Raw genomic sequence first — 56,726 nt, 5'->3', positions numbered from 1 at the left:
GAACACGGGGTTTACGGGCTGTCGAATGCCGGGCTGGATACGCCGTGGCCGAAATTGCTCAAGGCCAAGGCTTCATTGAGTGCGGTGCTGGATGATCCGCAGCCTGCGCGACTGCTGGGGTTACTGAGCGATGCGCAGACCGCGCCGTTTAATGAATTGCCGGACACCGGGGTCGGGCTGGCGACTGAATCGTTACTGTCGAGTGTGTTTATTGCCAGTCAAAGTTACGGGACGCGGGCGAGTACGGCGTTGATTGTGCAGGCGGACGGCACGCGGCGAATGGTCGAGCGCAGTTTCGGGCCGTATGGCGGGCATTTGGGTGAGGTGGAAGTTCAGGTTTAGCGGTAGCGGGACTGACGCCTTCGCGAGCAAGCCCGCTCCCACATTGGTTCTGTGATCGACACAAATCCCTGTGGGAGCGGGCTTGCTCGCGAAGGGTCCATCAGCCTTTCAGAGGGCCTTGTTGACCGCCGGCGGATTCATCTTCGACAGCCCGAGATTCTTCAGCGCCAGTTGCAGCGAGCTGTGGATCACTTGCGGGTTATCGATCTTCATCAGCTCCGCCAGCAGATCCTTGGCCTTGCTCAGGTTGATCTGGCGCAGCATCCACTTCACTTTCGGCAAGTTGGTGGCGTTCATCGACAAGCTGTCGAAGCCCATCGCCATCAACAGCACCGCCGCTGCCGGGTCACCGGCCATTTCGCCGCAGATGCTCACCGGTTTGCCTTCGGCATGCGCGTCGCGGACCACGGTTTGCAGGGCTTGCAGCACCGCCGGGTGCAGGTAGTCGTAGAGGTCGGCCACTCGCGGGTTGTTGCGATCCACCGCCAGCAGGTACTGGGTCAGGTCGTTGGAGCCGACCGACAGGAAGTCCACCTGCCGCGCCAGTTCCTTGGTCTGGTACACCGCAGCCGGAATTTCAATCATCACCCCGATTGGCGGCATCGGCACGTCGGTGCCTTCGTCACGCACTTCGCCCCAGGCCCGGTGGATCAAGTGCAGGGCTTCTTCGAGTTCGTGGGTGCCGGAGATCATCGGCAGCAGGATCCGCAGGTTGTTCAGGCCTTCGCTGGCCTTGAGCATCGCGCGGGTCTGCACCAGGAAGATTTCCGGGTGGTCGAGGGTCACGCGAATCCCGCGCCAGCCGAGGAACGGGTTGTCTTCCTTGATCGGGAAGTACGACAGCGACTTGTCACCGCCGATGTCCAGGCTGCGCATGGTTACCGGTTGCGGGTGGAACGCGGCGAGTTGCTCGCGGTAGATCGCCAGTTGTTCCTTTTCGCTCGGGAAACGCTGGTTGATCATGAACGGCACTTCGGTGCGGTACAGACCGACACCTTCGGCGCCGCGCTTCTGCGCCCGCGCCACGTCCGCCAGCAGGCCGGTATTGACCCACAACGGCATGCGATGGCCATCGAGGGTCACGCACGGCAGGTCACGCAGGGTGTCGAGGCCCAGCGCCAGTTGTTTCTCTTCTTCGACCACCTCGGCGAACTGCTTGCGCAGCACATCGCTGGGGTTGGTGTAGACCTCGCCGCGGGTGCCATCGACGATCACCTCGATGCCATCGACCTTGGCGTACGGCAGGTCGACCAGACCCATCACCGTCGGAATGCCCATGGCCCGGGCCAGGATCGCGACGTGGGAGTTACCCGAACCGAGGACCGACACCAGACCGACCAGCGTGCCTTCCGGCACCTCGCCGAGCATCGCCGGCGTCAGCTCTTCGCTGACCAGAATGGTTTTTTCCGGGTAGACCAGGTTCTGCTGACGCTCTTCCTGCAGGTAGGCCAGCAGGCGGCGGCCGAGGTCTTTGACGTCCGACGCACGCTCGCGCAGGTAGGCGTCGTCCATCAGTTCGAAACGGTTGACGTGCTCAGTGACCACCTGACGCAGTGCGCCCTGAGCCCACTGGCCGGTCTTGATCACGGTGGTGATTTCGCTGCCCAGCGAAGCATCGTCAAGCATCATCAGGTAGACGTCGAACAGCGCACGCTCTTCCGGGCGCAGCTGGGTCGCGAGCTTGGCGGACAACGCGCGCATGTCGGCGCGCACGCCTTCGATGGCGGTCTTGAACAGCGCCAGCTCGGCGTCGATGTCGGTGATGGTTTTATCTGGCACCACGTCCAGATCCGCCGGCGGCAGCATGACCACCGCAGTACCGACCGCCGCACCCGGCGAACCCGGTACGCCGACGAACTTGGCTTCCTGAATGCCCTTGCCCTGACGGCCCAGGCCACGGATCGACCCGGTGGCCTCGGCGTGGGCGATTACGCCGGCGAGCTGCGCGCTCATGGTCACGAGGAAGGCTTCTTCACCTTCATCGAACTGGCGGCGTTCTTTCTGCTGGATGACCAATACGCCGACGACGCGGCGGTGGTGAATGATCGGCGCCCCGAGGAAGGAGGCGTAGCGCTCCTCGCCGGTTTCGGCGAAGTAGCGGTAGCGCGGGTGATCCGCGGCGTTTTCGAGGTTCAGGGGTTCTTCACGCGTGCCGACCAGACCCACCAGACCTTCGTTGGGTGCCATGCTGACCTTGCCGATCGAGCGCTTGTTCAAGCCCTCGGTGGCCATCAGGACGAAGCGGTTGGTCTCGGGATCAAGCAGGTAGACCGAGCAGACCTGGCTGCCCATGGCCTCTTTGACGCGCAACACAATAATCCCCAACGCCGCCTTGAGATCCTTGGCGGAGTTAACTTCCTGGACGATCTTGCGCAGCGTATTGAGCATGGCTCGGGGTCGAACTCCGTCGTCAGTCGCGCGCTAAAAGGCGCGGGGCAAGCTCTTTGAGGGCGCGTCGATACACCTCGCGCTTGAATGTCACCACCTGGCCCAACGGATACCAATAACTGACCCAGCGCCAGCCATCGAACTCCGGTTTACCGGTCAAATCCATCCGCACCCGCTGCTCGTTGGAGATCAGGCGCAGGAGAAACCATTTCTGCTTCTGGCCGATGCACAGCGGTTGGCTGTGGGTACGCACCAGACGTTGCGGCAAACGATAGCGCAACCAGCCACGAGTACAGGCCAGTATTTCAACATCTTCACGTTCCAGGCCAACTTCTTCGTTCAGCTCGCGGTACAAGGCGTCCTCCGGCGTCTCCTCGGGGTTGATTCCCCCTTGTGGAAACTGCCAGGCATCTTGATTGATACGGCGAGCCCATAGCACCTGGCCGGCGTCATTCGTCAGAATGATCCCGACATTGGGGCGGAAACCATCGGGGTCGATCACGGCAACAACCTCGCAAACGCATGTCGCCGCATTGTTCCACAAAGCTTGATAAGGCGGCAACGAAGGTTCCTACCTTATGTGCACTCTTGTGAAAAGACCGTATTCTTGTCGCCTTTTTACTGACTTTTCAGCGGGTAACTGCAATGCGCCTGGCTCTATTCGATTTGGACAACACCCTTCTGGGCGGCGACAGCGATCACGCTTGGGGCGACTATCTGTGCGAACGCGGCTTCCTCGATCCGGTGGCGTACAAGCAGCGCAACGACGAGTTCTATCAGGATTACCTGGCCGGCCAGCTGGATAACGCCGCGTACCTGAACTTCTGCCTGGAAATCCTCGGCCGCACCGAAATGGCCGTGCTTGAACAGTGGCACAACGACTACATGCGCGACTGCATCGAGCCGATCGTGCTGCCCAAGGCGCTGGAACTGCTGAAACAGCACCGCGACGCCGGCGACAAACTGGTGATCATCACCGCCACCAACCGCTTCGTCACCGCCCCGATTGCCGTGCGCCTGGGCGTCGAAACCCTGATCGCCACCGAGTGCGAGATGGTCGATGGCCGCTACACCGGGCGCAGTACTGATATTCCGTGCTTCCGTGAGGGCAAGGTGACGCGCCTGAATCGCTGGCTCGACGAAACCGGGTATTCGCTGGATGACAGCTATTTCTACAGCGATTCGATGAATGATTTGCCGCTGCTGGAGCAGGTGGCGAACCCGGTGGCGGTGGATCCGGATCCGAATCTGCGCGCCGAGGCCGAGAAGCGGGGCTGGCCGGTGATTTCGTTGCGCGACTGATATCGCTATCGCGAGCAGGCTCACTCCTACAGTGGAGCGCATTCCAAATTTGGAACTCGGGCAACTGTAGGAGTGAGCCTGCTCGCGATGAGGTCGACGCGGTCTCAAGCCTTAAACAGGCTTGGCGCCCATCAACCCGGCAATCGCGATAAAGCAGACAAAGCTGAACAACGCCAAGGCAAAAGTGAACCTGCCAACGCCGCCCGGCGCCTTGCGCAAGCGATTCAACCGCACCAGCAACCAGAACCACGCCAGCGCCGCCACGGTGTACAGCACGCTGGAGGCCAGCAGCCAGGTCTGCCCCAGCGGCCAGCCGACCAGATGCACCATGCCCCAGCCGGTGAACGGCATGCTCAACAACGCCAGGCCCATCAACAGCCAGATGAACACCCGTGGCCGTTGCAAGGTGCGGCTGCCCGCCGTTGCATCACCTTTGCGTTTTGCCAGAAAAACCCAGACTCCCAACCCGAGCGCACCGGCCAGCAACACTACAGTGGCGACCATGTGCGCGGTTTTCAGGGCAGTTAACGTTTCCATTGTTCGATTTCCTCAGGGCCTGCCCATCAGCGTAGCCGCTCAGCCAAGAAACAGCTGATAGGCCGGGTTCTCGCTTTCATCCCAGTACGGGTAGCCGATTTCTTCAAGTGCCGCCGGCACCAGATGACGTTCGTCATGCGGTACTTGCAGGCCGGCGACCACCCGGCCGTCTGCCGCGCCATGATTGCGATAGTGGAACATCGAGATGTTCCAGCGCCCGCCGAGCTTGTTGAGAAAGTTGAACAGCGCGCCCGGACGCTCCGGGAATTCGAAGCGGAACACCACTTCGTCGATCACGTGCGCCGCGTGGCCGCCGACCATGTGGCGGATGTGCAACTTGGCCAGTTCGTTGTCGGTCAGGTCGAGTACCGGGAAGCCCTGCTCGGTCAGGCTCGCCAGCAGTGCGCTGCGTGGGTCGTTTTCCGGGTGAGTCTGTACGCCGACGAAGATGTGCGCTTCGCTGCCGGTGTTGTAGCGGTAGTTGAATTCGGTGATCTGGCGCTTGCCGATCGCTTCGCAAAACGCCTTGAAGCTGCCGGCCTGCTCCGGGATGGTCACGGCGATGATCGCTTCGCGACCCTCGCCCAGCTCGGCGCGCTCGGCGACGTGGCGCAGGCGATCGAAGTTGACGTTGGCCCCGGAGTCGATGGCGACGAAGGTCTGGCCACTGACGCCGCGCAACTCGACGTACTTCTTGATCCCGGCCACGCCCAAGGCGCCGGCAGGTTCGGTGATCGAGCGGGTATCGTCGTAAATATCCTTGATGGCCGCGCAGATCTCGTCGGTGCTGACGGTGATCACTTCGTCGACGTAATCCTTGCAGATGTCGAAGGTGTGCTGGCCGATCTGCGCCACGGCCACGCCGTCGGCGAAGATGCCCACGGTCGGCAGCACCACGCGCTCGCCGGCGGCCATGGCCGCTTGCAGGCAGTTGGAGTCGTCCGGCTCGACGCCGATGACCTTGATGTCCGGACGCAGGTATTTCACGTACGCCGCGATGCCGGCAATCAGACCGCCGCCGCCGACCGGCACGAAAATCGCGTCCAGCGGTTGCGGGTGCTGGCGCAGAATTTCCATCGCCACGGTGCCCTGCCCGGCAATGGTGTGCGGATCGTCGTACGGGTGGATGTAGACGTAGCCCTTTTCATCGACCAGTTTCAGCGAGTAGGCCAGTGCTTCCGGGAAGGAATCGCCGTGCAGCACGACTTTGCCGCCGCGCGAACGCACGCCTTCGACCTTGATCTCCGGGGTGGTCTTGGGCATCACGATGGTCGCTTTCACGCCCAGCACTTTCGCCGCCAGCGCCAGACCCTGCGCATGGTTGCCCGCCGACGCGGTGACCACGCCACGGGCGCGCTCTTCGTCGGTCAGTTGGGTCAACTTGTTGTACGCGCCGCGAATCTTGAACGAGAACACCGGCTGCAAGTCTTCGCGCTTGAGCCAAATGTCATTGCCCAGCCGCTCGGAGAGCTGGCGAGCGTTCTGCAGCGGGGTTTCTACGGCAACGTCATAAACGCGCGAGGTGAGGATCTTTTTGACGTACTGTTCGAGCATCGGAAAGCATCACTGGCGATTGGGCGGGACCGACGAGTCTAACCCGGCTTTTGCCCGTGCGACCACACGAATCAGGAGGTTTTAGCCCGGCTTGCGGCTATAATGCCGGCCTTTCCGAACTCACCTTGCCCGCTTCCGGAGCCCGCATGACCCAGGATCAACTCAAACAGGCAGTGGCTCAGGCCGCCGTCGACTTCATCCTTCCGAAACTCGACGACAAGAGCATCGTCGGGGTCGGCACCGGCTCCACCGCCAACTGCTTCATCGATGCACTGGCCCAGCACAAGGGCGCATTCGATGGCGCGGTTGCCAGCTCCGAAGCCACTGCGGCGCGCCTCAAGGGCCACGGGATTCCGGTGTATGAGCTGAACACCGTCAGCGACCTGGAGTTCTACGTCGACGGCGCCGACGAGAGCGACGCGCACCTGAACCTGATCAAGGGCGGCGGCGCGGCCCTGACCCGCGAGAAGATCGTCGCGGCCGTGGCCAAGACCTTCATCTGCATCGCCGACGCCAGCAAACTGGTGCCGGTGCTGGGCGAATTCCCGCTGCCGGTCGAAGTGATCCCGATGGCCCGCAGCCACGTCGCCCGCCAACTGGTGAAACTGGGCGGCGATCCGGTGTACCGCGAAGGCGTGCTGACCGACAACGGCAACATCATCCTCGACGTGTACAACCTGCAGATCACCAACCCGGTGGAGCTGGAAGCGCAGATCAACGCGATCGTCGGCGTGGTCACCAATGGCCTGTTCGCGGCGCGTCCGGCGGATCTGCTGTTGCTGGGCACCAGCGAAGGTGTGAAAACCCTGAAGGCTGAGTAAGCCCAGACTGCCCACACTCTTGCAGGCAAATGCATTCCCCCCTGTGGGAGCGGGCTTGCTCGCGAATGCGGTGTGTCAGATACATTAATTTTTCTGATACACCGCATTCGCGAGCAAGCCCGCTCCCACATTTGGTTTTTTGGGGTGTCAGTCAGTTTTGCGCAGGTTTCTTGAAGACATAAAACAAGTTCGGCTCACTCACCAGATACAACGTCCCGTCGTCATCCATCGCAATGCCTTCGGCTTGCGGCACCCTCTTCTGCAAACCCTGCCGCCCCTTGTTCAGCGACAAGGTACTCAGCGGCCGCCCGTCCACATCCAGTTCCAGAATCAGCCCCGACTCGTCGGACAGCGCCAGCAAATGGCCGCTGCGCTCGTCGTATTGCAGGCTCGACAGATCGCGCACGAACATCCCGGCATCGCGCTTGGGGTTGTTGATCACGTGCACCGCGTAGGACTTTTCCGGATTGAAGTGCGGAAAACCGTGCACCTCATAAATCAGCATGGGGTCACGCTCCTTGGCGACGAACAGGCGCTTGCCCACCGAGTCATACGCCAAGCCTTCGAAGCCCTTGTTGCCGCTCATGTGCACGCCCAGAGTCATCTGTTCAGCGTCCGCCGCATCAAGGAACGTGGTGTCCCGCTCCAGATGCACCTTGATCAGGCGTTGCTGGCGCTCGTCGGTGATCACATAGGTGTCGGCGCTGATGAACTCCACCGCTTCAGGATCGCCGAAGCCAATCAGCGCGATGCGCCGCAGGATTTTGCCGTCGAGGGACAACTCGACCAGCTCGGCATTCTTGTTGGTCACGGTGAACAGGCTTTTGCGCACCGGATCGTAGGTCAGCGCCGAGACATCGTCGTTCAGGCCGTCGATGACCCTGGCTTCGACTTCGACTCGGTATTGATCCAGACCAATGGCCTCGCTGCTCAACGGCTGCCACAAGGTATGCAGATTGAACCAGGCGCGCTCGAACAGGCGCAGGTATTGGCCGATCGCGATCAACACGATCAGGACAACAACCGACAGGATGATAAACAGGGGTTTGGGGCGGGCAAGTCGACGCATTCAGGCAGGCTCGGGATCAAAACAGGCGGATGAAATATCACGCCTGTCTGAACTGAAGCTTAATGGCCACTTGCCTCAGGCCACAAGACAACCCTGCGGCAGCTCCTACATGAGGATTAGTGAAAGGTGGTTATTTCTGCTTTTCGAAGCGATAGAACAGGTTCGGCTCGCTGACCATGTACAGCGTACCGGCGTCGTCCATGGTCACGCCTTCGGCGCGGGGGATGGTGTCCTTCAAACCATTGAAGCCGCCAAGCAGGGTCATGAAGCTGACCTGCTCACCCTTCTCGTCCAGCTCCAACAACAGATGCGAATCGGCAGACAGCACCAGGGTGTGGCCGGTACGCGGGTCGATCGCCAGCGCCGACAGGTTGCGGATATCCAGTTCATCGCTGGCCAGCTTCTGCTTGTCGCCCTTGAGGATCTGGCTGCCGTCGCTCTTCCAGGTAAACAGCGCCGGCGGACGCTCTTCGCCCAGCAGTAGCTGTTGATTGTGCGGATCCCAGGTGATTGCTTCGAATGCCTTGTTCTGGTTTTTCGACGGACCGAGATCGTATTTCGGGAAGTCGGCGATATTCAGCTCGCGGGTGCTGGCATCGACCTTGACGATGGTCAGCAGGTGTTCGCGCTCATCAACAATCGCCATCAGGCCGTTTTCCATCACGGTCACGCCTTCCGGGTTGCTCCAGCCCACTAGCGGCATCTTGCGCAGCACATCACCCTGCAGGGTCAGTTCGACCAGAAACGGATTCTTGCCCATCACCGAAAACAGGGTTTTGGTCTGCGGGTTGTAGGACAGGTCCGAGGCCTCGTCCTTTTCCATGCCCGGCAGCAGTTTGCCGTCGATCACCGCCCGATAGTCCGGCAGCCAGATACTCGCCTTTTGCTCGGTCTGGCTTTCGAAGCGCTCGCGCAGCCACAGCAGGCCACGGTCGTCCCAGTGCATGGCAAACGCCAGGCCATACGCGGCGGCAAGCACCAGCAACAGCCAGACATACCAGCGCAGGGCGAAACGTGAGCGACGAGGAGGATTGAGCTGAGTGTGAGCTGACATCAGGGACGCGTTCCGAAAATTCAGGCTAAGGGTAATAGCACAAAGAGGCCGGCTCAGACGCCAGAATGCGAGGAATTATCCGGACAGGATGTGAAAAAAACGGCAAATGGCGGGATTGGCGTGTGCCGCCAACCTTCTTCAGGACACCACAAAGCGATGTGGGAGCGAGCCTGCTCGCGAAGACGAAGTATCAGTCAACAATGATGTCGACTGACCTGGCGCCTTCGCGAGCAGGCTCGCTCCCACAAGGGATTTGCGGCGTGGCGATTAACGTACGCTGCTGCTGAAGCTGCTCGCGCCAACCAGTTCCAGCACGATGTCGTCGCCGACATTCAGCGGGCCGACGCCCACTGGCGTGCCGGTGAGGATCACGTCGCCGGCCTGCAGCGAGAAGCAGCCGGCCATGTGCTGGATCATCGGCACGATCGGGTTGAGCATCGCGCTGCTGTTGCCGTCCTGGCGTACTTCGCCGTTGATGGTCAGGCGAATGCCGATGTCGGTCAGGTCTGGGAAAGTGCTGCCGACCACGAACGGGGCAATCACCGCCGCGCCGTCGAACGACTTGGCGATTTCCCATGGCAGGCCCTTGGACTTGAGCTCGGCCTGCTTGTCACGCAGGGTCAGGTCCAGCGCCGGGGCGAAACCGGAGATCGCGTCGAGCACTTCTTCACGGCTCGGCTTGGTCGACAGCGGCTTGCCGATCAACACGGCGATTTCCGCTTCGTAGTGCACCGAACCGCGCTCGGTCGGAATGCTGAACCCGCCTTCCAGCGGCACCACGCAACTGCCCGGCTTGATGAACAGCAACGGCTCGGTAGGCACCGGGTTGTCCAGTTCCTTGGCGTGTTCGGCATAATTACGGCCAATGCACACCACTTTCCCGATCGGGAAGTGAATGCGCGTGCCGTCGACGTACTGGTGCTGATAGCTCATTTACCGACTCCTGCCTTCATTGATTCATCAGGGATTGCCAATCAAACCGCGAAGATCTTGCCCGGGTTCATGATGCCGTTGGGGTCGAACACCGCTTTGACCGCTTTCATGTACTCGATTTCGACCGGCGAACGGCTGTACGTCAAGTAGTCGCGCTTGGTCATGCCCACGCCGTGCTCGGCGGAAATCGAACCGTTGTATTTCTCGACGGTTTCGAACACCCACTTGTTGACGGTCGCGCACTTGGCGAAGAACTCGTCCTTGCTCAGATTATCCGGCTTGAGAATGTTCAGGTGCAGGTTGCCGTCGCCGATGTGGCCGAACCAGACGATTTCGAAGTCCGGGTAGTATTCGCCGACGATCGCGTCGATTTCCTGCAGGAATGCCGGGACTTTCGACACGGTGACCGAGATGTCGTTCTTGTACGGCGTCCAGTGCGAGATGGTCTCGGAGATGTACTCGCGCAGCTTCCACAGGTTCTGCAGCTGGGTTTCGCTCTGGCTCATCACACCGTCCAGCACCCAGCCCTGCTCGACGCAGTGTTCGAAGGTTTCCAGCGCCGTGTTGGCCACTTCTTCGCTGGTCGCCTCGAACTCCAGCAGCGCGTAGAACGGGCACTCGGTGTCGAACGGCGCCGGCACATCGCCACGGCCCAGTACTTTGGCCAGGGCCTTGTCGGAGAAGAATTCGAACGCGGTCAGGTCGAGCTTGCCCTGGAAGGCGTGCAGCACCGGCATGATCGAGTCGAAGTCGGCGGTGCCGAGGACCATCGCGGTGAGGTTTTTCGGCGCGCGATCCAGACGCATGGTCGCTTCGACCACAAAGCCGAGGGTGCCTTCGGCGCCGATGAACAACTGGCGCAAGTCGTAACCGGTAGCGTTCTTGATCAGGTCCTTGTTCAGCTCCAGCACATCGCCCTTGCCGGTAACCACTTTCAGGCCGGCGACCCAGTTACGGGTCATGCCGTAGCGAATCACCTTGATCCCGCCGGCATTGGTGCCGATATTGCCGCCAATCTGACTGGAACCGGCCGACGCGAAGTCCACCGGGTAGTACAGGCCGTTTTCTTCGGCGACGTTCTGCAAGTGCTCGGTGACCACGCCCGGCTGACACACGGCGGTGCGGTCAGTGAGGTTCACGTCGAGAATCTGGTTCATGTAGTCGAACGAGACGACCACTTCGCCATTCGCGGCAACGGCGGCGGCGGACAGCCCGGTGCGCCCGCCCGACGGCACCAGCGCCACTTTATGGGTGTTGGCCCAACGGACAATGGCCTGCACCTGTTCGATGGTCTTGGGAAACACGATGGCGCTTGGCGCGGGCGCAAAGTGCTTGGTCCAATCCTTGCCGTACGCATTCAGGGAGTCGGCGTCGGTCAGGACCTTGCCAGGCTCGACCAGGGTCTTCAGTTCATCAATCAGGGCAGGATTGGTCATCGACAGAACTCTCGAACAATTCATGGTCATCCTGAAGACGCTTCACGTCGCAGGAATGAGTGTTTAGCAGGGTGGCTATGCTAGCATACCGACCCCGCAGGCCAGTGCCCAAGGCCAGTTCTGCGGTGACGGCTTTCTTGTCGTCCAGGTCAATGTCTGTTGACCATTTCCTGCCATTTTTCTCCGGGATACAGGTTTACGCAGATGAGCAAGACTTCTCTCGATAAGAGCAAGATCAAGTTCCTTCTTCTCGAAGGCGTCCACCAATCGGCTGTCGACGTCCTCAAGGCGGCGGGCTACACCAGCATCGAATACCTGACAGGCTCCTTGCCGGAAGCCGAGCTCAAGGAAAAGATCGCTGACGCTCACTTCATCGGCATTCGTTCGCGCACCCAACTGACCGAAGAGATCTTCGATCACGCGAAGAAGCTGGTCGCGGTCGGCTGTTTCTGCATCGGCACCAACCAGGTTGACCTGAGTGCTGCCCGCGAGCGCGGTATCGCCGTGTTCAACGCGCCGTACTCCAACACCCGCTCCGTCGCGGAACTGGTACTGGCCGAAGCGATCCTGCTGCTGCGCGGCATCCCTGAGAAAAACGCTTCCTGCCACCGTGGCGGCTGGATCAAGTCCGCAGCCAACTCCTTCGAGATCCGTGGCAAGAAACTCGGCATCGTCGGCTACGGCTCGATCGGTACGCAGCTGTCGGTTCTGGCGGAAGGCCTGGGGATGCAGGTGTTCTTCTACGACACCGTGACCAAGCTGCCGCTGGGCAACGCCACTCAGGTCGGCAACCTGCACGAGCTGCTGGGCATGTCCGACATCGTCACCCTGCACGTTCCGGAAACCGCGGCGACCCAGTGGATGATCGGCGAGAAGGAAATCCGCGCCATCAAGAAGGGCGGCATCCTGATCAACGCCGCGCGCGGCACCGTGGTCGAGCTGGACGCCCTGGCGGACGCGATCAAGGACAAGCACCTGATCGGCGCGGCCATCGACGTATTCCCGGTGGAGCCACGCTCCAACGACGAAGAGTTCGAAAGCCCGCTGCGTGGCCTGGACAACGTGATCCTGACCCCGCACATCGGTGGCTCGACTGCCGAAGCGCAGGCCAACATCGGTCTGGAAGTGGCGGAAAAACTGGTCAAGTACAGCGACAACGGTACATCCGTTTCGTCGGTGAACTTCCCGGAAGTGGCCCTGCCGGCTCACCCTGGCAAGCACCGTCTGCTGCATATCCACGAGAACATTCCGGGTGTGATGAGCGAGATCAACAAGGTCTTCGCCGAAAACGGTATCAACATCTCCGGTCAGTTCCTGCAGACCAACGAGAAAGTCGGTTACGTGGTGATCGACGTTGACGCCGAGTACTCGGAGCTGGCGCAAGAGAAGCTGCAACACGTCAACGGTACTATCCGTAGCCGCGTGTTGTTCTGATCCGACGCTGAGCGACAAAAAAAGGGAGCCTTCGGGCTCCCTTTTTCATGCGTGCGAAAACGTCATTCGACGTTGACGGTGATCTTTTTCGACACGATCGGCGGATCAAACGCCATATGGCCGCTGTCGCCCAGCTCCAGTTGCAAGGTGTGCTTGCCCGGGGCCAGTTTGATCGTGGCCTCGGTCTGCGCCTTGCCGAAGTGCATGTGGTTGGCATCGGTCGGCACGACGGAACCGGCCGGAACGATTTCCTTGGCATCAATCAGCAGGTGGTGGTGACCGGTGTTCTTGGTGACGTCACCGGCGGGTGCCAGCGCAACGTCCTTGACCCCGAACTTGACCTTGAACTCCTGAGAAACCGTGGCCCCGTCTTCGGGAGAAACGATGAACACTTCGGCGCCCTTGGGTGCCGGGGTCGCTGCACTGGCCAGCACTGAAACACCCATCAACAGGCCAGCCAAGGCTGCTCGTGACATAAACGTTTTCATTCTCTTCTCCAGTTTTTCCGTAAAATCCGCGCGGTCATGACAACTTCATGACCATTCGTTGTCGAAGGCACTCGACAACCATAGCAAAGCGAGCCTGACTCAGAGCATCGCAATAATGATTTCAAAGGAGTGACCATGCGCTTTCTGCCTGGCCTGATTTGCCTGCTACCCCTTCTGAGCCCTCTGGCTCACGCCGAACTGATTGATGACGTCAACGACCGTGGCGAGTTGCGCATTGCCCTTGAGGCTAATACACCGCCCTTCAATTTCAAGGATGGCGACACACTCACGGGGTTCGAGGTCGAGCTTGGGCAACTGCTGGCCAACGAGCTGGATGTGCGCGCCGACTTCATCGTCACCGACGAAGCCGACCTGCTCCAGGGCGTTGAAAGCGGCAAGTACGACGTCGCGCTCAACCACATAGCACTGACACCTGAACTCAAGGATCGTTTCGACGTCAGCGAGCCTTACGGCAAGGTCGATTCGCAGCTGCTGGCGAAGAAGGATGAGCAGCCTCGACCGATGGTGCTGGTACAGGCGCTGACCGAGGAGAAGCCGAAGACGGCGGTGCCGGTGGAGTTGGCGATTCCGTTTCAGAAGGGTAATCCGGCGTTTCAGGCGAGCCTTGCGGGTGCATTGCAGCGGATCAAGGCGGATGGGCGGTTGGCGGCGCTGTCGCAAAAGTGGCTCACCGAGTCCAGGTAAATACATAAACCCTGTGGGAGCGGGCTTGCTCGCGAATGCGGTGTGTCAGTCAACATCATCTTTGAATGACACACCGCATTCGCGAGCAAGCCCGCTCCCACAAGGATTTTGTGGAGTTTTTTAGTTGAGGTGGGTCAGGGCGATTGCGGCCTCAGACAATTCGAGCTCACTGAACACCTGCACCCCGTGGCGTTTGAGCAGCGCCGCCGTAACGCCTTCTCCCGAGACCTTCACCCCACTGAACGTCCCGTCATAGGTCAGCAAATTCCCGCAAGAAGGACTGTTGGCCTTGAGCACCGCGACGCGGATGCCGTGCTTTTGCACCAGCGCCAGCGCCTGCCGCGCACCATCGAGAAACTGCGCGCTGACGTCCTCGCCCTCGGTGGTGATCACCGCCGCCTTGCCATCGAGCACTTCGGCGCCCTGCCCGCCGGGGATTTCCGCCGCAGCACGCGGGGTTGGCAAACCGCCAGCCACTTCGGGACACAGCGGCACCACACGGCCTTCGGCGATCCACTGTTCGAGCAGATCGAACGGCCCGCTGGCCCCGCCGTCGTAACGCACGCGGTGGCCCAACAGGCAGCGGCTGACCAGAATTTTCTGCATATCAGAACGGCTCGTTGCCACGGCGGCGGAACCAGCCGGTCAGCGACAGGCGTTCGCGGTGCGCCGGCAGCACTTCATGGGGCACCTCGCCGGAGAGGAACACCACCAGACAGCCGCCGGTGGGTTGCACATCGTGGACGCGCTCATCGTCCAGATACATGCGCAACTGACCGCCGTCTTCCGGCAGCCACGCGTCATTGAGGTAGACCACCGCCGAGACCATGCGCCGGTCATCGTCGCGAAAACGGTCGACGTGCTTGCGGTAAAACGCGCCCGGCGGATACAGGGCGAAATGACACTCGAAATCCTCCAGCCCGAGGAACAACCCGCGATTGAGCGCCTCGCGCAGGCTTTCCATCAGATTCAGATAACGGTCGCTGGCCTCGGCCTGGCCCGGGTCGATCCACTGGATGTGGTCGCCACGAATACCCTCGCGAATCTCCGAAAACGGCCCACGGCCTACCGCTGCCGGCGCCAGCTCACCCTTGGCCTCACGTTTGCGGCACTCGGCCGCCAGCTCGCGGGTCAAACCTGCGGGCAGGAAAATGTTCTGCTGCGACCAGCCGTGTTCGGCCAGGTCGTCGACGATGCGTAACAGCAGCGGGTGCTCAGAGGATATTTGCATGGCGCGCATAGTATGCCTGCGGCAAGAAATCCGACAGAGCCACGCAGCGGCTTGCTACGAATTCTCGACAAGTACCGGCACCGCACGGAGAATAGTCCGCTGCTGACAGGAGTCCCTATGCGCCGTTTGCTTTTTTCACTGTTGATGTTCTGCGTTTTGCCCGCCTGGGCGGACGGCCACGATCAGTTGTACAAGATCGCCGGCTGGCCAGATCAACGTGCGCATTTCAATGATGCCCTGAGTGCCGCGCAGCAGCGCTACCAGAACAACCTGCCGCCGGCGGTGTTTCAAGCCCTGGTCAACAACAGCAACCAGCGCTTCGCCCCCCAGGCCATGGATCAGCGTGCCGAAGCGCAACTGCGCCAGCACCTTGCCGATCCACAACCGGCGCTGACTTTTTTTCAATCGCCGCTGGGCAAGAAAATCGTCGCCGCTGAATTGCTCGCCACCCGTCGCGATCAACTGGCGAAGAACGCCAAGGGCCTGCCGAAGATGCAGGCCAGCGACAGCCGCCTGCTGATCATCGGCCATCTGGCGCAAGCGCTGCCGGCGCGCGAGGCCGGTGCCGAGGTCAGCCTGGCGATTGCCGGGGTGGCGGCGGACAGTTTGAGCTCGATGATCCCCGGCCTCCTCGGCGGCGGTCAGGCGCAAGGCATGCTGAACGGTCAGCGCCAGCGCCTGATGGAGCAGATCGGCGCCGACCTGAACAACACGCTGCTCTACGTTTATCGCGATCTGTCGGATGACGAACTGGAGCAGTTCGCGACCTTCGCCGAGTCCAGCGAGGGCAAGGCGTATNAAAAAAAGTCCGCGACGGCCGCTGATCATTCAGGGGCAGGCGGACATGACCGTGGACTGGCAGCATAACTTGCAGGTGCTGAAGTGGAAGTTCGACCGGCCACAGATTCTGCTGCTGCCAGAGGCGCGGCATCATCTGGCGAACGAGACGCTGGAGATGCGCGAGGAGTATTTCGAGTTTCTGAACAAGCGGATCAGGGGCAGAAATTTGTAGTGTTTGAAGGGCCTCTTCGCGAGCAAGCCCGCTCCCACAGTTGATCGCGGTCTCCTGTGGGAGCGGGCTTGCTCGCGAAGAGGCCCTTCAAACACTACAAATTTCTGCCCCTGATCCGCTTGTTCAGAAACTCGAAATACTCCTCGCGCATCTCCAGCGTCTCGTTCGCCAGATGATGCCGCGCCTCTGGCAGCAGCAGAATCTGTGGCCGGTCGAACTTCCACTTCAGCACCTGCAAGTTATGCTGCCAGTCCACGGTCATGTCCGCCTGCCCCTGAATGATCAGCGGCCGTCGCGGACTTTTTTTCGCGTGTTCGACGCGGATGATCCAGCGCGACAGTGCACCGACCCACGCGGTCGGCAAACGTTTTGGCTGTAACGGATCGGTCTGCAGGAACGGCAGGAAATCCGGGTCGTTGGAGTTCTCGCTGAAGCGCCGGGCGATGCCCCGCACGAAAGGCCTCAGCAGGTAATAACTGAGCTGCGACCAGCCCCAGGCGCGCGGACGCACCAGCGGTGCCAGTAGAATCAACTGACCTTGCGCCGGACTGTTCTCGCCATGGTTGAGCACATGGTCGACGACGATCGCGCCGCCAGTGCTTTGTCCGCACAGATGCCAGGGTTGCGGCAGGGCGATCGAACTGGCTTCGGCGAACAACGCCTGCAAGGCGTCCTGGTATTCGGAGAAGTCGCGAATGCTCGCCCGCGGCCCACTCGACAAACCATGACCCGGCAAGTCGCAGGCGATGACGGCAAAATCCTGATCCAGCGCCCACTCGATCACATGCCGATACAGCCCGGTGTGATCGTAAAAACCGTGCAGCAGAAACAGCGTGCCCTTGACCTTTTCCGGCCACCAGCAATGGCTGACCAGTTCATAACCATCGACGTCGAAACGGCCCATGCCGCGCCAGACATCGCGCTCGGGAAAGTCGGTTTTATAAAACCGCTGATACGCCTTGGCTTCGTCCGACAACGGCTGCCACTGGGCCAAAGGCTTGAGGCTGGCGCGTAAATGATCGGCATCGAAAGTGTCAGGCATGCGGGTATTCCAAAGCGGTAAACAGACTTTATCGGCCTGCGATATTCATCTGTTGCGGCAAGCATGGCAAGCTAGCCCCCCTTCGAGGATCGAAAAACCATGCGCTCGCCCTACCGCACCGCACTGTTTGCCAGCCTGCTCGCGCTTGTGTGTGCCGGGGTGCTGTGGGCGGCGTACGACTGGTTTCAGGGACGCTATCTGCGCGCGTTCAGTCAGCACACCGCGGTGTTTTCCGGTGATCCGTTGCGCCTGCCGGATGAACTGGCCGGCCCCGGCAAAATCCGTCTCGTGCATTTCTGGGACCCGGCCTGCCCGTGCAACGTCGGCAATCAACAGCACCTGACCGAGATGGTCGAGCAGTACGGCGCGCGCGGTGTGGAATTCTTCGCCGTGCAGCGCGCCGGCTCCCACGGTCAATTGCCTGCGACCCTGAGCAACCTGAAAACCATCGCCGTGCTGCCCGGCTCCGAGCAGATCCCGGCCAGTCCCGCCGTGGCGATCTGGGACCGTAGCGGCAAACTGGCGTACTTCGGCCCTTACAGCGAAGGGCTGACCTGCAACTCCAGCAACAGCTTTATCGAACCGATCCTCAATGCCCTGACCGATGATCGCCCGGTCAACGCCACTCACACCCTGGCGGTCGGTTGTTATTGCCCTTGGCCGGTGCTGGCGCAGTAAGGCATTCCGGACTTTTCGAGGACAGCGATGCACGGCACGGAAGGTCTGTGCTAATTGTTTGCAGCCCGACGGGCGGCAATCCCGCATGCACAAGGAGTCACCATGAAACGCGTTTTCACCGTTCTTGCCTTGCTCATCGTTGTCCTGCTCGCCAGTGTCGGCGGGTACGTCTATAGCAAGCAACCGACGCGTCAGGGCCAGGTGGAGCTGCGCAATCTGCAGGGTTCGGTGACCGTGCGTTACGACGAACGCGGGGTGCCGCATATTCGTGCCGAGAACGAAATCGATCTGTATCGCGCCCTCGGCTACGTGCATGCCCAGGACCGACTGTTCCAGATGGAAGCCATGCGCCGCCTCGCTCGTGGCGAACTGGCCGAAGTGCTCGGGCCGAAGCTGCTCGACACCGACAAACTGTTCCGCAGCCTGCGCATCCGCGAACGCGCCGCCAGTTACGTCGCCAGCCTCGACAAGCAGTCACCGGCGTGGAAGGCCCTGCAAGCCTATCTGGACGGCATCAACCAATATCAGGACAGCCACGCCGCGCCGATCGAGTTCGACGTGCTGGGCATCCCCAAGCGGCCGTTCACCGCCGAAGACAGCATCAGCGTCGCCGGTTACATGGCCTACAGCTTTGCCGCGGCGTTTCGCACCGAGCCACTGCTGACCTACGTGCGCGATCAACTCGGCGCCGATTACCTCAACGTCTTCGACCTCGACTGGCAGCCCAAAGGCGTGCTCGCCAAAGGTCACGCCAACAAGACTCCGACCCTCGCCGCCGGTGACTGGAAAGACCTCAACGCCCTCGCCCGCCTCAGCGAGCAGGCGCTGATTGAAAACGGCCTGCCGCAATTCGAAGGCAGCAATGCCTGGGTGATCGCCGGCAGCCGCAGCCAAAGCGGTAAACCGCTGCTGGCCGGTGACCCGCACATTCGCTTCTCGGTGCCGTCGGTGTGGTACGAGGCGCAACTGTCGGCACCGGGCTTTGAGCTCTACGGCCATCATCAGGCGCTGGTGCCGTTCGCATTCCTGGGGCACAACCTGGATTTCGGCTGGAGCCTGACCATGTTCCAGAACGACGATCTGGATCTGATCGCCGAGAAGGTCAACCCGGACAACCCGAATCAGGTCTGGTACCACGGCCAGTGGACCGATCTGGTCAGCAGCGAGCAGCAGATCGCGGTGAAGGGCCAGGCGCCGGTGATGCTGACCTTGCGTCAGTCGCCCCACGGCCCGATCGTCAACGACGCCCTCGGCACTGCCGCCGGTAAAACGCCGATCGCCATGTGGTGGGCGTTCCTCGAAACGCCGAATCCGATACTCGAAGGCTTCTACCAGCTCAACCGCGCCGACACCCTGGCCAAGGCCCGCGCCGCCGCGACCAAGGTGCAGGCACCAGGGCTGAACATCGTCTACGCCAACGCCAAGGGTGACATTGCCTGGTGGGCCTCGGCGCTGTTGCCGAAACGCCCGGCCGGGGTGAAGCCGGAGTTCATTCTCGACGGCAGCAGCAATCAGGCAGACAAGGACGGCTACTACCCGTTCAGCGCCAACCCGCAGGAAGAAAACCCGGCGCGCGGCTACATCGTCTCGGCCAACTTCCAGCCGCTGTCGCCGACCGGGATGGAGATTCCCGGTTACTACAACCTCGCCGATCGCGGCCAGCAGCTCAACCGCCAGCTCAGCGACAAGAATCTGAAGTGGAGCAACGAGGCCAACCAGAAGCTGCAACTGGGCACCACCACCGCCTACGGCCCGCGCACCCTGGCGCCGTTGCTGCCGGTGTTGCGTGAAGTGGTGAGTGATCCGGCGCAACTGAAACTGGTCGAGCAACTGGCGCAGTGGCAAGGCGACTATCCGCTGGATTCGGTCAACGCCACAGTGTTCAACCAGTTCCTCTACGACCTCGCCGATGCGGCAATGCGCGATGAGCTGGGCAACGACTTCTTCGAGACCCTGCTGTCGACCCGGGTGATCGATGCCGCCCTGCCGCGCCTGGCGGCGAATGCGGACTCGCCGTGGTGGGACAACCGCAACACACCGGACAAGGAGACTCGCGCCGACATCGTCAAAGCGGCGTGGCAGGCGAGCATGACGCACCTGAAACAGACCCTCGGCGACAATCCGTCCGACTGGCAATGGGGCACGGCGCACACCCTGACCCACGGTCATCCGCTGGGTCAGCAGAAGCCGCTGGACCGCATCGTCAATGTCGGGCCGTTCGCTGCGCCCGGCAGTCATGAAGTGCCGAACAATCTCTCGGCCAAGCTCGGCCCGGCGCCGTGGCCGGTGACCTATGGGCCTTCGACGCGGCGCCTGGTGGATTTCGCCGACCCGGCGCACAGCCTGACCATCAACCCGGTCGGCCAGAGCGGCGTGCCGTTCGACAGCCACTATGACGATCAGGCCGAAGAGTACGTCGAGGGGATGTATGTGCAGGCGCACTTCAGCGAGGAAGAGGTGACGGCCAATACTCGCAGTACGTTGAAGCTGTTGCCGGCGCGGGCTGCCCAATAGTTCTCGGTTAGCCGGACGGGCCCCATCGCGAGCAGGCTCACTCTTACAGGGGAACGCATTCCAATTGTAGGAGTGAGCCTGCTCGCGATGGGGCCCGCCAACTCAACACATCTCTCAGAGCATCAACGCAAAATTCAGCCGAAACTGCTGCGGCGTCACCCCCAACCGCCGATTGAACACACTGCGCATGTGCTGCGCATCGCGAAACCCGCATTGATAGGCCACGGTCTTCAGCGGTGCCGTGGTGCTTTCCAGCAGCACCCGCGCCGCATCCACTCGCGCACTTTCGACGAACTCTGCCGGTGTGACCCTGGCCTCGCGGGCGAACACCCGGGAGAAGTTGCGCGCACTCATGTTCGCCGCGTTCGCAAGATCGGCAATCGTCAAATCCCCGGTGAGGTTGGCCAGCACATACAACTGCACCATCGCCACCGCCGACGTCGGCTCCGCATGCGGCGTGAGGAACGGACTGAACTGCGATTGCCCGCCCGAGCGCTGAGTGAACACCACCAGCCGCTTGGCCACGCTCAGCGCCACTTCAGCGCCGCAATCACGGGCCAGCAGGTACAGCGACAGATCGATCCCGGCGGTGACCCCGGCCGAGGTGTAGAGCGCACCGTCCTCGACGTACAGGCGATCGGCCTCGACTTGAGTCGATGGACACAACTGTGCCAAGGCTTCGGCATCGTTCCAGTGGGTGGTCACGGTGCGCCCGTCGAGCAACCCCGCCCGCGCCAGCATGAACGCGCCGTTGCAGATCGAGCCAAAGCGCCGCGCACGCGCGCAGGCCTCGCGCAGCCAGGTGTCGAATGGCTTGCCGAAATCCATGAACGGCAACTGCGGGCCGCCAGCGACGAGCAACAAGTCATAAGCATCCTGCGCTTCGCTGAAGTACCGATGGGCGCTGAGATTCAAACCGTTGGAACAAGCCATCGGCCCGCGTTCGAGGCCGATCACCTCCAGTTGATAGTGATCATCAGGCGGCAAAAAACGATTGGCCTCGGCGAACACATCCATCGGCCCGCTGACATCCAGCGCCTGCACGCCGGGAAATATCACGATGGCGATGGTTTTGTTCATAAGCCTCCAATGTCCTCAATGCCCTGGCAAACACAAATCCCTGTGGGAGCGGGCTTGCTCGCGAAAGGGCCCTTACATTCAACTTATCTGTTGAATGACACACCGCTTTCGCGAGCAAGCCCGCTCCCACATGGGCCGTGCCTGCCTTGTTGATTGAGCCAACCCTAGCCAATCCAGGTTCAACAAGCGAGGTTGGCACGATTTGCAGGTTGATTGGCAAGGATCGCAGCCATGCGTTGATTGTCCGTTTAGTGCCTTGGGGAACAGACTTCGTCCATCAGCGCCACGACGGCGTTTTCGACGAGGAAACACCTTATGAGCACGACCATTGCCGGCATCAAGATCCCCGACAGCGCCCTCGCCCGGGCCACCACCGAATACATTCGCGACATCGAAACCGACCTGCTCTACCACCACTCGCGCCGGGTATTTCTGTTCGGTGCGTTGAGCGGCGAGCGCCAACAACTGACCTACAACCCGGAGCTGCTGTATGTCGGCGCGATGTTCCACGACCTTGGTCTGGTCGAGGGCTATCGCAGTGCCGACGAGCGTTTCGAAGTGGATGGCGCCAACGCGGCAGCGGCGTTTCTCAAGCCGTACGGTCTGAGCGATGACGACATCGAACAGGTCTGGCTGTCGATTGCCCTGCACACCACGCCGGGCGTGCCCAAACATCTGCGGCCGACCGTCGCGCTGGTCACCGCCGGGGTCGAGATGGACGTGTTGGGCATGGATTACGCGGCGTTCAGCAGCACCCAGCGCGAGGCGGTGGTGCATGCGCATCCACGCGGGGAAGGTTTCAAGGAGTGCATCATCTGCGCGTTTGCCGACGGCTTGCGCCATCGTCCGCAGACCACGTTCGGCAACGTGAAGACCGATGTGCTGGTGGATCAGGAGCCGGGGTTCAAGTCGATGAACTTTGTTGAGGTCATCCGCCAATCTCCCTGGACTGCATAAAACCGACTGTGGGGGTGTGCCCTGTGGTGAGGGGATTTATCCCCGATGGACTGCGTAGCAGTCCCTTTCTTTTTGAATCAAGAGAGGGGGCCGCTTCGCAACCCATCGGGGATAAATCCCCTCGCCACAAAAGCCCGCTCCCACAGTGGATTTGGGTTGGCCTTGATAAAGGGGCCAACCCGAGTTTGCTTTAAGCCGCTTCCGGTGCAGGCGCGCGGCGCACGTCCGGTTGCTTCCACGAATCGGCGGCGCCTTCTTCGATGGCTTGCTGGATGGCTTTCTTGCGCGCTTCTTCGGCACGGCGGCTGAAGAACCACACCAGGAACGTCACGATCGACACCGCCAGCAGAATCAGACTGGCCACGGCGTTGATCTCAGGCTTCACGCCCAGACGCACCGCCGAGAACACTTCCATCGGCAGCGTGGTCGAACCCGGGCCGGAAACGAAGCTCGCCAGTACCAGATCGTCCAGCGACAGAGCGAACGACATCATGCCGCCCGCTGCCAGCGACGGCGCGATCATCGGGATGGTGATCAGGAAGAACACCTTCCAAGGCCGTGCACCGAGGTCCATCGCCGCCTCTTCAATCGACAGGTCCAGCTCACGCAGACGCGCCGACACCACCACCGCCACATACGCCGCACAGAACGTCGTGTGGGCGATCCAGATGGTGACGATGCCACGTTCCTGCGGCCAGCCGATCATCTGCGCCATGGCTACGAACAGCAGCAACAGCGACAGACCGGTGATCACTTCCGGCATTACCAACGGCGCCGTCACCAGGCCACCAAACAGCGTGCGGCCCTTGAAGTGGGTAATGCGGGTCAGCACGAACGCTGCCAGCGTACCCAGCGCCACCGCCGCAACCGCGGTATAGCAGGCGATTTCCAGCGAGCGCACCACCGAGCCCATCAGTTGGGTGTTGTCGAGCAGGCCGACGTACCACTTGATCGACCAGCCGCCCCACACGGTCACCAGTTTCGAGGCGTTGAACGAGTAGATCACCAGGATCAGCATCGGCAGGTAGATGAACAACAGACCCAGTACCAGCATCAGGCTGGAGAAACGGATGCGTTTCATTCTTTGCCCTCCATTTCCTTGGCCTGACTGCGGTTGAACAAGATGATCGGCACAATCAGGATCGCCAGCATCACCACCGCCAGGGCGGACGCCACCGGCCAGTCACGGTTGTTGAAGAACTCTTGCCAGAGCACTTTACCGATCATCAGGGTTTCCGGGCCGCCGAGCAGTTCCGGGATCACGAACTCGCCAACCACCGGGATGAACACCAGCATGCAGCCGGCAATGATCCCGTTCTTGGACAGTGGAATGGTGATTTTCCAGAAGCTGTTGAAAGTGCTCGAACCAAGGTCGGAAGCCGCTTCCAGAAGGCTCTGATCGTGCTTCACCAGGTTGGCGTACAGCGGCAGGATCATGAACGGCAGGTACGAGTAAACCACGCCGATGTACACCGCGAGGTTGGTATTGAGGATCTGCAGCGGCTCGTCGATAAAGCCCATGCTCATCAGGAAACCGTTGAGCAGGCCATTGTTACTGAGAATGCCCATCCACGCGTAAACGCGGATCAGGATCGCGGTCCAGGTCGGCATCATGATCAGCAACACCAGCACTGTCTGCAGCTCTTTACGGGCGCTGGCGATGGCGTAGGCCATCGGGTAGCCGATCAGCAGGCACAGCAGCGTGCTGAAGAACGCCATCTTCAGCGAGCCCAGGTAGGCGGCGATGTACAACTCGTCGTCGCCCAGCATCGCGTAGTTGCCCAGGTTCAGCAGCAGTTGCAGCTTCTGCTCGGCGAAGGTGTAGATCTCGGTGTACGGCGGGATGGCCACGTCGGCTTCAGCGAAGCTGATCTTCAGGACGATGAAGAACGGCAGCATGAAGAACAGAAACAGCCAGATGAACGGAACCCCGATGACCAGTTGCCGGCCATTGGGAATTATTCGGTTGAGCCGTCGTTTGAACTTGCGCATGTTCATGAGCGAAGTACCACGCCGCTGTCGTCTTCCCACCACACGTAAACCTGATCGCCCCAGGTCGGACGCTGGCCGCGGCGTTCGGCGTTGGCAACGAACGATTGCACCAGCTTGCCGCTCGGCAATTCGACGTAGAACACCGAGTGACCGCCGAGGTAGGCGATGTCATGCACCTTGCCGCTCGACCAGTTGTATTCGCAGGTCGGCATTTCGGCGGTGACCAGCAGCTTCTCCGGACGAATCGCGTAGGTCACCGATTTGTCCTGCACCGAAGTGCTGATGCCGTGGCCGACGTAGATCTGCCGGTCGAGGTCTTTGCAAGTGATGGTCGCGTGGCCTTCGGCGTCGTCGATCACTTCGCCTTCGAAGATGTTCACGTTGCCGATGAATTCGCAGACCAGACGGCTGGTCGGGGTTTCGTAGATGTCGATCGGGCTGCCGATCTGGGCAATCCAGCCCAGGTGCATGATCGCGATGCGCTCGGCCATGGTCATGGCCTCTTCCTGGTCGTGGGTCACCATCACGCAGGTCACGCCCACGCGCTCGATGATCTCTACCAGCTCCAGTTGCATCTGCGAACGCAGTTTCTTGTCCAGTGCGCCCATCGGCTCGTCGAGCAGCAGCAGTTTCGGCCGCTTGGCCAGCGAGCGCGCCAGTGCCACACGCTGACGCTGACCGCCGGACAGTTGATGCGGCTTGCGCTTGGCGTACTGGCTCATCTGCACCAGCTTGAGCATCTCGGCCACGCGCGCATCGATCTCGGCGTTGGGGATCTTGTCCTGCTTGAGGCCGAAGGCGATGTTCTGCGCCACGGTCATGTGCGGGAACAAGGCATACGACTGGAACATCATGTTGATCGGTCGCTCGTACGGCGGCATGTCGGTGATGTCGACGCCGTCGAGGAAAATGCGCCCCTCCGTGGGCCGTTCGAAACCTGCCAGCATCCGCAGCAGCGTGGATTTGCCCGATCCCGAGCCGCCGAGCAGGGCGAAGATCTCGCCTTTCTTGATTTCCAGGGACACATCGTCCACGGCAATCGTCTCGTCGAACTTCTTCGTGACCCGGTCGATTTTGACCAACACCTGCTTAGGTGTCTGGTCGCCCTCGAGGGCTTTCTTATAGGCGCCGGAGGCAACTGCCATTTACGAAACTCCCAGAAAAAAACAGTGCAGTTCGCCCCATGCGGACGAACCCAGGATAGTTTGTGCCTTACTTGCCCGACTTGACCTTGGTCCAGCTACGGGTCATCAAACGCTGAATATTGGGTGGCAACTCGACCGACACGTAAGTCTTGTCGAGGACTGCTTGCGGTGGATAAACCGCTTCGTCGGTGCGGATGGACTGTTCCATCAGCTTGTCCGACCCCGGGTTGGGGTTGGCGTAACCGACGTAATCACTGACCTGGGCGATCACCTCAGGTTTCAGCAAATAGTTGATGAAGGCGTGGGCCTCTTTGACGTTGGACGAGTCCTTTGGAATCGCCAGCATGTCGAACCACAGCGCGCCGCCTTCTTTCGGAATCGAGTAGGCGATGTTCACACCCTTCTTGGCTTCTTCGGCACGGTGCTTGGCCTGGAAGATATCGCCGGAGAAACCGATGGCCACGCAGATGTCGCCGTTGGCCAGATCACCGATGTATTTCGACGAGTGGAAGTAGGTCACGTAGGGACGCACGGCCAGCAGTTTGTCGGTGGCCTTGGCGTAGTCTTTCGGATTGGTGCTGTTGGCGTTCAGGCCCATGTAGTTGAGCACGGTCGGCATCATTTCATCGGCCGAGTCGAGGAACGCTACGCCACAACTGTGCAGCTTCTTGATGTTCTCCGGTTCGAACAGCACGCTCCAGGAGTCGATCTTGTCGATGCCGAGCACCGCTTTGACTTTCTCGACGTTGTAGCCGATGCCGTTGGTGCCCCACAGGTACGGCACGGCGTACTGGTTGCCCGGGTCGTTCTGCTCCAGGCGCTTGAGCAGCACCGGATCGAGATTCGAGTAGTTCGGCAACTGCGACCTGTCGAGCTTCTGGAACGCGCCCGCCTTGATCTGCTTGCCGAGGAAATGGTTCGACGGCACGACCACGTCGTAACCGGTACGCCCGGCCAGAAGCTTGCCTTCCAGGGTCTCGTTGGAATCGAACACGTCGTACACCGGTTTGATCCCGGTGGCTTTCTCGAAGTCGGCCAGGGTGGTCTCGCCGATGTAATCCGACCAGTTATAAATATGCACCGTACCGGCGGCCTGGGCTCCGACAGCGATCGTCAGGCCGGCAGTGGCCAGCAGGGCTTTGCGCAAAGAAGAAAAAATAGGCAAGTGGAGGTCCTCTAAATTAGTTGGGCCCAAGTTGCCCCGCGTTACATGACAGCCATGGCTGCCCGGCAACCAAACCGGCGCGCAACTTACCCTCGAAAAACCGTTCCTGCAAAACTTCCTGTCATTTAATTGATCCGCTGGCCGCCGTCGCGGCGACGACGGCCAGCGGTTGCTGCGTCAAACCGGCTTATTTACCGGATTTGATCTTGGTCCAGCTGCGGGTCAGTTCACGCTGGGTAGCGGCCGGCAAATCGGCGATCGCATACAGCTTGGCCTGCACGTCGGCTGGCGGGTAGATGCCTGGATCGGCGGTGATGTCCTTGTTCACGTACTGGGTCGCTTCGGCGTTACCGTTAGGGAAGCGCACAGCGTTGGTGATCTCGGCCATCACTTTCGGTTGCAGCAGGTAGTTCATGAACTTGTAGGCGCCGTCGATGTTTTCCGCATCTTTCGGAATCGCGACCATGTCATAGAAGCTGCCGGCACCTTCCTTCGGAATGGCGTAGCTGACCTTGACCTTGTCACCGGCCTCGGCGGCACGGGACTTGGCCTGCTGCACGTCACCCGAGTAGCCGACCGCTACGCAGATGTTGCCGTTGGCCAGGTCCGAGATGTACTTGGAGGAGTGGAAGTAGGTGATCGAAGGACGAATCTTGAGGAACAGTTCCTCGGCTTTCTTGATGTCTTCTTTCTTCTGGCTGTCGGTTGGCAGGCCCAGGTAGTGCAGCGCGACCGGGAGCATTTCGGTCGGCGAGTCGAGGAAGCTCACACCGCAGCTCTTGAGCTTGGCGATGTTCTCCGGCTTGAGCAGAGTGTCCCAGGAATCGATGGTGTCGACGCCCAGTGCAGCCTTGACCTTCTCCGGGTTGTAGCCGATGCCGATCGAGCCCCACATGTACGGGAAGGCGTGCTTGTTGTCCGGGTCGCTGACCGAAACGGCCTTGAGCAGCGACTTGTTCAGGTTGCCGTAGTTGGACAGCTTGGACTTGTCCAGCTCCTGATAAACGCCCGCCTTGATCTGCTTGGCCAGGAAGTTGTTCGACGGCACAACCACGTCGTAACCGGACTTGCCCGCCAGCAGCTTGGCTTCCAGGGTTTCGTTGCTGTCGAATACGTCGTAGACCACCTTGATCCCCGACTCTTTTTCGAAGTTGGCGATGGTGTCCGGAGCGATGTAGTCAGACCAGTTGTAAACGTGCAGTACCTTGTCGTCCGCGTGAACCGCACCCGCCATCATGCCCGCGACGGACAGCGCGAGAAGAGTCTTGCCAGCAAGCTTTTTACCTAATGCCTTCATGCGTCATGCTCCAAATTTTTCTTTTTTGAACCACTTTGTTCAGCGGCCGAACCCGGACAACTGGAACCGCGGCTAGTCTGGCAAGATCGGAGGCGGTCTTTCAAGAAAAGGCCAACCTTTCTGACACCTTCGAGCGAGAGCGCCGCAGCTCCCCCGCTCGAAGCCTAGCACTTAGGCCTGCAACGCACTGAGGGTCAGGTCCAGGCACTTGCGCGCCTTGGTCACCAGCTCATCGATCTCCGCCTTGCTGATCACCAGCGGCGGCGCAATGATCATGGTGTCGCCCACGGCGCGCATGATCAGGCCGTTATCGAAGCAGAACTGCCGGCAGATCATGCCCACGCCCCGACCTTCGTAACGCTTGCGAGTGGCCTTGTCCTGCACCAGCTCGATCGCCCCCAGCAGACCAACGCCGCGCACTTCGCCCACCAACGGGTGGCCGTTGAGTTCGCGCAGACGTTTCTGCAAATACGGTGCCGTTTCGTTGTGCGCGTTCTCGATAATTTTCTCGTCGCGCAGAATCCGGATGTTTTCCAGCCCCACCGCCGCCGCCACCGGGTGCCCGGAGTAGGTGAAGCCGTGGTTGAAGTCGCCGCCCTCGTTGAGCACCTTCACCACTTCATCACGAACGATCAGGCCACCCATCGGGATGTAACCGGAGGTCAGGCCTTTGGCGATGGTCATCATGTCCGGCTTCAGGTCGTAGAAATCCGAACCGAACCACTCGCCGGTACGGCCGAAACCGCAGATCACTTCGTCGGCGACGAACAGAATGTCGTACTTGGCGAGGATTTCCTTGATGCGCGGCCAGTAAGTATCTGGCGGAATGATCACGCCGCCGGCGCCCTGAATCGGCTCGGCAATGAACGCACCGACGTTGTCCACGCCGACTTCGAGAATCTTCTCTTCCAGATGATTGGCCGCCCAGATGCCGAACTCTTCCGGCGACATGTCGCCGCCCTCGGCGAACCAGTACGGCTGCGCGATATGGACGATGCCCGGAATCGGCAAGTCGCCCTGCTCGTGCATATAGGTCATGCCACCCAGGCTCGCGCCGGCCACGGTGGAACCGTGATAGCCGTTCTTGCGGCTGATGATGACTTTCTTGTTCGGCTGGCCCTTGATCGCCCAGTAATGGCGAACCATGCGCAGCATGGTGTCGTTGCCTTCGGAGCCGGAACCGGTGAAGAACACGTGGTTCATGCCTTGCGGCGCCACGTCGGCGATGGCCTTGGCCAGTTCCAGCGCCGGCGGGTGCGCGGTCTGGAAGAACAGGTTGTAGTAAGGCAGTTCGCGCATTTGTTTAGCGGCCGCGTCGGCCAGTTCATCGCGGCCATAACCGATCGCCACGCACCACAGACCCGCCATGCCATCGAGGATCTTGTTGCCCTCGCTGTCCCACAGGTACACGCCCTTGGCGTTGGTGATGATCCGTGGACCCTTCTCTTTCAGCTGCTTGAAATCGCTGAACGGGGCCAGGTGGTGATCGCTGCTCAGGGCTTGCCACTCACGGGTTTGCGGGTTGTTGCTGGTCATGCCAATTCTCCTTGTTATCGGTGAAGGCGCGGCGGCTGGCCACCGCGCCCGGCGTATCAGACGGCGAAGAGCAGGTACTCACGCTCCCAGGAACTGATCACGCGCTTGAAGTTTTCATGCTCGGCCCGCTTGACCGCGACGTAGCCGGTGATGAAGGTCTTGCCCAGGTATTTCTCGATGGTCGCGCTGTTTTCCATACGCTCCAGCGCGTCCTCGATGGTCAGCGGCAGGCGCAGGTTGCGGCGTTCATAGCCACGACCGACCACTGGCGCGCTCGGGTTGAGGCCCTCGACCATGCCGATGTAACCGCAGAGCAGGCTCGCGGCAATCGCCAGGTACGGGTTGGCGTCGGCGCCCGGCAGGCGGTTTTCCACCCGACGGTTCTGCGGGCCGGCATCCGGTACGCGCAGGCCCACGGTGCGGTTTTCTTCGCCCCACTCCACGTTCACCGGCGCCGAAGTGTCCGGCAGGAAGCGGCGGAACGAGTTGACGTTCGGTGCGAACAGCGGGAGCAATTCCGGGATCAGTTTCTGCAGACCACCGATGTGGTGCAGGAACAGCTGGCTCATGGTCCCGTCTTCATTGGAGAACACGTTCTTGCCGGTCTCGATGTCGATGATGCTCTGGTGCAAGTGCATGGCACTGCCCGGCTCGCCGGTCATCGGCTTGGCCATGAAGGTGGCGGCCACGTCATGCTTGAGCGCGGCTTCGCGCATCGTGCGTTTGAACACCAGGATCTGGTCGGCCAGCGACAGTGCATCGCCGTGACGGAAGTTGATTTCCATCTGCGCCGTGCCGTCTTCGTGGATCAGCGTGTCGAGGTCCAGCTCCTGCAGTTCGCACCAGTCGTAGACGTCTTCGAACAGCGGGTCGAATTCGTTCGCCGCTTCGATCGAGAACGACTGACGACCGATTTCCGGACGGCCCGAGCGGCCGATTGGCGGCTGCAACGGATAGTCGGGGTCGTCACTGCGCTTGGTCAGGTAGAACTCCATTTCCGGCGCCACGATTGGCTGCCAGCCCTTGTCAGAATAAAGCTTCAGGACTTTCTTGAGGACGTTGCGCGGCGACAGCTCGATCGGGTTGCCTTGCTTGTCGTAGGTGTCGTGGATCACCTGGGCGGTCGGCTCGATGGCCCATGGCACCAGGTACACCGCGTTCTGGTCGGGGCGGCAGATCATGTCGATGTCGGCCGGGTCGAGCAGTTCGTAATAGATGTCGTCTTCGACGTAGTCGCCGGTCACGGTCTGCAACAGCACGCTTTCCGGCAGGCGCATGCCCTTTTCGGCGATGAACTTGTTGGTCGGCGAGATCTTGCCCCGGGTAATACCGGTCAAGTCGCCGATCATGCATTCGACTTCTGTGATCTTGTGGTCTTTCAACCAATCGGTGAGCTGGTCGAGGTTGTTACTCATAAATGCCTCTGGGCTGAGTCTCCTGACATCGTGTCAGGCAAAGTTTGACGCCGTGGCGTCGCGTTAAAGGGGGCTTGCTTGCGCGCAGTACCGGCTTACGCCTGGCACCGCGCATAGACAATGAAAGAGGAGCTTACCTGCCCTTTACGCTGGCGTTGCATTTCCTGTGCACATTCAAGGCGTGCAGAATCATGAGCACGGCTTTGGGAGCGGCACAGGCTTTGGGACTCAAAGGGATCTATATTGGAAGAGGACGCCATAAACAGAGTGCTTTGCCGTACGTCCAGAATAACGGACGCTGGCGTTCTGGCTATTGTCGCCGAGAACATCGTCAACAGACCGCGAACCATGCTGGCTGCGCTACGGACGGATTTGTCGCCACTGATGTGATGAGCATGCAGACCGGACTGTTGCGAGCAGTCGGTGATGCCGATTAACGGCAGGCGAGACATGAAGCACCCCGGTATTATTGCTGTTATGGGTTTGGTCGGAGCTTAGCCTTGTTCATTTTTTTACACAACACCCCCGTAAAAAATACAACACGGCCTGCTCAAGCCCGCGGGTGCCAAGCGTCCCAAGGACAAAAAACTGCCCCAAAGTGCCCCATAAATGCCCTTGCAGCGCTTTTTTAGGGCAAAAAAGGCCTCGCTTGACTTCGGCAGGCCGTTCGGGTTGACTGAAACCAGAAAAGATCAATGATTGATATTTTTAACAACAAAGGTGTTGCATCATGTCGGTACCCCCGCGTGCCGTTCAGCTTAACGAAGCGAACGCGTTCCTTAAGGAACATCCTGAGGTTCTGTACGTTGACCTTCTGATTGCGGATATGAATGGTGTGGTGCGCGGCAAGCGCATCGAACGCACCAGCCTCCACAAGGTTTACGAGAAAGGCATCAACCTGCCGGCCTCCCTATTTGCTCTGGATATCAATGGCTCTACGGTGGAAAGCACCGGCCTGGGTCTGGACATCGGCGACGCCGACCGGATCTGCTATCCAATCCCCGATACCCTGTGCAACGAGCCATGGCAGAAGCGCCCTACCGCGCAACTGTTGATGACCATGCACGAACTCGAAGGCGACCCGTTCTTCGCCGATCCGCGCGAAGTGCTCCGTCAAGTTGTTGCAAAGTTTGACGAGCTGGGCTTGACCATCTGCGCAGCCTTCGAGCTGGAGTTCTACCTGATCGACCAGGAAAACGTGAACGGTCGTCCACAGCCGCCACGTTCACCGATCTCCGGCAAACGCCCACACTCGACTCAGGTCTACCTGATCGACGACCTCGACGAATACGTCGACTGCCTCCAGGACATTCTGGAAGGCGCCAAAGAGCAAGGCATCCCGGCCGACGCCATCGTCAAGGAAAGTGCCCCGGCGCAGTTCGAAGTGAACCTGCACCACGTCGCCGACCCGATCAAGGCCTGCGACTACGCGGTACTGCTCAAGCGTCTGATCAAGAACATCGCCTACGACCATGAAATGGACACCACCTTCATGGCCAAGCCGTATCCGGGCCAGGCGGGTAACGGTCTGCATGTCCACATCTCGGTGCTCGACAAAGATGGCAAGAACATCTTTGCAAGCGAGGATCCCGAGCAGAACGCCGCGCTGCGTCACGCGATCGGCGGTGTGCTCGAGACCCTGCCGGCGCAGATGGCTTTCCTCTGCCCGAACGTCAACTCGTACCGTCGCTTCGGCGCGCAGTTCTACGTGCCGAACTCGCCGTGCTGGGGCCTGGACAACCGCACCGTGGCGATCCGCGTACCAACCGGCTCTGCCGATGCCGTGCGTATCGAACACCGCGTAGCGGGCGCCGACGCCAACCCGTACCTGCTGATGGCTTCGGTCCTGGCCGGTGTGCATCACGGTCTGGTGAACAAGATCGAACCGGGCGCTCCGGTCGAAGGCAACAGCTATGAGCAGAACGAACAAAGCCTGCCGAACAACTTGCGCGATGCCCTGCGCGAGCTGGACGACAGCGAGGTGATGGCCAAGTACATCGATCCGAAATACATCGATATCTTCGTCGCCTGTAAGGAAAGCGAGCTGGAGGAGTTCGAACACTCCATCTCCGACCTTGAGTACAACTGGTATCTGCATACCGTGTAAACGGATTGCAATCAGATAAAACGCCGTCGGCTGTCGTAGCCCGCGGCGTTTTTTATGGCCCGATTTTGATCTGAATGGCCGCCTGCGGCGGTTCGGGAGCAAGCCCCCTCCCACAGGGGGCCTCAGCGAATGGGGATCGTTTGTACGCAGAAGATCAACTGTGGGAGGGGGCTTGCTCCCGAAGGCGTCCTGGCAGACAACACACGGCGCGGCTCGTACAATGCCCGCTGCCCCGCAGGAGACTTCCATGACGCGTCCCGCCCCCGTCCGCAAACCCCGTGCCCGCAGCCAGGCGCGCATCGATTCGATACTCGACGCCGCGCGTACGCTGTTGGCCGCCGAGGGTGTGGCCAGTCTGTCGATCTACAGCGTCGCCGAACGCGCGCAGATTCCGCCGTCCTCCGTGTATCACTTCTTCGCCAGCGTGCCGGCACTGCTCGAAGCGCTGACCGCCGACGTGCATGCGGCGTTTCGCGCCTGCCTGCAAGCGCCGATCGACCACGACGCCCTGCGCGACTGGCGTGACCTGTCGCGGCTGGTCGAAGAGCGGATGCTGGAGATCTACGACGAAGACGCGGCGGCCCGCCAGTTGATCCTCGCCCAGCACGGCCTGACCGAAGTGACCCAGGCGGACCGCCAGCACGACATCGAACTCGGCGACCTGATGCACAAGCTGTTCGACCATCACTTCGAATTGCCGCGCCTGCCCAGCGATGTCGATGTGTTCGCGCTGGCGATGGAGTTGGGCGACCGCGTGTATGCGCGCTCGGTGCAGCAGCATGGGCAGATCACGCCGCGCATGGCCGAGGAAGGGATGCGGGTGTTTGATGCCTACATCGGGTTATACCTTCCACCTTACCTGCCCAAAAGAATTCTCTAGCGTCTTTACCGGCCTCTTCGCGAGCAGGCTCGCTCCCACATTTGGAAAGCGGTTCCCTGTGGGAGCGAGCCTGCTCGCGAAGGCCGCACCGCGAACTTCAAGACAGACACAAAAAACCCCGAAGGGCTCACGCCTTTCGGGGTTGTTTTTTACTCACCGGCTTACAACTTGGCGATCGACACCTCAGTGGATTTCACGAAGGCGATCACTTCGCTGCCCACCGCCAGTTCCAGCTCCTTGACCGAGCGGGTGGTGATCACTGAAGTGACGATGCCGGAAGCGGTTTGCACGTCGATTTCCGACAGCACGTCGCCGAGAACGATCTCCTTGATCGAGCCTTTGAACTGGTTGCGCACGTTGATGGCTTTGATAGTCATGGCTTTGATTCCTGTCGTTGGATGTAACTTGAGTTATTGAGCCCAGCGCAATTGCGTAGGCAGTGGTGAAACAGGTTCCGGCTCCGGCGGCTCGCCGGGCAGGGACAGAACACGGTTGAGCACTTCGGTTTCCAGCGCCGCCAGTCGATGCGATCCGCGCACTCGCGGGCGTGGCAGTTCCACTTGCAGGTCGAGGCCGACTTCGCCGTCCTCGATCAGAATCACCCGGTCGGCAATCGCCACCGCTTCGCTGACGTCATGGGTCACCAGCAGCACGGTGAAGCCATGCTTCTGCCAGAGGCGTTCGATCAGTTGCTGCATCTCGATCCGGGTCAGCGCATCCAGCGCACCCAGCGGCTCGTCGAGCAACAGCAGGCGCGGCTGGTGAATCAGCGCCCGGGCCAGCGCCACACGCTGCTTCTGCCCGCCGGACAAAGCGGCCGGCCACTCGTTGGCGCGATCGGCCAGACCCACCGCTTCCAGCGCCTCCAGAGCTTGCGGGCGCCAGTCGCCTTTAAGGCCGAGGCCGACGTTGTCGATGATCTTTTTCCACGGCAGCAACCGGGCTTCCTGGAACATCAGCCGGGTGTCTTCCCGCGCATCGCTCAGCGGTGCAGCACCGGCCTGCAGGTCGCCGCCAGTCGGTTGATCGAGGCCGGCGAGCAAGCGCAGGAAGGTGCTCTTGCCGCACCCGCTGCGCCCGACCACGGCGACGAATTGGCCCGCCGGAATGTGCAGGTCGATGTCGCGCAACACCTGCCGCGCGCCAAAGGTTTTCTGCAGGTTGCGCACCACCAGCGGAATCCCGCGCAGCAAGCGTGGAGGTTGTTGAGCGGTCATGCCGCACCTCCTTTGGCAACCTGATAGGCCGGATGCCAGCGCAGCCACACCCGCTCAAGAGCACGGGCGGCGAGATCGGCAAGCTTGCCGAGTACCGCGTAAAGCAGGATCGCCAGCACCACCACGTCGGTCTGCAAAAACTCGCGGGCATTCATCGCCAGATAACCGATGCCGGAGCTGGCGGAAATGGTTTCGGCAACGATCAGCGTCAGCCACATGAAGCCCAGCGCAAAGCGCACACCGACCAGAATCGAAGGCAGTGCGCCCGGCAGAATCACCTGCCAGAACAGGCTGAAACCGCTCAAGCCATAACTGCGCGCCATCTCCACCAACGCCGGATCGACGTTACGGATGCCGTGATAGGTGTTGAGGTAAATCGGGAACAACGTGCCCAATGCGACCAGGAAAATCTTCGCCGACTCGTCGATGCCGAACCACAGGATCACCAGTGGAATCAGCGCCAGGTGCGGCACGTTGCGGATCATCTGTACCGAGCTGTCGAGCAGGCGTTCGCCCCATTTCGACAGGCCGGTGATGAAGCCCAGCACCAGGCCGATGCTGCCGCCGATGGTGAAACCGAGTGCCGCGCGCCAGCCGCTGATCGCCAGATGCGTCCAGATCTCGCCGCTGCGCACCAGACTGACGCCGGCCTCGATCACCGCCACCGGTGCCGGCAGGATCCGCGTCGACAACCAGCCGGCCGACACCGACAACTGCCACACCGCCAGCAAGAGCACCGGCAACGCCCAGGGCGCGAGGCTGTGGATAAATTTGTTCATGGCGCGCCTCAGCTCTGCGACGCGGCTTTGGGAAGAATGTCGTTGGCCACCATCTCGCCGAACGGGCTGACATAACCGGCGCTTTTCGGCAGTTCCGGACGCTCGATGTCGAGGTGCGGGAACAGCAGTTCAGCGACGCGGTACGATTCTTCGAGGTGTGGATAACCGGAGAAGATGAAGGTGTCGATACCCAGATCCGCGTACTCCTTCACGCGGGCGGCCACGGTTGGACCATCGCCGACCAGCGCGGTACCGGCACCGCCACGCACCAGGCCGACGCCGGCCCACAGGTTGGGGCTGACTTCGAGGTTGTCACGACTGCCGCCGTGCAACGCGGCCATGCGTTGTTGACCGACCGAGTCGAAGCGCGCCAGCGATGCTTGCGCACGTTTGATGGTGTCGTCGTCCAGATGCGAAATCAGCCGGTCGGCCGCTTGCCAGGCTTCGGCGTTGGTTTCGCGCACGATCACATGCAGACGAATGCCGAAGCGCACAGTACGTCCGAGCTTTGCCGCTTTAGCGCGCACTTGTTCGATCTTCTCGGCCACTGCGGCTGGCGGCTCGCCCCAGGTCAGCACCATCTCGACCTGTTCGGCAGCCAGATCCTGCGCCGCTTCCGAAGATCCGCCGAAGTACAGCGGCGGACGCGGTTGCTGGATCGGCGGATAGAGCAGCTTGGCGCCCTTCACGCTGATGTGTTCGCCGTCGTAATCGACGGTTTCGCCTTCCAGCACCCGACGCCAGATCCGGGTGAACTCCACCGAGGCCTGATAACGCTCTTCGTGGTTGAGGAACAGACCATCACCGGCCAACTCTTCCGGATCGCCACCGGTCACCAGGTTGAACAGCGCACGACCGCCGGACAGACGATCCAGCGTCGCTGCCTGCCGCGCCGCCACCGTCGGGGAAATGATCCCGGGACGCAGGGCGACAAGGAATTTCAGACGCTGGGTCACCGGAATCAGCGACGCCGCCACCAGCCACGAGTCCTCGCAGGAGCGGCCGGTGGGAATCAGCACGCCGCCAAAGCCCAGACGATCCGCCGCTTGCGCGACCTGTTGCAGATAACCGTGGTCAACGGCGCGGGCGCCTTCGGCGGTGCCAAGGTAATGGCCGTCGCCGTGGGTAGGCAGGAACCAGAAGATGTTGAGGCTCATGGAGTGGTCTCCTTGGGGATTCGATTTACTGGGTTTGGCTAACCGAGCTTTGGGCCACAGCGGCCGGTGGTGTCCAGATCACATCCTTGATGCTCAACGGCTTGGGAATCAGCTTGAGCTGGTAGAAGGTGTCGGCGATTTTCTGTTGTGCGGCGACCACTTCCGGGGTCAGGAACAGCGCACCGTAGCCCTGGCGTTTCACCGAGGTCAGGGTGATGTCCGCCGGCAGGCCGAGCAGTGGCGCGACCTGTTGGGTCACGTCTTCAGGGTTGGCTTTGGACCACTCGCCGACAGCGCGCACTTCTTCGACGAGGGTCTTGATCACCTCGGGATTTTTCTGCGCGTAAGGTTTGGTCGCGAGGTAGAACTGATGGTTGTCGACGATGCCTTTGCCGTCACGCAGGGTGTGCGCTTGCAACTGTTGCTCGGCAGCGGCCTGGTATGGGTCCCAGATCACCCAGGCATCGACGCTGCCACGCTCGAACGCAGCGCGGGCATCGGCCGGCGGCAGGAACACGGTCTGGATATCGGAGTATTTGAGGCCGGCATCTTCCAATGCGCGAACCAGCAGGTAGTGCACGTTGGAGCCTTTGTTCAGGGCGACTTTCTTGCCCTTGAGATCCGCTACCGATTTGATTGGCGTGTCTTTCGGTACGAGGATCGCTTCGCTGTTCGGCGCTGGCGGTTCGTAGGCAACGTAGAGCAGATCAGCGCCCGCCGCTTGGGCAAACACTGGCGGAGTCTCACCGGTCACGCCGAAGTCGATCGAGCCGACGTTCAGGCCTTCGAGCAGCTGCGGGCCGCCGGGGAATTCAGTCCATTGCACGTCCACGCCTTGGGCGGCCAGACGCTTTTCCAGAGTGCCTTTGGCCTTGAGCAGCACCAGCGTGCCGTACTTCTGATAACCGATCCGCAATGTCTCGGCTTGAGCTTGAGTAATGGCGCCGAAGGACACAGCCGCAGCAAACAGAGCGACCAGACCACGACGCAAAAATACAGTGCGCATAGCGCTCTCCTTTTTGCTGTTGGGTTTTGGCTGCACCTGCTTGGCCGTTAGCGGCTGAGTAAGGTGAGTGGAGCAAATTCGGGTGAAGCTCAAATGCTCCAGCGAGCACTCAATAAACGTTCATTCAACAGGCCCGGCTCCAGCGGTTTCGGCCGGCGGGCCATGGCACTGACAAATTGATCCAGTGCTTCATGCAGACGCTGTTCCAATGCCGGTGCCAGTTGCGCCTGGGCGCTGCCTTCGCCGTAAGCGATCTGGCTGTCCTCGGCGAAAATGCCCTGGAGCATTTCCTGGGCCTTCAACGCCGACAGCACGGGCTTGAGCGCGTAATCGACTACCAGCATGTGAGCGATGCTGCCGCCCGTAGCCATCGGTAAAACGATCTTGTGGTTCAGGGCGCGTTCCGGCAGCAGATCCAGTACGGTTTTCAGCGCACCGGAAAACGAGGCCTTGTACACCGGCGTGGCGATCAGCAAGCCATCGGCGTTTTCAATCTGCGCCAGCAGGTCGAGCACCTTTGGGCTGTCGAAGCGGGCGTGGAGCAAATCTTCGGCCGGGAAATCCCGCACCTGATAACTCACCACTTCCACCCCTTGCGCCTGCAACCAGCGTTGCGAGCGCTCAAGCAACACTCCTGAGCGGGAGCGCTGGCTAGGACTGCCACCGAGTGAGACGACCAGCATTCAGACGATTCCTTGCGTGTTACAGGCGATTCGCGGGTTGCGATCTCGCTTCGATGGGAGTGACCTTACCAGCTGATTTATATATCCATAAATCATATTTATTCATTTGGTTATGCGTTTAAGAGATATGCGATTTGCTTTGTTCCGGGCAAAAAAACAGGCCGTGAAAACGGCCTGAAATCCCCTGCTTTGTGGTTCCGTGGTGGCTGGACTAACGCCATCGCGAGCAGGCTCACTCCTACAGGGGAACGCATTTCAAATGTAGGAGTGAGCCTGCTCGCGATGACGGTGGTGGCTACACCGCCAATCTCACTGATTCACTTATTCGGCTGCGGCGTCAGGCGCAGGTATGGTTTCACCGCGCGATAGCCTTTGGGGAAGCGCCGCTTGATCTCTTCCTCGTCCTTGAGCGACGGCACGATCACCACCTCTTCACCGTCCTGCCAGTTGGCCGGAGTTGCCACCTTGTAGTTGTCGGTGAGCTGCAGCGAATCGATCACCCGCAGGATCTCGTGGAAGTTGCGCCCGGTGCTCGCCGGATAGGTGATGGTCAGGCGGATCTTCTTGTTCGGATCGATCACGAACAGCGAACGCACGGTCAGGGTGTCGTTGGCGTTCGGGTGTATCAGGTCATAGAGGTCGGAAACCTTGCGATCGGCATCGGCCAGGATCGGGAAGTTGACGATCGTGTTCTGGGTTTCGTTGATGTCTTCGATCCACTTGTGGTGCGAGTCCACTGGGTCGACCGACAGCGCGATGGCTTTGACGCCGCGCTTGGCGAACTCATCCTTGAGCTTGGCGGTGAAGCCCAGCTCGGTGGTGCATACCGGGGTGAAGTCGGCCGGGTGGGAGAACAGCACGCCCCAGCTATCGCCCAGCCACTCGTGGAAACGAATCTTGCCGGCGCTGGAATCCTGTTCGAAGTCGGGGGCGATGTCGCCGAGTCTGAGGCTCATGGTGCTGCTCCTGATGAGTTGTTGGAGAACTCAACTGTAGCTCGGGATTCGACATCATGAAAAAGAATAAATAAGCAGATATTTAGAATTTAAATGAATATTAAACATCGTTCACTGGACGCTCGCCCGCATCGCGACGAACATCGCCCTCAAGGTTCGAGAAGGCCTTGAGTAGCTGCAAAAGAGGGAATTTCGGAACAGGCTTACGGGGGTGAGCCTGACCCGAAAATGCAAAAGCCCCGTCCGGCGCGATGCCGGACGGGGCTTTTTTACATCAGCGAATCGAGACGCGCTATTACAGCAGCGGGATCGAGTAGCTGACGATCAGGCGGTTTTCATCCTGGTCGCGCTGACCTGGGACGTCGTTGCGCCAGGTAGCGTTTTTCCACATGAAGCCCAGGTTTTTCGCCGGGCCTTCAGGGATCACGTAACCGACGGTCAGGTCGCGTTCCCACTCGGAAGCGCCGGTGCCGTTTTCACGACGGTTGGAGCCAACGGTGTCGATATCGTCGCCGCGCAGGTAGACCACACCGGCAGTCAGGCCTGGCAGGCCGACTTTGGCGAAGTCATACGAGTAGCGTGCTTGCCAGGTTTTCTCGCCGGCACGACCGAACTTCTGGATCTGCATGTCGGTGATGGTGTAGTTCGACGAACCGTCGCCCTGGTTCAGCCAAGGGAAGTCGGAGCTGCCGTTGGAAACCTGGTAGCCGCCACCGAAGGTGTGGCCTTCAACGGTGTACAGGAACAGGCCGCTGTACAGATTGTTGTCGATCGGACCTTTGCCGCTGACGTTGCCGACGTAGTTACCGTTGCCGAAGTAGGCTGCGGTGTTGCCGTTGGCGCCGTCGTCGCTGCTGTGGAAGTAGCGGAAGTCAGACTTCAGCACGCCCGGGCCGATTGCCCAGTTGTGAACCAGACCCAGGAAGTGTTGCTTGTAGAAGTCTTCCAGGTTGCCGTAGTAGTACTGGGCAGTCAGGTCCTTGGTGATTTTGTAGTCACCACCGGCGTAGTAGAATTTGTTGCTGTTGGCAACGCGAGCGTTCGCACCACCAACGGACAGGTTCTCGTTGTTGCTGGAGTTACGACCTTTCACTGCTTCGATCTGACCAGCGACCAGGGTCAGGTCCTTGATCTCGCCGGAAGTGATCTGGCCACCCTGCCAGGTTTGTGGCAGCAGACGACCGTCGTTTGTCACGATGACCGGGTTCTTCGGCTGCAGGGTACCCAGCTTCAGTTCGGTCTGGGAGATCTTGGCCTTGGCGGTCAGGCCCAGGCTCGAGAAGTTATCAACAGCTTCGCCGTTGGACTTGCTCGGGAACACAGTGCCACCGTAGGAAGTCGAGGTTGCACCGTTGGTGCCGCCGCCCGAATCCAGGCGCACGCCCAGCAGGCCGATGGCGTCGATACCGAAGCCTACGGTGCCTTGGGTGTAACCGGAGATGAAACGCAGATCGAAGCCTTGGCCCCATTCTTCGTTCTTGTTCTGCGCGCCAGCCGCTTTGGTGCCGGAGTCACGGTTGTCAGTATTGATGTAGAAGTTGCGCAAGCCCAGAGTGGCCTTGCTGTCTTCGATGAAACCGGCGGCGCCTGCCTGCTGCGCCATAACCCCTACGGCCACAGCCAGGGCCAAGGTGGACTTGTTCATGTAAAGCTCCTCTCGTTTCTAATTCTTGTGTTCCTGGCCCGGGGTCTGATGCCCTGGATCCTAAGATGCGCGATTAGCGCCAGACCGTGACTGACAAGTCAATCGTAACCTTGTGTGTCTACGACCAAGGTCTAATCGCAGTGATTTGGTCCGTGCAGAGTAAAGATTTCCTGATAAACCCAAAAAGAATTTATTCATTTTTTTTCATATCATTCGGGAATATGGCCACTATCTAGCCATCTTCGCCCGGATACAACGTATCGGCGACTAAGCTCATTCCTAAATGGTATTTGTTAGCCTTTTTTTATATCGATTAGCTTTGGCGCAACCCCAATTCGTCAAACCCTATCGAAAAGGCGACGCCATGATGGCTAAACGCGCACTATCTAGTCAATTTGTTACAGTTTGTGTGTCGACGCTGATTTGTTTTTCCGCGCAGGCTGCCAACCTCACCATCGGTTATCAAACCGGGATCGACCCCAGCAAAGTCCCCCAGGCCGACGGTACTTACGAAACAACCATCGGCCAGAAGATCGACTGGCGACGCTTCAATAGTGGCCCGGAAGTTGTGACAGCCATTGCCTCCGGCGATGTGCAGATCGGCAACCTCGGTTCCAGCCCGTTGGCCGCCGCGGCTTCGCGAAACCTGCCGATTGTTGCCTTTATTGTTTCGGCGCAGATCAATGCCGCCGAAGCCTTGGTGGTGCGCAATGGCAGCGGGATCAACACCCCGCAGGACCTGGTCGGCAAGACCATCGCCACGCCCTTTGTTTCCACCTCCCACTACAGCTTGCTCGGCGCACTCAAGCACTGGGGTCTGGACACCAGCAAAGTCAAAGTGGTGAACCTGCAGCCGGCGGAAATCGCAGCAGCCTGGAAGCGTGGGGATATCGATGGCGCGTTCGTCTGGTCGCCGGCGCTGGGGGAAATCCGCAAGACCGGCAAGACCCTGACCGATGCCGCTCAAGTCGGCCAATGGGGCGCACCGACCTTCGAAGTCTGGGTCGCGCGCAAGGATTACGCCGAGAAGCATCCTGACGTCGTCGCGAAGTTTGCCAAAGTCACGCTGGATTCATTTGCCGATTACGCAGCGCATAAAGACAGCTGGACGGCTGACTCGGCGCCGGTTCAGAAAATCGCCAAACTGACCGGTGCCAATGCCGCCGATGTACCGGAACTGCTGGCCGGTTCAGCCTTCCCGGATGCCAAGGCACAGCAATCCACCGCACTGCTGGACGGCGGCACGGCCAAGGCGATTGGTGAGACGGCGAAGTTTTTGAAGGAACAAGGCAAGGTCGAGACGGTGCTGCCGGACTACTCGCCGTACGTCAGTGCGAAGTTTGTAACCGAAAACAATTGAATAGGTGGCGAGGGGATTCATCCCCGATGGACTGCGCAGCAGTCCCCTGCTTTTGCTGAAGCGGGGGCCGCTGCGCGGCCCATCGGGGATGAATCCCCTCGCCACAAAAGTCCTTCGCTAATCTTCAGAGGGTCTTTTCGAAGATCTTCGAGTTACGTTGATAGTTGTACAGCGACGCCCGCGCCGCCGGCAGGCGCTCGACGCTGCTAGGTTCGAACCCGCGCTCGCGGAACCAGTGCGCCGTGCGGGTGGTGAGGACGAACAGGGTTTTCAACCCTTGCGCCCGGGCACGGGTCTCGATGCGCTCCAGCAGCTCATCGCCGCGACCACCGTGGCGGTACTCCGGATTCACCGCCAGGCACGCCAGCTCACCGGCATCCGAATCGGCAATCTGGTACAGCGCCGCACAGGCGATGATCATCCCTTCGCGCTCGACCACGCTGAACTGCTCGATCTCGCGCTCCAGCACCTCGCGCGAACGACGTACCAGAATCCCCTGCTCTTCCAGCGGGCTGATCAAATCGAGCAAACCACCGACGTCTTCAATCGCCGCCTCGCGCACCAGCTCGAATTGCTCTTGCGCGACCAGTGTGCCGCCACCGTCGCGGGTGAACAGTTCGGTCAGCAGCGCGCCGTCTTCGGCGTAGCTGACGATATGGCTGCGCGCGACACCGCCACGGCAAGCCTCGGCAGCAGCATCCAGCAGTTCCGCCTGATAGTTGTTGCCCAGACGCGCCAGATGCGCCGGCACCTGTTGCGGACGCAGTTCGCGCACCAGTTTGCCGTTCTCGTCGATCAGACCGAGGTCGGCGCCGAACAGCAGCAGCTTGTCGGCACCGAGGTCGATGGCGGCGCGGGTGGCGACGTCTTCGCAGGCGAGGTTGAAGATTTCCCCGGTCGGCGAGTAGCCCAGCGGCGACAGCAGCACGATCGAGCGTTCATCGAGCAGACGATTGATACCTTTGCGGTCGACCCGACGCACTTCGCCGGTGTGGTGATAGTCGACGCCTTCGAGCACGCCGATCGGCCGCGCGGTCACCAGGTTGCCGCTGGCCACCCGCAAGCGCGAGCCCTGCATCGGCGACGAGGCCATGTCCATCGACAGCCGCGCTTCGATAGCGATACGCAGCTGACCGACCGCGTCGATCACGCACTCCAGCGTCGCCGCATCAGTGATGCGCATGCCGTGGTGGTAGTGCGGGGTCAGGCCGCGCGCAGCGAGGCGGGTTTCAATCTGCGGGCGCGAACCGTGGACCAGCACCAGGCGCACGCCGAGGCTGTGCAACAGCACGAGGTCGTGGACGATGTTGCCGAAGTTCGGATGCTCCACGCCGTCGCCGGGCAGCATGACGACGAAGGTGCAGTCGCGGTGGGCATTGATGTAAGGGGACGCGTGACGAAGCCAATTGACGTATTCGGGCATGAACCTGGGCCTGTAATAAATAGCAGCCGAAAAAAGGGCGAAACGGAAAACGCACAGCGGGCTGATGGTTATCGTCGGAACAGGCTTGGCGACACGCGCGCTCTCCTCATGAATACGGGTTGGGGTGCTGGCAATTTACAGCGTTTGATCTGACAAAACACCGTCCCCCCTGTGGGAGCGGGCTTGCTCGCGAAGACGGTGGGTCAGTCGACATCGATATACCTGATACAGCGCTTTCGCGAGCAAGCCCGCTCCCACAGGTGGACATCATCGTTTGTCCGGGTTCAGGCAATAATGTTCAATCAACTGCCGCAATAGATGCACGGTAGGCTGCAAACGTGACATTTCAAGGTATTCGCCGGGCTGGTGTGCACAGGCGATGTCGCCAGGGCCGAGCACGATGGTTTCGCAGCCAAGGCGCTGAAGATAAGGCGCTTCGGTGCCGAACGCTACTGCTTCGGCACTGTGGCCGGTGAGCTTTTCAGCAATGCGCACCAATTCGGCGTCTTCGGCCTGCTCAAATGGCGGCACTTCCGGGAACAACGGCTGGTAGTCGATCTTCACCTGATGCCGTTCCGCAACCGGATTGAGCTTGCGCAGAATCTCCGCACGCAGGACTTTCGGGTCCATGCCCGGCAACGGGCGCAGATCGAACTCCAGCGAACACTGGCCGCAGATGCGATTCGGATTGTCGCCGCCATGAATACAGCCGAAGTTCATGGTCGGCTGTGGAACGCTGAACTGCGGGTTGTTGAATTCACGCTGCCACAGCAGACGCAAACCGCGCAGCTCGCCAATGGCATCGTGCATCGCTTCGAGGGCGCTGTGGCCCAGGCGCGGATCCGACGAATGGCCGCTCTGCCCGAGGATATCGATGCGCTCCATCATGATGCCCTTGTGCATGCGGATCGGTTTGAGCCCGGTCGGCTCGCCGATCACCGCCGCACGGCCCAGCGGCTTGCCGGCCTCGGCCAGCGCGCGAGCACCGGACATCGAGCTTTCTTCATCACAGGTGGCGAGGATCAGCAGCGGTTGCTTGAACGGCTGGTCGAGCAGCGGCTGCACGGCCTCGATGATCAGCGCGAAAAAACCCTTCATGTCGCAACTGCCCAGCCCGACCCAGCGGCCATCGACTTCGGTGAGTTTCAGCGGATCGGTCTGCCACAGCGCATCGTCATAAGGCACGGTATCGCTGTGCCCGGCCAGCACCAGGCCGCCGGGCCCGCTGCCAAAACTGGCGAGCAGGTTGAATTTGCCGGGGCTGACCTGCTGGATATCGCAGCTGAAGCCCAGATCACCCAGCCAACCGGCAAGCAAATCGATCACCGCCCGGTTGGACTGATCCAGGCTCGGTTGGGTGCAACTGACCGACGGTGCGGCGATCAGTGCAGCGAACTGGTCTTGCATGGATGGCAAAGGCATCGCTGACTCCAACTCCCGATTTGAAGTCCATCATAGAGCCATCCGGCGCTCGGAATAAACCGCCGCAGGGCGTAGGACGGATCAGTCCTGTACACTGCACGGCCTTGGCAGCCACACATTCCCCCGGCTGCGCTCCCGATCCTGGATTTTCCGGCCATGCAGAAAGAAACCGAAATCAAACTCCGCGTCAGCCGCGAAACCCTCGCTGCCCTGCGCGAGCACCCGCTACTGAAAAAACGCAACAAAAATGGCTGGGAACGCCGTGAGTTGATGAACCAGTACTTCGACACCCCCGAGCGCGATCTGGCTCAGGCCAAAGTTGCCCTGCGCCTGCGCAAGGACGGCGACGAAGTGATCCAGACCCTCAAGACCCGTGGCCAGAGCGTGGCCGGTCTGTCCGAGCGTAACGAGTACGACTGGAAGCTGCCCAAAGCCAAGCTCGACGTGAAGAAACTCGACGGCGAATGCTGGCCCGAGGCGCTGGCCGAGCTGGACAAGAAAACCCTGAAGCCGATCTTCACCACCGATTTCGTCCGCGAGCGCGCGGAAATCGCCTGGGGCCGCGGCAAGGCCAAAGTGGTGATCGAAGCCGCGCTGGACCTCGGTCACGTGGTGGTCGGCAAACAGAAAGAAGAAATCTGCGAGCTGGAACTGGAACTGCGCGAAGGTGAGCCTGCCGCGTTGCTGGAACTGGCCGCCGAACTGGCCGAAACCCTGGCCTTGATGCCCTGCGACATCAGCAAGGCCGAGCGCGGCTACCGTCTGTACGACGCCAACAGCTACTCGCTGAGCCTGCCGGCGCCGCAACTGACCCCGGAAACCCAACTCGACGACGCCTTCGCCGCGCTGGCCTGGCACTTGCTCGGCAGCAGCCAGCGTCTGGCCGAACAATATCGCTTCAACGGCCACTGGCGCCTGCTGCAGGACTGGGTCGAGAACCTCGCGGAAATGCGCGCCCTGCTCAGCAGCCTCGGCCAGGCCGCACCGCGTCCGGCCACTCACGACCTGCGCGTGGCGCTGGATGCACTGCTGGAAGACTGGCGCCCACTGGTTCAGGTCGGTATCGAAGACGAAGACGTACGCAAGGCCGCGCCGGAGCAATTCCTCGAAGAACTGGAAGACCCACGCTGGGGCCTGTTCTCGCTGACTGTTTCGCGCTGGCTGCTGGCCCGCACCTGGGCCGCCGAGCGCAACACCCGCGGCAATCGTCAGGGCGCCGCGCAACTGCACAGCTGGCTGCCGCGCATGCTCGGCGAAGAAGCCACGTCCCTGCAACTGCAGCGCTATCAGCAGCAGCCGGAAGATCTGGCCGAGCAACTGCCGCGCATCGAACGCATCCAGGTCTGGCTGCACCATGCGCGTAACGTGCTGGAGATCGCGGAAATGGATCGCCTGTACGGCGAGCTGAACAAACTGGCGCAACTGGCCAACGAGCCGACGATCACTGACGAACTGCTCGATGCGCGCAAGCAGCAGGCGATTGCGGTTTATCAGAATCGTGCGTGGAAAATGCTGCTGCGCATGTAATGACTGTGTGGTGAGGGGATTTATCCCCGATGGACTGCGCAGCAGTCCCTGCTTTCAACTAAGCGGGGGCCGCTTCGCGACCCATCGGGGATAAATCCCCTCGCCACAAAAGGATCAGCGCAAGACTGGCAGGCTGGTCGTGGATTTGATCTCCGACAGCGCCACAATCGAGTTCACCTCCTGAATCCCTGGCACCAGCGACAGCTTTTCGAAGAAGAATCGCTCATACGCCTCGATGTCCGCCGCGACAATGCGCAACAGAAAGTCCACCGCGCCCATCAACACATAACACTCCAGCACTTCCGGAAAACCGCGAATCGCCTCGGTGAATTCGGTGAAGTTCGAACGCCCGTGGGCGTTGAGTTTGATCTCGGCGAAGATCTGCGTGTTCAGGCCGATCTTCTTGCGATCAAGCAAGGTCACCTGCCCGCGAATGATCCCCTCCTCCTTCATCCGCTGAATCCGCCGCCAGCACGGCGACTGCGACAGGCCCACCTGCTCGGCGATCTGCGCGCTGGACAGTGACGCGTCCTGTTGCAGCAAGGCGAGAATCCGCCGGTCGTAGCTGTCCAGCTCGCTGTGCATAACCAATCCTCAAAGTGATCATTTTTCGAATCGTTCTAGTCGATCAATCCGCGAATCCGCTCATCTTAGACAAGAAATGCCCGACACCGAATGTAAAAATTCCTCCACTGACTCTGGAGACCGGACATGCCTCACCTCGAAGCCGTGAATACCCCTGCGCCCCGCGCCGATGTGTGGAACGTCAACAACGCGCACTGCTGTGCGCGTTATCAGTTGCTCGCCGAAGCCGAGCCGGATCTGTTGGTGCGGGTGCTGAATCTGTTTGCGCTGCAATTCCTCACGCCGCAACAGGTTCACGTCGAGCGGCTCGACGATCTGCTGTCGATCGATATCGTCATTGACGGTCTGAGCTGGCATCGCGCCCAGGTGATTGCGGAAAAACTTCGTAACCTGATCAGCGTCTGCTCGGTGAACCTGCAAGACGCCGACACGGCGTGGGCTGCGCCGGCCCAGGCGTCCGGCTGACAAATCCGGCAACGGCTTTGTCGGGTAGTGGCCCAACAGTCTGCGGGGCCACGACTATCCTTTGCGCACAGTCGTTCAAAAGGAGCCCGCATGTCCGTTCAACTCGCCACTCAGGACCGCTGGCTGGATCTCAACGATGTGTTGCGTGAGCTGGTCGCCCAAGGCTTTATCAGCCAGGACTCGGCGGAGCAGGCGCTCAACGCCCGGCGCCGCCATGCGACCCACGGCCAGCAACATCCGCTGGAGTTCATCGCCAGCCAGCAACTGGATGACCTCAGCCGTCCGGGCAAACATCTGGACCTGGAAAGCCTGACCCTGTGGCTGGCGCAGCAGGCCGGCCAGCCGTACATGCGCATCGACCCGTTGAAGATCAACGTTGCGGCGATCACCCCGCTGATGTCCTACGCCTTTGCCCAACGCCACAAGATTCTCGCGGTGGCGGTCGACCGCGATGCGGTGGTCGTGGCCAGCGCCCAGCCCTACGTCACCGGTTGGGAGGCTGACTTGACCCACGTGCTGAAGCTGCCGATCAAACGGGTGGTCGCCAACCCGGTGGACATCCAGCGCTTCAGCGTCGAGTTCTTCCGCCTCGCCAAATCGGTCAGCGGCGCCAACAACGCCGATCAGCAAAACGGCAACCTCGGCAACTTCGAACAACTGCTCAACCTCGGCGCCAGTGATCAGGAGCCGGACGCCAACGACGCGCACATCGTCAACATCGTCGACTGGCTGTTCCAGTACGCCTTCCAGCAGCGCGCCAGCGATATCCACATCGAACCGCGCCGCGAACAGGGTACCGTGCGCTTTCGCATCGATGGCGTGTTGCACAACGTCTATCAATTCCCGCCGCAGGTGACCATGGCGATCGTCAGCCGCCTGAAAAGCCTCGGGCGGATGAACGTCGCCGAGAAGCGCAAACCCCAGGACGGCCGGGTCAAGACCAAGACCCCGGACGGCGGCGAAGTGGAACTGCGGCTCTCAACGCTGCCCACCGCGTTTGGCGAAAAAATGGTCATGCGGATCTTCGACCCGGAAGTGCTGCTCAAGGACTTCGATCAGTTGGGCTTTTCCGCCGACGACCTGCGCCGCTGGCAGGACATGACCCGCCAGCCTAACGGCATCATTCTGGTCACCGGACCAACCGGCTCGGGCAAGACCACCACGCTCTACACCACACTGAAAAAACTGGCGACGCCGGAGATCAACCTCTGCACCATCGAAGACCCGATCGAAATGGTCGAGCCGGCGTTCAACCAGATGCAGGTGCAGCACAACATCGACCTGAGTTTCGCCGCCGGGGTACGCGCGCTGATGCGGCAGGACCCGGACATCATCATGATCGGCGAGATCCGTGACCTGGAAACCGCAGAAATGGCGATTCAGGCTGCACTCACCGGCCACCTGGTGCTGTCGACCCTGCACACCAACGATGCCCCCAGCGCGATCAGTCGGCTATTGGAACTCGGTGTGCCGCACTATCTGATCAAAGCCACGGTGCTCGGGGTCATGGCCCAGCGCCTGGTGCGCACCCTGTGCCCGCACTGCAAGGCGCCGCTGACGCTGGAAGAGGAAGACTGGCAAACCCTGACCCGGCCCTGGCAGGCGCCGCTGCCGGGCAATGCGCAACGCGCTATCGGTTGCCTGGAGTGTCGCGACACCGGTTATCGCGGACGCGCCGGGGTCTACGAAATCATGCAGTTGAGCGATAGCCTCAAAGCGCTCATCACCCCCGACACCGACCTCACCGCCATCCGCCGGCAAGCCTTCAAGGAAGGCATGCGCAGCCTGCGCCTGTCGGGTGCGCAGAAGGTCGCGGCGGGGCTGACCACCCTCGAAGAAGTGCTGCGGGTGACACCGCAGAGCGAGCAGAAATAGGCCACTACGGAACCGGATTGGCGAATCGTTATCCAACGCCGTAGTTAACCCCCAGGAGTCACTCAATCATGCGTCTCAAACTTGCTGTCGCCACCGTTGCCTTGCTGTCCCTTCCCGTTGGTTCAGCGATGGCCGACAGCTTTTGGCGTAACGTCATTTCGTCCGGCGCCACCACCGGTTCGACCTACCTGACCTTCAAGGATCACAAGCTAATCGTTGCCGCACAGGACGATGCGGGTAGCTTCGTCGCCAGCGATGGCGGCATCCGTGGGCCATACCTGGAGGCAGCCATGCAGAAAGTCCGTGCCGACAACCCGGGCCTGCAAGCCACGGACATGGAACTGGCGAATGCGATTCTGGCGAAGAACGCAGTGGCCTCCGAGTAAGCCAGGCGCCAAACAAAAATGCCGCTCGATCGAGCGGCATTTTTTTGCCCGTAATTTCAAATTCACCACACCACCCTGTGGGAGCGGGCTCGCTCGCGAAGGCGGTGGATCAGATGTATCTATTTTTCTGACACGACGCCTTCGCGAGCAAGCCCGCTCCCACAATGGCTCTGCGTGTTGCCTGAAGATCAGCGGTAATCGTCTACCGGGACGCAGGCACAAAACAGATTGCGATCCCCATAGACGTTATCCACCCGATTCACCGCCGGCCAATACTTGTGCGCCTTGGTGTGCGCATCCGGGGTGATGCCCTGTTCGATGCTGTAAGGCCGCTCCCACACTCCAGTGACATCCGCCAGGGTATGCGGCGCGCGCTTGAGCGGGTTGTCTTCCGCCGGCCAGTTGCCGTTCTGCACTTCGGTGATTTCCGCGCGGATGCTCAGCATCGCGCCGATGAAACGATCGAGTTCGGCCTTGGACTCGCTCTCGGTCGGCTCGACCATCAGCGTACCCGGCACCGGGAAGGACATGGTCGGCGCATGGAAACCATAGTCCATCAGGCGCTTGGCGACGTCCTCTTCACTGATCCCGGTCTGCGCCTTCAACGGCCGCAGATCAAGAATGCACTCATGGGCCACCCGCCCGTTGCGCCCGGTGTAGAGCACCGGGAATGCGCCGGATAAATGCTGCGCCAGATAGTTCGCGGCGAGGATCGCCACTTCGCTGGCATCCGCCAGTTGCGGCCCCATCATCGCGATGTACATCCAGCTGATCGGCAAAATGCTCGCGCTGCCCCACGGCGCCGCGCTGACCGCGCCGTTCTGTGGCAGCGGGCCGTCAATCGGCACCACCGGGTGATTGGCAACGAACGGCGCCAGATGCGCGCGAATACCGATCGGCCCCATGCCCGGCCCGCCACCGCCGTGGGGAATGCAGAAAGTCTTGTGCAGGTTCATGTGCGACACATCGGCGCCGATGTCCGCCGGCCGCGCCAGCCCGACCTGCGCATTGAGATTGGCGCCGTCCATGTACACCTGCCCGCCGTGCTGGTGGATAACTTCGCAGATTTCGCTGATGCCCTCCTCGTACACGCCGTGAGTCGATGGATAGGTCGCCATCAGGCACGACAACTTGTCTCCTGCCTCGGCTGCCTTGGTTTTCAGGTCGTCCAGATCGACGTTGCCGGCCTCGTCGCACTCGACGATCACCACGCGCATCCCGGCCATTTGCGCCGAAGCCGGGTTGGTGCCATGGGCCGAGGATGGAATCAGGCAAATGTCCCGCGCGCCCTGCTGCCGGCTCTCGTGATATTTGCGAATCGCCAGCAGCCCGGCGTACTCGCCCTGAGCGCCGGAATTGGGCTGCATGCAGATCGCATCGAACCCGGTGATCGCGCACAACCAACGCTCCAGTTCTTCAATCATCAAGGTGTAACCGACCGCCTGTTCCCGTGGCGCGAACGGGTGCAGGTTGGCGAACTGCGGCCAGGTGATCGGGATCATCTCGCTGGTGGCGTTGAGTTTCATGGTGCAGGAGCCCAGCGGGATCATCGACTGGTTAAGCGCCAGATCCTTGTTCTCCAGTTGCTTGAGGTAGCGCAGCATCTCGGTTTCGCTGTGATGCGCATTGAACACCGGGTGGCGCAGGTACGGCGTGTTGCGCTGCAGGTGGTCGGGAATGCCGGAAACCAGTGCTTCTGCGTCAATGTCGTCGACGTTCAAACCATGATCGGCACCGAGCAGCACGTCGAACAGTTTGGCCACCGTGTTTTCATCGCAAGTCTCGTCGAGGCTCAAGCCGACTCGGCCACGGCCGAGAATCCGCAGGTTGATCTGTGCAGCCTTGGCGCTGTCGATGATCGCGCTCTGCGCGCCGCCAACCTCCAGCGTGAGGGTGTCGAAAAACTGTGCGTTGATCCTTTGGATGCCATGGCGCTCAAGGCCCGCCGCCAGGATGCAGGTCAAGCGGTGCACGCGCTGGGCGATGCGTTTCAAGCCTTGCGGCCCGTGATACACCGCGTAGCAACTGGCGATGTTGGCCAGCAGCACCTGCGCGGTGCAGATGTTCGAGTTGGCCTTCTCGCGGCGAATATGTTGCTCACGGGTTTGCAGGGCCATGCGCAACGCGACGTTGCCACGAGCGTCTTTCGACACGCCGATGATCCGCCCCGGAATCGCCCGTTTGTACTCCTCGCGGCTGGCAAAAAACGCTGCGTGCGGGCCACCGTAGCCCATCGGTACGCCAAAGCGCTGGGACGAACCGAACACCACGTCCGCGCCCAGTTCACCCGGCGGTGTCAGCAGCAACAGGCTCAGCAGATCGGTGGCGACACAGGCCAACGCCTGCTGCGCGTGCAACTGATCGATGACCGGACGCAGATCACGGATCTCGCCGTGAGTGTCGGGATACTGCAGCAACGCGCCGAACACTTGGTGCTGGCTGAGGTTATCCACCGCGTCGATGATCAGCTCGAAGCCGAAGCCTTCAGCGCGGGTCTGCACCACGGAAACAGTCTGCGGATGACAATTCTCATCGACGAAAAACAGATTGCTCTTCGACTTCGCCACACGCTTGGCCAGCGCCATGGCTTCTGCAGCGGCGGTGGCTTCGTCGAGCAAAGAGGCGTTGGCCAGTTCAAGACCGGTGAGGTCGATGGTCAGTTGCTGAAAATTCAGCAACGCTTCGAGACGGCCCTGGGCGATCTCCGGTTGATACGGTGTATAGGCGGTGTACCAGCCAGGATTTTCCAGCACATTGCGCAGGATGACCGTCGGTGTGAGCGTGCCGTGGTAGCCCATGCCGATCAGGCTGGTCCAGACCTGATTCTGCTCGGCGTAACCGCGCAGCTTGGCCAGCGCCGCCTGCTCATCAAGGGCCGGCGGCAAGTCCAGCGCCCGATTCAGGCGAATGCCCGGCGGCACCGTCTGCTCGATCAGTTCGACCCGGCTGCCCAGACCGAGGCTGTCGAGCATCGCCTGTTGTTCGGCGGCGTCGGGGCCCAAATGGCGGCGCAGAAAGGCTTCGGGGTCGCGTAACTGGCTCAAGGATGGCAACTGGGACATGACGGGCTCTCTCTTGGCTGGCGCTCGGCGTCAATGCAACACGGTCAAACCAGCATAGCAGCCGATCCCGACGCGCACGGCTTGGCGGCAGAGGGGGTTCCGGGGCATGCTGTAGCGCCTGCATCAGGCGTCCAACCTTCGGATGATCCAATCCTCATGAACCAACTGCCGTTCCTGCCGTTTTCCAAACCTGTCATTGATGAAGCCACGATTGCCGCCGTCGGCGATGTGCTGCGTTCCGGCTGGATCACCAGCGGGCCGAAGGTCCAAGCCTTTGAAGCACAGTTGTCGGAATACTTCGGCGGACGCCCGGTGCGCACCTTCAACTCCGGCACCTGCACCATGGAAATCGCTCTGCGCATCGCCGGCATCGGCCCGGGTGACGAAGTGATCACTACGCCGATTTCCTGGGTCGCCACCGCCAACGTGATCCTCGAAGTCGGCGCCACACCAGTGTTTGCCGACATCGATCCGGTGACCCGCAACATCGATCTGGACCAGTTGGAAGCGGCCATCACCCCGCGCACCAAAGCGCTGATTCCGGTGTACCTCGCCGGCCTGCCAGTGGATCTGGATCGGCTATATGCCATCGCGCGCAAACACAATCTGCGTATCGTCGAAGACGCCGCTCAGGCCCTGGGTTCGAGCTGGAACGGCCAGCGCATCGGCGCCACCGGCGATTTCGTGTCGTTCAGCTTTCAGGCGAACAAGAACGTCACCTGCTCCGAGGGCGGCTGCCTGGTGCTGAACACCCCGGAAGAGGCGCGGCTGGCGGAGAAGTACCGCCTGCAGGGCGTGACCCGCAACGGCTTTGATGGTCTGGACGTCGATGTGCTCGGTGGCAAGTTCAACATGACCGACATCGCCGCCACCATCGGTCTGGGTCAATTCGCCCATATCGAGGCGCTGACCGCCCATCGTCAGGAACTGGCCCGGCACTACTTCAAATGTTTTGGCGATGACTTTGAAGCGACTTATGGCGCCCAACTGCCACCGGCGGACTTTACCCAGAGCAACTGGCACCTGTTCCAACTGGTCCTGCCGGAGCGCAAGGACGGCTTGCCGGCCCGCGCCACGTTCATGGAGCAGATGCAGGCCAAAGGCATCGGCATCGGCTATCACTACCCGCCGATCCACTTGCTGAGCCTGTACCGCGAGCGCGGGTTCAAGGAAGGCATGTTGCCAGTTGCCGAGCGCGTTGGACGCTTGATCGTGTCATTGCCGATGTTCACCACCATGACCAAGGACGACGTCGAGCGTTCGGTGGCGGCGGTGAAAGCGGTATTGCGCGACGCCTGATCGACGCCCACAAAAAAGCCCCGAGAGATCGGGGCTTTTGCAGTATCACACTCTGCTTAGTCGCCGATGGCAGCCTTGTAGGCAGCGGCGTCCAGCAGCTTGTCCAGCTCGGCCTTGTCGCTTGGCTTGAGCTTGAAGATCCACGCACCGTACGGGTCGGAGTTCAGCAGTTCCGGAGAGCCGCTCAGATCTTCGTTGACGGCGATCACTTCACCGCCGACCGGGGAGTAGATGTCGGAAGCGGCCTTCACCGACTCGACAACACCTGCTGTATCACGGGCAGTAAACACTTTGCCGACTTCGGCCAGCTCAACGAACACCACATCGCCCAGCGCTTCCTGCGCGTGATCGCTGATGCCCACGGTAACGGTGCCGTCGGCTTCCAGGCGTGCCCATTCATGACTTTCGGCAAAACGCAGTTCAGCGGGGATATTGCTCATGCTCGGTGTCCTCAAGAAAATTGTCAGCGGTCAGGCCCGCCGGAAAAGGTCAGATCAAGGTTTTACCATGGCGCACGAAGGTCGGTTTGACCACTCGTACCGGATACCACTTGCCACGGATTTCCACTTCGGCGCGGTCGGCGGTAGCCATCGGTACACGCGCCAGGGCAATCGATTTGCTTAGCGTAGGAGAGAAACTACCACTGGTGATCTCTCCTTCGCCAACATCGGCGATACGAACCACTTGATGGGCGCGCAAAACACCGCGTTCCTCAAGCACCAGACCCACCAGTTTGTGCGCAACGCCGGCGGCTTTTTCCGCTTCCAGGGCCGAGCGACCGATGAACTGCCGCGAAGCCGGTTCCCAGGCGATGCTCCAGGCCATATTGGACGCCAGCGGCGAGACATCCTGATGAATGTCCTGGCCATAGAGGTTCATCCCGGCTTCGACCCGCAACGTGTCGCGGGCGCCGAGGCCGATGGGAGAAATGCCGGCACCGACCAGATCGTTGAAAAATCCCGGCGCCTGCTCGGCCGGCAAAGCGATTTCCAGGCCGTCTTCACCGGTATAACCGGTGCGGGCGATGAACCAGTCGCCATCGACTTCGGCTTCGAACGGTTTGAGGTGCTGGATCAGTGCGGCGCGGGACTGGGTCACCAGTTCGGCAATCTTCTGCCGGGCCTGCGGGCCTTGAATGGCGAGCATCGCCAGATCCTGACGCTCGTGCAGATGCACGTCGTAACCGGCGACCTGCGCCTGCATCCACGCCAGATCCTGGTCGCGAGTGGAGGCGTTGAACACCAGACGATAACGGTCTTCGAGGCGATAGACGATCATGTCGTCGACGATGCCGCCACGTTCGTTGAGCATCGTGCTATAGAGCGCGCGGCCGGGGCGATGCAGGCGTTCGACGTCATTGGCCAGCAAATGCTGCAGCCAGGCCTTGGCCTGGGGACCGTCAACGTCGATAACGGTCATATGGGAAACATCGAACACCCCGCAATCGCGGCGCACCTCGTGGTGTTCCTCGACCTGCGAGCCGTAATGCAGTGGCATGTCCCAACCGCCAAAATCGACCATCTTCGCGCCGAGGGCGAGATGCAGGTCATACAGAGGCGTACGCTGTCCCATGGGTTTCTCCTTCCGGGCGTGGCGAAGGTGCGGACAGCCGCTGTACGGGGTGAAAGCCTCGAAATAGAAGGCTTTCAGCCGATTTCAGCGAACGGGTCTGTCAGACGAACCGCACCGAATGCCGCGCATTGTAGCCGCATGATTCAGGACTGACGACTAAGTGTTTCGGTGCGCCGAGCGGCGGATCAGGCCG

General features: G+C 60.8%; 52 protein-coding genes and 1 pseudogene (2 of these 53 cut by a window edge). 18 read left to right on the top strand and 35 right to left on the bottom strand.

Annotated elements, in window-relative coordinates:
- On the top strand, positions 1–342 hold the 3' portion of the coding sequence (locus VLA07_RS11110) for an NRDE family protein (protein WP_333989236.1). The gene continues 405 nt to the left of window position 1, outside the view; 342 of the gene's 747 nt are visible here — the last part of the coding sequence; its start codon lies beyond the left edge, outside the window; it ends in the stop codon at positions 340–342.
- Positions 343–450: 108 nt separating this feature from the next.
- Here the strand turns inward: VLA07_RS11110 and ptsP are convergent, their stop codons facing one another.
- Together ptsP and VLA07_RS11100 are read right to left on the bottom strand one after the other, a co-directional pair.
- Positions 451–2,730: a phosphoenolpyruvate--protein phosphotransferase gene (gene ptsP / locus VLA07_RS11105; protein WP_047596633.1), complete on the bottom strand. Its 2,280-nt coding sequence runs from the start codon at positions 2,728–2,730 to the stop codon at positions 451–453.
- Positions 2,731–2,752: 22 nt separating this feature from the next.
- On the bottom strand, positions 2,753–3,232 hold the full coding sequence (locus tag VLA07_RS11100; protein WP_003229203.1) for an RNA pyrophosphohydrolase: 480 nt from the start codon (positions 3,230–3,232) through the stop codon (positions 2,753–2,755).
- 143 nt (positions 3,233–3,375) lie between these two features.
- On the opposite strand from VLA07_RS11100, the gene VLA07_RS11095 reads away from it, so the two are divergent.
- Positions 3,376–4,032 carry an HAD family hydrolase gene (locus tag VLA07_RS11095; protein WP_247267263.1) on the top strand — a complete coding sequence of 219 codons (657 nt, stop codon included), beginning with the start codon at positions 3,376–3,378 and terminating at the stop codon, positions 4,030–4,032.
- A gap of 111 nt (positions 4,033–4,143) precedes the next feature.
- On the opposite strand, the gene VLA07_RS11090 is transcribed toward VLA07_RS11095, so the two are convergent.
- Together VLA07_RS11090 and ilvA are read right to left on the bottom strand one after the other, a co-directional pair.
- Positions 4,144–4,569: a DUF2269 domain-containing protein gene (locus VLA07_RS11090; protein ID WP_121182505.1), complete on the bottom strand. Its 426-nt coding sequence runs from the start codon at positions 4,567–4,569 to the stop codon at positions 4,144–4,146.
- A gap of 39 nt (positions 4,570–4,608) precedes the next feature.
- Complete coding sequence (gene ilvA, locus VLA07_RS11085) at positions 4,609–6,123, bottom strand: threonine ammonia-lyase, biosynthetic (protein WP_027610533.1); 1,515 nt, start codon at positions 6,121–6,123, stop codon at positions 4,609–4,611.
- Between the two features lie 146 nt (positions 6,124–6,269).
- Here ilvA and rpiA point away from each other — a divergent pair, with 146 nt between their 5' ends.
- Positions 6,270–6,944 carry a ribose-5-phosphate isomerase RpiA gene (rpiA, locus tag VLA07_RS11080; protein WP_095137581.1) on the top strand — a complete coding sequence of 225 codons (675 nt, stop codon included), beginning with the start codon at positions 6,270–6,272 and terminating at the stop codon, positions 6,942–6,944.
- 151 nt (positions 6,945–7,095) lie between these two features.
- On the opposite strand, the gene VLA07_RS11075 is transcribed toward rpiA, so the two are convergent.
- The 4 genes from VLA07_RS11075 to VLA07_RS11060 all read right to left on the bottom strand — a co-directional run bounded on the left by VLA07_RS11075 (position 7,096) and on the right by VLA07_RS11060 (position 11,436).
- A complete protein-coding gene (locus tag VLA07_RS11075) occupies positions 7,096–8,013 on the bottom strand; it encodes an SdiA-regulated domain-containing protein (protein ID WP_150370137.1) in 918 nt (305 codons plus the stop codon).
- 130 nt (positions 8,014–8,143) lie between these two features.
- Positions 8,144–9,067, bottom strand: coding sequence for an SdiA-regulated domain-containing protein (locus tag VLA07_RS11070; protein ID WP_247267262.1), 924 nt, complete (start codon positions 9,065–9,067; stop codon positions 8,144–8,146).
- Positions 9,068–9,334: 267 nt separating this feature from the next.
- Positions 9,335–10,000, bottom strand: coding sequence for a fumarylacetoacetate hydrolase family protein (locus VLA07_RS11065; protein WP_027610530.1), 666 nt, complete (start codon positions 9,998–10,000; stop codon positions 9,335–9,337).
- A 41-nt stretch (positions 10,001–10,041) separates the two neighbouring features.
- A complete protein-coding gene (locus tag VLA07_RS11060; RefSeq protein ID WP_183782925.1) occupies positions 10,042–11,436 on the bottom strand; it encodes an FAD-binding oxidoreductase in 1,395 nt (464 codons plus the stop codon).
- A gap of 204 nt (positions 11,437–11,640) precedes the next feature.
- Between VLA07_RS11060 and serA the strand changes: the two genes are divergently transcribed.
- Positions 11,641–12,870 (top strand): phosphoglycerate dehydrogenase, encoded by a 1,230-nt coding sequence (gene serA, locus VLA07_RS11055; protein WP_003229219.1) that lies wholly within the window; start codon positions 11,641–11,643, stop codon positions 12,868–12,870.
- 62 nt (positions 12,871–12,932) lie between these two features.
- Here the strand turns inward: serA and VLA07_RS11050 are convergent, their stop codons facing one another.
- Positions 12,933–13,358, bottom strand: coding sequence for a DUF4399 domain-containing protein (locus VLA07_RS11050; protein ID WP_027610528.1), 426 nt, complete (start codon positions 13,356–13,358; stop codon positions 12,933–12,935).
- A 135-nt stretch (positions 13,359–13,493) separates the two neighbouring features.
- Between VLA07_RS11050 and VLA07_RS11045 the strand changes: the two genes are divergently transcribed.
- A complete protein-coding gene (locus tag VLA07_RS11045; protein WP_096797592.1) occupies positions 13,494–14,063 on the top strand; it encodes a transporter substrate-binding domain-containing protein in 570 nt (189 codons plus the stop codon).
- Positions 14,064–14,183: 120 nt separating this feature from the next.
- Here VLA07_RS11045 and VLA07_RS11040 read toward each other — a convergent pair whose 3' ends face one another.
- Positions 14,184–14,669 (bottom strand): DUF523 domain-containing protein, encoded by a 486-nt coding sequence (locus VLA07_RS11040; RefSeq protein WP_333989235.1) that lies wholly within the window; start codon positions 14,667–14,669, stop codon positions 14,184–14,186.
- 1 nt (position 14,670) lies between these two features.
- Positions 14,671–15,303 carry a 2OG-Fe(II) oxygenase gene (locus tag VLA07_RS11035; RefSeq protein WP_333989234.1) on the bottom strand — a complete coding sequence of 211 codons (633 nt, stop codon included), beginning with the start codon at positions 15,301–15,303 and terminating at the stop codon, positions 14,671–14,673.
- 108 nt (positions 15,304–15,411) lie between these two features.
- Here VLA07_RS11035 and VLA07_RS11030 point away from each other — a divergent pair, with 108 nt between their 5' ends.
- Entirely contained in the window at positions 15,412–16,161 is a 750-nt protein-coding gene (locus VLA07_RS11030) for a DUF2059 domain-containing protein (protein ID WP_333989233.1), read from the top strand.
- Positions 16,100–16,306 (top strand): annotated as a pseudogene (locus tag VLA07_RS11025) (alpha/beta hydrolase); the annotation flags it as partial. The gene VLA07_RS11030 and the pseudogene VLA07_RS11025, both read left to right, overlap by 62 nt.
- Positions 16,307–16,400: 94 nt before the next feature.
- Here the strand turns inward: VLA07_RS11025 and VLA07_RS11020 are convergent.
- A complete protein-coding gene (locus VLA07_RS11020; protein ID WP_330205845.1) occupies positions 16,401–17,348 on the bottom strand; it encodes an alpha/beta hydrolase in 948 nt (315 codons plus the stop codon).
- A 99-nt stretch (positions 17,349–17,447) separates the two neighbouring features.
- Between VLA07_RS11020 and VLA07_RS11015 the strand changes: the two genes are divergently transcribed.
- Both VLA07_RS11015 and VLA07_RS11010 read left to right on the top strand, forming a co-directional pair.
- Positions 17,448–18,026 carry a DUF6436 domain-containing protein gene (locus tag VLA07_RS11015; protein WP_330205844.1) on the top strand — a complete coding sequence of 193 codons (579 nt, stop codon included), beginning with the start codon at positions 17,448–17,450 and terminating at the stop codon, positions 18,024–18,026.
- Positions 18,027–18,128: 102 nt separating this feature from the next.
- Positions 18,129–20,540 carry a penicillin acylase family protein gene (locus VLA07_RS11010; RefSeq protein WP_333989232.1) on the top strand — a complete coding sequence of 804 codons (2,412 nt, stop codon included), beginning with the start codon at positions 18,129–18,131 and terminating at the stop codon, positions 20,538–20,540.
- Positions 20,541–20,654: 114 nt separating this feature from the next.
- Here VLA07_RS11010 and VLA07_RS11005 read toward each other — a convergent pair whose 3' ends face one another.
- A complete protein-coding gene (locus VLA07_RS11005; RefSeq protein ID WP_247267255.1) occupies positions 20,655–21,620 on the bottom strand; it encodes a GlxA family transcriptional regulator in 966 nt (321 codons plus the stop codon).
- 315 nt (positions 21,621–21,935) lie between these two features.
- Between VLA07_RS11005 and VLA07_RS11000 the strand changes: the two genes are divergently transcribed.
- Entirely contained in the window at positions 21,936–22,577 is a 642-nt protein-coding gene (locus VLA07_RS11000; RefSeq protein ID WP_333989231.1) for an HD domain-containing protein, read from the top strand.
- Between the two features lie 190 nt (positions 22,578–22,767).
- Here VLA07_RS11000 and VLA07_RS10995 read toward each other — a convergent pair whose 3' ends face one another.
- The 7 genes from VLA07_RS10995 to VLA07_RS10965 form a co-directional block, all read right to left on the bottom strand.
- Complete coding sequence (locus tag VLA07_RS10995; RefSeq protein WP_007968003.1) at positions 22,768–23,658, bottom strand: ABC transporter permease subunit; 891 nt, start codon at positions 23,656–23,658, stop codon at positions 22,768–22,770.
- On the bottom strand, positions 23,655–24,536 hold the full coding sequence (locus VLA07_RS10990) for an ABC transporter permease subunit (RefSeq protein WP_171061891.1): 882 nt from the start codon (positions 24,534–24,536) through the stop codon (positions 23,655–23,657). The genes VLA07_RS10995 and VLA07_RS10990 overlap by 4 nt, the downstream gene beginning before the upstream one ends.
- Before the next feature lie 35 nt (positions 24,537–24,571).
- The gene (locus VLA07_RS10985) at positions 24,572–25,714 is read right to left on the bottom strand and encodes an ABC transporter ATP-binding protein (RefSeq protein WP_003229245.1); all 1,143 of its coding nucleotides are present in this window, start codon (positions 25,712–25,714) and stop codon (positions 24,572–24,574) included.
- Between the two features lie 67 nt (positions 25,715–25,781).
- On the bottom strand, positions 25,782–26,879 hold the full coding sequence (locus VLA07_RS10980) for a polyamine ABC transporter substrate-binding protein (RefSeq protein WP_047596655.1): 1,098 nt from the start codon (positions 26,877–26,879) through the stop codon (positions 25,782–25,784).
- A 187-nt stretch (positions 26,880–27,066) separates the two neighbouring features.
- Positions 27,067–28,176: a polyamine ABC transporter substrate-binding protein gene (locus VLA07_RS10975; protein ID WP_027610515.1), complete on the bottom strand. Its 1,110-nt coding sequence runs from the start codon at positions 28,174–28,176 to the stop codon at positions 27,067–27,069.
- A 171-nt stretch (positions 28,177–28,347) separates the two neighbouring features.
- Positions 28,348–29,712, bottom strand: coding sequence for an aspartate aminotransferase family protein (locus tag VLA07_RS10970; RefSeq protein WP_333989230.1), 1,365 nt, complete (start codon positions 29,710–29,712; stop codon positions 28,348–28,350).
- Between the two features lie 56 nt (positions 29,713–29,768).
- Complete coding sequence (locus VLA07_RS10965; RefSeq protein ID WP_003229252.1) at positions 29,769–31,127, bottom strand: glutamine synthetase family protein; 1,359 nt, start codon at positions 31,125–31,127, stop codon at positions 29,769–29,771.
- 730 nt (positions 31,128–31,857) lie between these two features.
- Here VLA07_RS10965 and VLA07_RS10960 point away from each other — a divergent pair.
- Together VLA07_RS10960 and VLA07_RS10955 are read left to right on the top strand one after the other, a co-directional pair.
- A complete protein-coding gene (locus tag VLA07_RS10960) occupies positions 31,858–33,234 on the top strand; it encodes a glutamine synthetase family protein (protein WP_003229254.1) in 1,377 nt (458 codons plus the stop codon).
- A gap of 247 nt (positions 33,235–33,481) precedes the next feature.
- Positions 33,482–34,114, top strand: a complete 633-nt coding sequence (locus VLA07_RS10955; RefSeq protein ID WP_083367618.1) for a TetR/AcrR family transcriptional regulator — start codon at positions 33,482–33,484, stop codon at positions 34,112–34,114.
- 161 nt (positions 34,115–34,275) lie between these two features.
- On the opposite strand, the gene VLA07_RS10950 is transcribed toward VLA07_RS10955, so the two are convergent.
- The 8 genes from VLA07_RS10950 to VLA07_RS10915 all read right to left on the bottom strand — a co-directional run bounded on the left by VLA07_RS10950 (position 34,276) and on the right by VLA07_RS10915 (position 41,557).
- A complete protein-coding gene (locus VLA07_RS10950) occupies positions 34,276–34,491 on the bottom strand; it encodes a TOBE domain-containing protein (RefSeq protein WP_007967989.1) in 216 nt (71 codons plus the stop codon).
- Between the two features lie 33 nt (positions 34,492–34,524).
- Complete coding sequence (ssuB, locus tag VLA07_RS10945; RefSeq protein WP_333989229.1) at positions 34,525–35,331, bottom strand: aliphatic sulfonates ABC transporter ATP-binding protein; 807 nt, start codon at positions 35,329–35,331, stop codon at positions 34,525–34,527.
- Positions 35,328–36,110, bottom strand: coding sequence for an aliphatic sulfonate ABC transporter permease SsuC (ssuC, locus tag VLA07_RS10940; protein WP_096797601.1), 783 nt, complete (start codon positions 36,108–36,110; stop codon positions 35,328–35,330). The genes ssuB and ssuC overlap by 4 nt, the downstream gene beginning before the upstream one ends.
- Before the next feature lie 8 nt (positions 36,111–36,118).
- The gene (ssuD, locus tag VLA07_RS10935) at positions 36,119–37,267 is read right to left on the bottom strand and encodes an FMNH2-dependent alkanesulfonate monooxygenase (RefSeq protein WP_003229262.1); all 1,149 of its coding nucleotides are present in this window, start codon (positions 37,265–37,267) and stop codon (positions 36,119–36,121) included.
- Positions 37,268–37,292: 25 nt separating this feature from the next.
- A complete protein-coding gene (locus VLA07_RS10930) occupies positions 37,293–38,273 on the bottom strand; it encodes a sulfonate ABC transporter substrate-binding protein (protein ID WP_333989228.1) in 981 nt (326 codons plus the stop codon).
- Positions 38,274–38,362: 89 nt separating this feature from the next.
- Positions 38,363–38,956 carry an NADPH-dependent FMN reductase gene (gene ssuE / locus VLA07_RS10925; protein WP_096797603.1) on the bottom strand — a complete coding sequence of 198 codons (594 nt, stop codon included), beginning with the start codon at positions 38,954–38,956 and terminating at the stop codon, positions 38,363–38,365.
- A gap of 317 nt (positions 38,957–39,273) precedes the next feature.
- Positions 39,274–39,912 (bottom strand): peroxiredoxin, encoded by a 639-nt coding sequence (locus tag VLA07_RS10920; protein ID WP_007967980.1) that lies wholly within the window; start codon positions 39,910–39,912, stop codon positions 39,274–39,276.
- Positions 39,913–40,207: 295 nt separating this feature from the next.
- A complete protein-coding gene (locus VLA07_RS10915; protein WP_247267251.1) occupies positions 40,208–41,557 on the bottom strand; it encodes an OprD family porin in 1,350 nt (449 codons plus the stop codon).
- Between the two features lie 364 nt (positions 41,558–41,921).
- Between VLA07_RS10915 and tauA the strand changes: the two genes are divergently transcribed.
- Entirely contained in the window at positions 41,922–42,917 is a 996-nt protein-coding gene (gene tauA / locus VLA07_RS10910; RefSeq protein WP_333989227.1) for a taurine ABC transporter substrate-binding protein, read from the top strand.
- A 124-nt stretch (positions 42,918–43,041) separates the two neighbouring features.
- Here tauA and argA read toward each other — a convergent pair whose 3' ends face one another.
- Entirely contained in the window at positions 43,042–44,340 is a 1,299-nt protein-coding gene (gene argA, locus VLA07_RS10905; RefSeq protein WP_007967974.1) for an amino-acid N-acetyltransferase, read from the bottom strand.
- Between the two features lie 267 nt (positions 44,341–44,607).
- The gene (gene argE / locus VLA07_RS10900) at positions 44,608–45,762 is read right to left on the bottom strand and encodes an acetylornithine deacetylase (protein WP_096796144.1); all 1,155 of its coding nucleotides are present in this window, start codon (positions 45,760–45,762) and stop codon (positions 44,608–44,610) included.
- A 156-nt stretch (positions 45,763–45,918) separates the two neighbouring features.
- On the opposite strand from argE, the gene VLA07_RS10895 reads away from it, so the two are divergent.
- Positions 45,919–47,289 carry a CYTH domain-containing protein gene (locus VLA07_RS10895; RefSeq protein WP_027610504.1) on the top strand — a complete coding sequence of 457 codons (1,371 nt, stop codon included), beginning with the start codon at positions 45,919–45,921 and terminating at the stop codon, positions 47,287–47,289.
- 114 nt (positions 47,290–47,403) lie between these two features.
- Here VLA07_RS10895 and VLA07_RS10890 read toward each other — a convergent pair whose 3' ends face one another.
- The gene (locus tag VLA07_RS10890) at positions 47,404–47,874 is read right to left on the bottom strand and encodes an Lrp/AsnC family transcriptional regulator (RefSeq protein ID WP_247267249.1); all 471 of its coding nucleotides are present in this window, start codon (positions 47,872–47,874) and stop codon (positions 47,404–47,406) included.
- Positions 47,875–48,000: 126 nt separating this feature from the next.
- On the opposite strand from VLA07_RS10890, the gene VLA07_RS10885 reads away from it, so the two are divergent.
- From VLA07_RS10885 to VLA07_RS10875, 3 genes are all read left to right on the top strand, one after another.
- A complete protein-coding gene (locus VLA07_RS10885) occupies positions 48,001–48,339 on the top strand; it encodes a hypothetical protein (RefSeq protein ID WP_096796142.1) in 339 nt (112 codons plus the stop codon).
- Between the two features lie 90 nt (positions 48,340–48,429).
- Positions 48,430–50,214 (top strand): GspE/PulE family protein, encoded by a 1,785-nt coding sequence (locus VLA07_RS10880; RefSeq protein WP_027610501.1) that lies wholly within the window; start codon positions 48,430–48,432, stop codon positions 50,212–50,214.
- A gap of 65 nt (positions 50,215–50,279) precedes the next feature.
- Positions 50,280–50,600 (top strand): DUF2388 domain-containing protein, encoded by a 321-nt coding sequence (locus tag VLA07_RS10875; protein ID WP_177409030.1) that lies wholly within the window; start codon positions 50,280–50,282, stop codon positions 50,598–50,600.
- Positions 50,601–50,788: 188 nt separating this feature from the next.
- Here VLA07_RS10875 and gcvP read toward each other — a convergent pair whose 3' ends face one another.
- A complete protein-coding gene (gene gcvP / locus VLA07_RS10870; protein ID WP_333989226.1) occupies positions 50,789–53,662 on the bottom strand; it encodes an aminomethyl-transferring glycine dehydrogenase in 2,874 nt (957 codons plus the stop codon).
- A 156-nt stretch (positions 53,663–53,818) separates the two neighbouring features.
- Here gcvP and VLA07_RS10865 point away from each other — a divergent pair, with 156 nt between their 5' ends.
- A complete protein-coding gene (locus VLA07_RS10865) occupies positions 53,819–54,961 on the top strand; it encodes a DegT/DnrJ/EryC1/StrS family aminotransferase (RefSeq protein ID WP_333989225.1) in 1,143 nt (380 codons plus the stop codon).
- Between the two features lie 56 nt (positions 54,962–55,017).
- Here the strand turns inward: VLA07_RS10865 and gcvH are convergent, their stop codons facing one another.
- The 3 genes from gcvH to VLA07_RS10850 form a co-directional block, all read right to left on the bottom strand.
- Positions 55,018–55,401 carry a glycine cleavage system protein GcvH gene (gene gcvH / locus VLA07_RS10860; protein ID WP_333989224.1) on the bottom strand — a complete coding sequence of 128 codons (384 nt, stop codon included), beginning with the start codon at positions 55,399–55,401 and terminating at the stop codon, positions 55,018–55,020.
- Between the two features lie 49 nt (positions 55,402–55,450).
- Positions 55,451–56,533 (bottom strand): glycine cleavage system aminomethyltransferase GcvT, encoded by a 1,083-nt coding sequence (gcvT, locus tag VLA07_RS10855; protein ID WP_103368197.1) that lies wholly within the window; start codon positions 56,531–56,533, stop codon positions 55,451–55,453.
- Positions 56,534–56,689: 156 nt separating this feature from the next.
- Positions 56,690–56,726, bottom strand: the 3' portion of a protein-coding gene (locus tag VLA07_RS10850) for an ABC transporter permease (RefSeq protein ID WP_134784918.1). 1,580 nt of this gene lie beyond the right edge of the window; only the last 37 of its 1,617 coding nucleotides appear in the window; its start codon lies off the right edge, out of view — the gene reads right to left on this strand; its stop codon occupies positions 56,690–56,692.

The sequence above is a fragment of the Pseudomonas sp. S3(2024) genome (assembly GCF_036861315.1).
GTDB lineage: Bacteria > Pseudomonadota > Gammaproteobacteria > Pseudomonadales > Pseudomonadaceae > Aquipseudomonas > Aquipseudomonas putida_A.
This window is presented reverse-complemented; position numbering and strand designations above follow the sequence as displayed.

Excerpts from the sequence above, each read along its gene's own strand:
- ptsP (WP_047596633.1), bottom strand. The coding sequence starts at position 2,730 with ATGCTCAATACGCTGCGCAAGATCGTCCAGGAAGTTAACTCCGCCAAG.
- VLA07_RS11095 (WP_247267263.1), top strand. The coding sequence starts at position 3,376 with ATGCGCCTGGCTCTATTCGATTTGGACAACACCCTTCTGGGCGGCGAC.
- VLA07_RS11090 (WP_121182505.1), bottom strand. The coding sequence starts at position 4,569 with ATGGAAACGTTAACTGCCCTGAAAACCGCGCACATGGTCGCCACTGTA.
- ilvA (WP_027610533.1), bottom strand. The coding sequence starts at position 6,123 with ATGCTCGAACAGTACGTCAAAAAGATCCTCACCTCGCGCGTTTATGAC.
- rpiA (WP_095137581.1), top strand. The coding sequence starts at position 6,270 with ATGACCCAGGATCAACTCAAACAGGCAGTGGCTCAGGCCGCCGTCGAC.
- VLA07_RS11075 (WP_150370137.1), bottom strand. The coding sequence starts at position 8,013 with ATGCGTCGACTTGCCCGCCCCAAACCCCTGTTTATCATCCTGTCGGTT.
- VLA07_RS11070 (WP_247267262.1), bottom strand. The coding sequence starts at position 9,067 with ATGTCAGCTCACACTCAGCTCAATCCTCCTCGTCGCTCACGTTTCGCC.
- VLA07_RS11065 (WP_027610530.1), bottom strand. The coding sequence starts at position 10,000 with ATGAGCTATCAGCACCAGTACGTCGACGGCACGCGCATTCACTTCCCG.
- VLA07_RS11060 (WP_183782925.1), bottom strand. The coding sequence starts at position 11,436 with ATGACCAATCCTGCCCTGATTGATGAACTGAAGACCCTGGTCGAGCCT.
- serA (WP_003229219.1), top strand. The coding sequence starts at position 11,641 with ATGAGCAAGACTTCTCTCGATAAGAGCAAGATCAAGTTCCTTCTTCTC.
- VLA07_RS11050 (WP_027610528.1), bottom strand. The coding sequence starts at position 13,358 with ATGAAAACGTTTATGTCACGAGCAGCCTTGGCTGGCCTGTTGATGGGT.
- VLA07_RS11045 (WP_096797592.1), top strand. The coding sequence starts at position 13,494 with ATGCGCTTTCTGCCTGGCCTGATTTGCCTGCTACCCCTTCTGAGCCCT.
- VLA07_RS11040 (WP_333989235.1), bottom strand. The coding sequence starts at position 14,669 with ATGCAGAAAATTCTGGTCAGCCGCTGCCTGTTGGGCCACCGCGTGCGT.
- VLA07_RS11035 (WP_333989234.1), bottom strand. The coding sequence starts at position 15,303 with ATGCGCGCCATGCAAATATCCTCTGAGCACCCGCTGCTGTTACGCATC.
- VLA07_RS11020 (WP_330205845.1), bottom strand. The coding sequence starts at position 17,348 with ATGCCTGACACTTTCGATGCCGATCATTTACGCGCCAGCCTCAAGCCT.
- VLA07_RS11015 (WP_330205844.1), top strand. The coding sequence starts at position 17,448 with ATGCGCTCGCCCTACCGCACCGCACTGTTTGCCAGCCTGCTCGCGCTT.
- VLA07_RS11010 (WP_333989232.1), top strand. The coding sequence starts at position 18,129 with ATGAAACGCGTTTTCACCGTTCTTGCCTTGCTCATCGTTGTCCTGCTC.
- VLA07_RS11005 (WP_247267255.1), bottom strand. The coding sequence starts at position 21,620 with ATGAACAAAACCATCGCCATCGTGATATTTCCCGGCGTGCAGGCGCTG.
- VLA07_RS11000 (WP_333989231.1), top strand. The coding sequence starts at position 21,936 with ATGAGCACGACCATTGCCGGCATCAAGATCCCCGACAGCGCCCTCGCC.
- VLA07_RS10995 (WP_007968003.1), bottom strand. The coding sequence starts at position 23,658 with ATGAAACGCATCCGTTTCTCCAGCCTGATGCTGGTACTGGGTCTGTTG.
- VLA07_RS10985 (WP_003229245.1), bottom strand. The coding sequence starts at position 25,714 with ATGGCAGTTGCCTCCGGCGCCTATAAGAAAGCCCTCGAGGGCGACCAG.
- VLA07_RS10975 (WP_027610515.1), bottom strand. The coding sequence starts at position 28,176 with ATGAAGGCATTAGGTAAAAAGCTTGCTGGCAAGACTCTTCTCGCGCTG.
- VLA07_RS10970 (WP_333989230.1), bottom strand. The coding sequence starts at position 29,712 with ATGACCAGCAACAACCCGCAAACCCGTGAGTGGCAAGCCCTGAGCAGC.
- VLA07_RS10965 (WP_003229252.1), bottom strand. The coding sequence starts at position 31,127 with ATGAGTAACAACCTCGACCAGCTCACCGATTGGTTGAAAGACCACAAG.
- VLA07_RS10960 (WP_003229254.1), top strand. The coding sequence starts at position 31,858 with ATGTCGGTACCCCCGCGTGCCGTTCAGCTTAACGAAGCGAACGCGTTC.
- VLA07_RS10955 (WP_083367618.1), top strand. The coding sequence starts at position 33,482 with ATGACGCGTCCCGCCCCCGTCCGCAAACCCCGTGCCCGCAGCCAGGCG.
- VLA07_RS10950 (WP_007967989.1), bottom strand. The coding sequence starts at position 34,491 with ATGACTATCAAAGCCATCAACGTGCGCAACCAGTTCAAAGGCTCGATC.
- ssuB (WP_333989229.1), bottom strand. The coding sequence starts at position 35,331 with ATGACCGCTCAACAACCTCCACGCTTGCTGCGCGGGATTCCGCTGGTG.
- ssuC (WP_096797601.1), bottom strand. The coding sequence starts at position 36,110 with ATGAACAAATTTATCCACAGCCTCGCGCCCTGGGCGTTGCCGGTGCTC.
- ssuD (WP_003229262.1), bottom strand. The coding sequence starts at position 37,267 with ATGAGCCTCAACATCTTCTGGTTCCTGCCTACCCACGGCGACGGCCAT.
- VLA07_RS10930 (WP_333989228.1), bottom strand. The coding sequence starts at position 38,273 with ATGCGCACTGTATTTTTGCGTCGTGGTCTGGTCGCTCTGTTTGCTGCG.
- ssuE (WP_096797603.1), bottom strand. The coding sequence starts at position 38,956 with ATGCTGGTCGTCTCACTCGGTGGCAGTCCTAGCCAGCGCTCCCGCTCA.
- VLA07_RS10920 (WP_007967980.1), bottom strand. The coding sequence starts at position 39,912 with ATGAGCCTCAGACTCGGCGACATCGCCCCCGACTTCGAACAGGATTCC.
- VLA07_RS10915 (WP_247267251.1), bottom strand. The coding sequence starts at position 41,557 with ATGAACAAGTCCACCTTGGCCCTGGCTGTGGCCGTAGGGGTTATGGCG.
- tauA (WP_333989227.1), top strand. The coding sequence starts at position 41,922 with ATGATGGCTAAACGCGCACTATCTAGTCAATTTGTTACAGTTTGTGTG.
- argA (WP_007967974.1), bottom strand. The coding sequence starts at position 44,340 with ATGCCCGAATACGTCAATTGGCTTCGTCACGCGTCCCCTTACATCAAT.
- argE (WP_096796144.1), bottom strand. The coding sequence starts at position 45,762 with ATGCCTTTGCCATCCATGCAAGACCAGTTCGCTGCACTGATCGCCGCA.
- VLA07_RS10895 (WP_027610504.1), top strand. The coding sequence starts at position 45,919 with ATGCAGAAAGAAACCGAAATCAAACTCCGCGTCAGCCGCGAAACCCTC.
- VLA07_RS10890 (WP_247267249.1), bottom strand. The coding sequence starts at position 47,874 with ATGCACAGCGAGCTGGACAGCTACGACCGGCGGATTCTCGCCTTGCTG.
- VLA07_RS10885 (WP_096796142.1), top strand. The coding sequence starts at position 48,001 with ATGCCTCACCTCGAAGCCGTGAATACCCCTGCGCCCCGCGCCGATGTG.
- VLA07_RS10880 (WP_027610501.1), top strand. The coding sequence starts at position 48,430 with ATGTCCGTTCAACTCGCCACTCAGGACCGCTGGCTGGATCTCAACGAT.
- gcvP (WP_333989226.1), bottom strand. The coding sequence starts at position 53,662 with ATGTCCCAGTTGCCATCCTTGAGCCAGTTACGCGACCCCGAAGCCTTT.
- VLA07_RS10865 (WP_333989225.1), top strand. The coding sequence starts at position 53,819 with ATGAACCAACTGCCGTTCCTGCCGTTTTCCAAACCTGTCATTGATGAA.
- gcvH (WP_333989224.1), bottom strand. The coding sequence starts at position 55,401 with ATGAGCAATATCCCCGCTGAACTGCGTTTTGCCGAAAGTCATGAATGG.
- gcvT (WP_103368197.1), bottom strand. The coding sequence starts at position 56,533 with ATGGGACAGCGTACGCCTCTGTATGACCTGCATCTCGCCCTCGGCGCG.